The following is a 57,671-nucleotide window of genomic DNA, read 5'->3' on the forward strand; positions in this document are numbered from 1 at the left end:
CTTATTATTAAAGCGGTAGAAATAACAAACTGTGAAATCACCAATACCCTGCGGAAAGTAACGGCGCTCTGACCTTGTTTCACTGCTCCTTTTAATACCCTGACAGGCAAAAATGAGGAGAGGTACAGTGCCGGATAACTGCCGGCAATGAGTCCTGTTGCAAGGCAAACAATAAACATGGCTGCCAGCAGGAAAGCGTTATGCAGATTAAGGGAGATAAATTCGAACCCAATATCTTTTAAGAGAGGAAGTAACAATTGTATTAAACAGATAGCAAGTAAAAATGCCAGGAAAGCAGTCAGCATAGATTCACTTAAGAACTGCATCACCAGCTGTATGCGCCGTGAGCCAATAGCTTTGCGGATACCCACTTCTTTTGCCCTTTTTTCGGAACGTGCCGTAGAAAGGTTCATGAAATTGATGCAGGCTACCAGCAGTACAAAGATGCCAATGATACCAAACAGGCGTACATATAGTATTTTACCGCCTACATTGACCCAGTTTTTATAATCACCATACAGATGCCATTCCTGCATAGGTTGCAGAAATAAAGTCTGATTTTTCAGGCTCTTATCCCTTTGCATGATCACCGGACCAATTTTTTTGGAGAGCGCGTCCATAGACGCACCAGCCTTTAGTTCCACCATATTCATCATGAAGTTATTCGCCCAATTGTGCCGGTTGCTTTTTACAAAATCATTATGCTGCACCTGAAATTCATACGGCGCCAAAAATTCAAAGGTGATGGTAGAGTTTTTGGGAATATCCTTCATTACTGCAGTCACTTGCACATCATATCTGTTATCCAGTTTTATAAGCTGACCGATAGGATCTTTGGTGCCGAACAAAGCAGTTGCCAGCGATTCCGTCAATATGATCGAATTAGGATCGTTCAAAGCTGTTTTAGCATCTCCCTTTATTACCGGGAAAGAAAACATTTCCAGGAAATCAGGATCTGCATAGATGCCACTTTTGGTGAATTTATTATTGCCTGCAAGCAGGCCGGCTTTGGTATTCCAGGATAGTTTAGTGGCTCTTTTAACTTCGGGATAGTTGGTTTTCAGTTCTTCACATACCGGGAATTGAGTGGCACTTATCGTGTTTTTCTGATCATTAAAGAGGGAGTTTTGCATGACCAGGGCTATCCGGTCCCTGTTTTCATGAAAGGTATCGTAACTGGTTTCCTGCCGTATCCATAAACAAATGAGCAGGGCAAATGCCATACCTGTAGCCAGGCCAAAAATATTGATAAACGACAGGACCTTATTCTGAAAAAGGTTCCGCCAGGCGATCCTGAAATAGTTTTTGATCATAACTGCTGGTAATTTGTTGCATTGGTTGTTGGCTGATCTGTAATATAACGGCAGCCAAAGCGCTATGATGCGCCAAAGGAATGCCGGTTTATTAAAATGGCCTTAATCAATCATTTATGTTTTACGAAGCATTTTAAAACGTCCGTTTACGTAACAGGGGATGTCCGGTTTTGAACAAGATAAATCTGTATAAGGCTTACCTTAATTTTTTGAAGATAAATAATATTGTTTTATATTTACGTAACTGGTTACATAATTAACTACATAAATTCACAGCGTATGAATTTTTTTGATACAGTGGGTAAGATGGCACTGGGAAGCAGGCTGCGTTTGCTGACCGATAAAATAACGGAAGACGCAGCAGCCATATACAAGTTATATGATATTGACATGCACCCGAAATGGTTTCCTGTCTTTTATGTATTGTCAAATGGAGCGGCTAAAACCATTACAGCCATTGCCAAAGAGATAGGCCATTCTCACCCGTCGGTTAGCAAAATTATCGGCGAAATGTCCGGGAAGGGACTGGTGAAAGAAAAAAAAGATAAGGCCGATGGCCGAAGAAACATGGTGAGCCTGACTCCCAAAGGAAAAGAGATCACTGAAAAAATAAAAGATCAATATTCAGACGTAAACAATGCGATAGAAGAAATATCTGCCGGCACAAGGAACGACTTGTGGAAAGCCATTGAAGAATGGGAGTTTTTATTGGAACAACAAACACTCTTACGCAGAGTGCAACTGCAGAAAAAAGCAAGGGAAAGCCAGGATGTAAAAATTGTAGATTACCGGCCGGAATACCAGCAGGCATTTAAGGCGTTGAATGAACAATGGATTTCCACCTGGTTTAAAATGGAAGCAGCCGACTATAAAGCACTGGACAACCCCCAGGGTTATATCCTGAAGAATGGCGGCCATATTTTGGTTGCTTTGTATAAGGAAGTGCCGGTTGGCGTTTGTGCCCTGATTAAAATGAATGATCCCGACTACGATTTTGAACTGGCTAAAATGGCCGTTTCTCCTACTGTACAAGGCAAAAGCATAGGTTGGATGTTGGGCAATGCTGTTATTGAAAAAGCAAGATCCCTGGGAGCTGCTAAAATTTACCTGGAGAGCAATACAATTTTGAAACCCGCCATCAATCTATATCATAAGTTAGGTTTTCAAAAAGTAGTAGGACGTATTACGCCGTATGAACGTTGTAATATTCAAATGGAATTGACGCTGTAGTAATAAAAATTTATCAGCGGGAAGATAGAAAAGATAGTATTGATTTGAACAAATACCGTATAGAGAATGACATTAAATTTCTTTTTGTTTAAAGAAAAATGTGAAGTCTTATTTAAGAAGACTAATAGCATATTAGTTGCTATGTATGTTCTGGGCTTCGTAATGGAAAGAAAGAACGAAAGAGATGAGCGCATTCTTGTTGGGTTAATTGATAATCCAGTTAATGGCGAATTAAAACCTTTATGGGATGAAGATACATGGGCAAGCGTAAGACGAGGTTCGGAGCACGTGACCCCTACAGATGAGGAAGAATGCGACCCATTCCCATTATCAGGTATTTTATTTGTGATGCGACAATTGCAAAAAACGGTAGAATTAAATCATCCTGATTGGGGAATTTTCTATATAATAGGAGAGGCACTTGGTCGATTTAATAGTAACGGAATCAAACAGATAGAATTCGAATATTTTCTTAGTCAACTACCTGTTGTTTTTGTAGAAAGACATGCAGATGATATTCAAGCGTTATGCAATTATTTTGATGAAAAAGGAATGGATCTTCATTTAGCTGTAGAAAAGGATAAAGTAATTTCTTATTTTACAAACAGGTAAAGCGGTAGATCCTATGGGATAACGTAGCATTACCTGCCATCTGAGTTGTATAAATAGCATTCTTCCGCTAATTATTTCTTCAAAAGATTTAACTGCCAGGAAACTCCATATTTATCTGCTACCCAACAAAACTTTTCACTAAACGGATATGCTGCCAACGGCATAAAAATTTGTCCATTCTCTGATAGCTGCGAAAACAAACGATCTACTTCTTTTTCGGTTTCACAATCAACAAAAAGTGACATAGCCGGGGTAAATGTAAAGGCATGTTTGACGGTACTATCAATGCACATATATTCCTGTCCGTTTAAAGAAAAAGTAGCGTGAATGACCGTTCCTTCAGGGCCTGCCGCATTGGCGCCATAACGTGTAATGTTTAATATTGCGGATGCTTCAAATAAAGAAATATAGAATTTCATCGCCTCTTCAGCTTTTCCCTCGAACGTTAAGAAGGTTTTTATTTTCTGCATTTTCCAAATTTTTTAATGACAGGAGATTCAATATTTAACGTAACCAATTGGTTACAAATATATCTCATCTCTTGTAGGCGGTGAAATTTTTTTTGACCTCCTGTCATTAGCTAACACAGCGCGGAGACTGGGCTATCACCGGTGTTCGGTCTTACTTCAGGGATACTGTCTGCCTGGTAGCTGATAAGCGCCAAACCTATGGCCAGCAGCATAAAGATGGCGCCTGCCCAGGGAGCTGCACTCAAACCTAATGCAGATGAAACCACCCATCCTCCGGCATAAGCGCCCAAAGCCGCCCCGGCATTAAAGGAAGCAATATTGAATGCGGAAGCCACATTGATAATAGCCGGATTGGAACGCTCTGATGTTTGTACTACGTATAGCTGTGAAGCAGGTACAGTAGCAAAGGATAAGGCGCCTATTACAAATAGGGTAATGATGGCAGGTGTGGTATAATGCGCAGTAAAAGTAAAGATCAGCAACACCACCGCCTGTAATATCAACATGCCGATCAGCGCTTTCAGCGGCGTTTTATTAGCCAGCTTTCCGCCGGCAATATTGCCCACGGCTATAGCAATACCGTATATGAGAAGAATGATGCTGACCATATCCTGCAATATCCCTGTAACCTCCATCAGCAAGGGCGACAGATACGTAAACACCAGGAATACACCGGCATAATTAAACAGGGTGGTAAGAAATGCGAGCACCAGTTTTTTATTCCGGAGTGCACTGAATTGCTCTTTTATTGTTGCCACTGCGTCGTTTTGTATATCGGGAAGCAGGAAGATGTTGGCCATCAGTTCCACTACACCTAATCCTGCTACACCCAGGAAGGTTGACCGCCACCCAAAATGCTGGCCAATGAAGGTGCCCAACGGCACACCGGTTGCCATGGCTACAGTTAATCCTGCAAACATGATGGCAATAGCGCTGGCTCTTTTATCAACCGGTACAACGGCTGCGGCAATGGTAGCGCCTACCGAAAAGAATACACCATGTGCAAAACCTGTAATGATCCTTGCCAGCACCAAAGGAATAAAGCCCGGTGCAATGCCCGCCAGTACATTACCCGCAATAAACAACAGCATCAGGTAAATGAGCAGTTGTTTCCTGGGTATCTTATTGGTTAATGCAGTAATGATGGGTGCTCCTACGGCAACGCCTATAGCATAAAAGCTAACCAGTAAACCAGCAGCAGGAATGGAAATCGCCAGATTTTTGGCAACAGTAGGTAAGAGGCCTATAATAACAAACTCCGTAGTGCCGATACCAAATGCACTGATGGTGAGCGCCCACAATGCAGCAGGCATAATACTTTTGGCTGTTCCCAGTGTTTTGACGGAAGGGATTATTTTATTCGCTGTTTTCATACTTATCAATTATGGGTGCAAATTGATAAGTCCTTACCTATAAATGAAATAGCATGATTTATGCTTTACTATAAGGTTATTTATAGTAAAGCATAAGTCATCCTTCACAAAGTGCTACACCATACTGTGAATATTTTTTAACTGGTGTACATGTCTTTGTGTATGGTACATCATAAACCGGATCCACTCCATTCTTGTAAGCGGGCCAAATCCGGGCATATCAAAGTCCTTGCAGGTGGAAGAGAGATCCAGCGTTTGAGCCGCCGTGCTGATATCTGCCCAGGTTTTTTCTGCATGACGAAGGATCTCTTCTTTTTTATGCTCAATGTTTGATGGCAGCACAAAATCCGGCGACGACATTTTGATAGCAAAATTCAGGAACATTTCTTTAATAGCAGGTGACTTCTCATCAGGTTGACGATCAGTTGGCTCCACATTGCCATAAAGGATACCTGCTGATACTGCCTTACTCAGGTGTTCTGCTATCTGTCCCGCTGTCCAGCTGCCTTCAAACGGAACAACGTTGATCTGTTCTTCCTTAAAAGAAGCAATAGTTTGCAGCAGATCAGCAGCGGTATTGTCTATCTCTGTCAGTAATTCTTTTTCCATGATTTATTTGTTTAATTCTGCGAATGTTTACTGCAAACAAATGTAGACTCATTTATTACATGAAACAGGGTGTGATTATGACAATCAAAATGGTATCTCATGCCATTAAAACAAAAATGGGTCTTGTCTCAAAAGAAACAAGACCCATGGGGTAATTATTTTAGCATACGGCGGAAGGAGATATTTTAATTCTGCTGTATTGTACTGGGGTCCATATAAAACACATCCCATTGATGTCCGTCTAAATCCCGGAATCCATGGCTATACATAAATCCATGGTCCTGTGGCGAATTAGGCGTTGTTGCACCGGCTGCTACAGCTTTGCTAACGAGCGCATCTACTGCTTCCCTGCTATCGGCCGAAAGCCCCATAATGGCTTCTGCACTTTTAGTGGTATCGCAAATTTCCTTATTGGTAAATGTCTTGAAAAGGTTTTCTACTACTAACATGAAGAATATATCTTCGCCCACGATCATGCAGGTAGCATTCTCGTCGGTAAATTGCCCATTAAACGTATAACCCAGTTTAGTAAAGAACGCTACCGATTTGTTAAGATCCTTAACGGGTAGATTCACAAAAATTTTTGTTGCCATATGATTAAAGTTTTAGGATGTATGAAGCAAACTTAACACCATTCCGGTAAAGTAAGGATATGTAAAAACGACAATATACAGGGTTAATTACGACAATTTTTTTTGGGGAGAGATACCCGGCTTTATTTTTTATATTACCTTTCGCAGATAAAATTTAACCGGCAATTAAAAGGTGACCACTATGAAAACTAGCAGTCATTAAGGCGATACGTAGCAAATACCCTATGAATATTTATAAAAATAGCAATAATGGCAACCTGGTCAAAGAATAATCGTGCATGCACTACACTCTGGACAACCTTCTCCTTAATGCAGCAGCTTTCCACCAATTTTGATGACAGCGGAGAGTTACATATCAAAGACCTGACATTTTATAATGTGTTGGGCAGCGCTGATATAAAGAAGCAACAAGCCAATATCATCGCCGATCAACTGGACAACATTTTCCGGCTGGGCCGCGGCGCTACCTACGAAAAAAATATTGACAGGGCAGCAGCTATGACTGCCATGAATAGTATTTTAATTGATCCGGAAAAGCAGCTAAAAGACCTGGCCGAAGTACTTGATAACACCTATATCTTTTGGGGAGAAACAAAATAAAATATGATGAAATACCTGTTACTGGCATGCGCGCTGTTGATCTTCTCCATTACATTGGAAGCCCAGACATTAAATGCACAATTAGATCCTATCAAAGCACAACTGGAAAGAAACGGTGCTACACCTGCCAATGTTGCTATCATCCAGAAAACCATCACCAATGGGGTGAAGGACTCCCTGCAGGCAAACGCTGACCTATATAATACGATCTGGAAACTTTTCACTAACCGTGCCTTTGAAAAGGACAGTGGCTATAAATTTCTGAGCGATTTTAATATCCTCTTTAAAACATTTCAAACTACCGATAACGCAAATGCGTCCCTGGGTTTCAGTTACGATTTCAGTTATGATTATGCTAACTATGTAGAAAAGAAGAAAGGCAGGATATCCAATTCATTTGGTATTTCGGCCAAAGGCAATGTGGCATTTAAAAAATCCATTAATCCGAATGATTTTTTAGAAACAAAAATTGATTATCGCTACGCCCATTTTTCAGGCGGCGTAATAGCGGCAAATGATACTGCTGTTTTTCGCAGTTTAAATGATCTGGAAGATCAGCTGGTAATTATACAGGACATGAAAAGCCCTGCTGCACAAGCGTTGTGGAAGACATTTGGCAGCCAGTTAAATCTCACCAACCAGTATTATTACGCCTTTTCACCTAAAGCCTCGCTGGAATCAAACCAGGATTTTTCTAAAACACAATTTGTACCCGGTATTGCTATTGATTTAGGAGCCAAAGCCTGGAATAAACATTCCACGCTGGCTCACCTGAATGTGTTTGATTATCCTTTTGCGCTGTTAAGATTTATTACAAGGGCAGATAAAAATTTTACGGTGTATGGCTCCACTATCCCAACGGTGCAGCTCTCCGGCGATTATGTGGTGCCAACAAAAGATTCCATCCGGCAAAAGCTGGCAGGAAATCTTTCGCCTTATCCAAGACTAAAATTTGAAACGAGCTTCCGGACATTCATCACAAGGGTGAAAAAGGAAAACATCTTTTTTAATGCCGATCTTAGAATTTACCGGGAGTTGAACGCGCCTAAGGCCATAAAGGGCGCTAACCTCGACGCACAAACGTATTTTGTAATGGCGTTACAATCTACCACCGGCTTCTATGTTAGCTACGCCAATGGCCGCCTGCCTTTTGATGCAAAGAATGATGAAGTGTATGCGATTGGGTTTAATTATAAGTTTTAAGTATTCAATTTTATTGCCCGGTACTCAGTGCTTCCAGTTTTTTCCTTGTATCAGTTGTTTCCTGTAAACGCAGCGATTGGCTGTAGGCTTCAATAGCCTTCGCTGTATTGCCTGCAGCGGCGTAATAGTCGCCCATACTGTCGTATGCATTGGCGCTTTGCGGATAGTTGTCGATATTCCTTCTGAACAACAAATAGGCTTTGTCCATTTTTTTATTGCCCATGCACATGTAGGCCAGGTTATTCACCTGGCTTTCGGCTGGAAGAACAGTGTAGCCCAGGTTTTCAGAGATGATCCTGAAATGTGCCGTCAGCACTGAGTCTACGTCCAATGCAGGATCATAACTAAACATACTTGTTTTAAACTGGTAATAGTTAAACAGGAAACGAAGTGCATCATACTCGCCGTTTAACTCCACGGTACCATGGCGCTCACCAGGATAAAATTTGGCGTCCCAGCGTAAACAATTGTTACTATTGGCTCTCAGGGCTTTGATGAAGGGGATCACAGACCGGGTTACAGCCGTATTCTGGCTGGCGTCTTTTAATACACTGATGGTGTCCATACCAGGAGGCATATTATTAGCCATGGCAACAAATAAAGAGGTGTGATCAAATTTCCTGGTGGCCAGCGCTTTTTCGGCTTCTTTTAATAGCTGCTGATGGTCCCACCATAAGCTGGGGTCAATAGCGATGTAGGCATTAAACAATTTGGTATGATGGATCAGCGCATTTACTACGGTGAGTCCGCCCAATGAGTGGCCGCTGAAAAGACGATAAGGAGCTGTAGGGTACAAAGAATCTATATACGGGATCAGTTCTTTTTCAATAAAACGGATAAAGTTTTCACCACCGCCAGACATGCTGGCAAAGGTATTGTCTATCATGTTGTCCGCAGTTGCGTGCGTGGGTGTAAGGTCCCGGTTGCGGGAAGTGTTGATGATGCCTACCACTATCATATCCGGCCATACGCCACTCATTTGTTTTACCATACCCACTGTAGCGTGGAAATGATCTTCCCCATCCAGCAAATACAATACAGGATAGCGTTGTAGTTTGTCTGCATTGTCTGGTACATGCACCCAGATAGTCCTGTTTTCTTTTAGTACAGTGGAGTAAACATGATCAATAGTACCAATCACAATTTTATTATCGGCCTGTTGCGCCTGAACAGATAGCAGGGAGAAGGATAACAGTAGGGGGAGAAGCAATTTCATGGTTGTGGCAATTGCTTAGTAAAATAAGGGTTTATGCCGACAATTTTAACATCTTTTTGGGAGGCATTTTCCAGGCTAAGAATCAGTAGGGGTATAAAAAAAGGGAACTGAGGTTCCCTTTTCTGTCATCTATATCTTCACAAATTCTACCCGCCGGTTATTAGCTTTGCCAACATCGGTGGTATTATTATCTATTGGCTGCGTTTTGCCTTTGCCGTTAGTTTCCATACGGGTAAGATCAATATTGAATGTTTTGTTGAGGGCTGTCTTTACCGCTTCCGCTCTGCGTTTGGACAAGTCCAGGTTTAGCTGCTCATTGCCATCAGTGTCTGTATGACCTACAATTTTCACCCTTAAAGCAGGGTTGTCTGTCAGTACGGCGGCAATATCCTTCAGCGCACCATAGGACTCTGCCTGGATTTCATCGCTGTTGGTATTGAATAAGATGCCATGGGTAACAAATTTTCCTTCGGTGATCAGTTTATTACGGGTATCCGGTGCACCTACTGCCAGGCGTATGTTGCTGATAAAGAAAGCGCCGTCCGGAGAGTCAAAGGTTGGTGCGTAGGTATGAAATGCCAGTGTGTTGAGGATGGTGTTAGGGTCCAGTGCACGTGGCAGATCCAGTATTTTATTATCATCCAGGTATACCCGTACCCGTTGTTTCTGGCGCCAGATAGACACCTTCACAAAATTCTTTTTAGGCACATTAAACGCAGCTATATCGCTGATGGAATGTTCTTCGATCAGGTTGGAAGAGTACCTGAATACGCCGCTACCACTGGATCTTGGCGTTAACTCTACCTTGAAAGAGGGGGTAGTGGTGCTGGCGGCGGTACCATAGTTAAATTTCTCCTCGGTATTGTCTGCTTTTATCAGGCTGATTGCTAAGGAGCCGATGTTGGAAATTTCATTGTTGGCCATCACATCTACCTGCAGGGTGAAATTATCCGGGAAGTTGCTGTTGATGTATTCCGGGAAAAAAACGCCGTCTTGCTGTATGCGGAGCCATTTACCCGGACGGTTGCTTACCGTAACCAGTTCCGCACCGGAGTGGGTATTCCATTGCCCTGGGAACTCGCCGATGGGATCCTGGGAAAATGATTCTTCCACGATGATCTTTTCTCCCGGAACAAAATCAAAACGGGAATAGGAAGTGATGTTGGTGTTAACCGTCGTACCTGCGTTGCCGTTAGCCGTTGTATTAACTGCGCCATTTTCAGTGGTGGCCTTTACATCCGGTACATTGCCGCTGGCCGGTGTATCCTTCTTTTTCGCTTCTGTGGCTTTATCTATCGTTTTGTCTACTGCGTCATTGACCTTTTGTTGCACCTTATTTTTGATGCGATCAAATAACTGTGCCCTGACACTGCCTCCCAGGGCGCAAACTACCAATACTAATACTAGCTTTTTCATTTACTATGCGGGATTGATTCAAAATGAATGGTCGAAAAAAGCTGCAAGATACGGATGTTAGGAGGCTCCGAAAAATCATTTTAATCTCTTGGTCCTTTTTTTGTTCCTTCGCATACAAGACCTCTTTATCCCTTTTATTACTGACCCATCAAATTGTGCGCATGATTATTAAAGAGTTACCCGTTGTTATCGAAACACCTAAAGGGAGTAGTGAAAAATATGACTTTGACCCAGCCTCCCGATTTTTTGTACTGAGTAAAATATTGCCGGCCGGCATGATCTTCCCTTATGATTTCGGATTTATTCTTGGTTCAAAAGGAGAGGATGGCGATCCGCTGGATGTGCTGGTGATCTCGGAATTCAGGAGTTTTCCGGGCTGCCTGATCAAGTGCCGCTTATTAGGCGCTATCAGGGCGGAGCAAAAAGAAAGAGATGGTAAAACAGCGCGGAACGACCGCTATATAGCCATTCCGCTGGCATCCAAAGCGTATAAAGATGTGGATGCTGTTTCCTTACAGATGATTAAAGAGCTGGAACATTTTTTCATTGCTTATCATGAACAGGATGGAAAACAGTTTACTCCTTTGGGCTTTATGGAAGCGGCACCGGCTTATGAACAGATAAAATTTCCGGATAAATAAACGGTATCAGCATACAATAACTTATTCCACATGAAAAAGGAGGTACCGATTGAGCAGAAAGGTTTCCGGCGGTTTTTGTCTAAGCTGGGGCCGGGATTAATTACCGGCGCCAGCGATGATGATCCTTCCGGGATTACCACCTATTCGCAGGCGGGTGCGCAATTTGGCTTTGCTACCTTATGGACGGCCGTCATCACTTTTCCTTTGATGGTGGCGGTGCAGGAGATGTGTGCGAGGATAGGTGCAATAACTTCCATGGGACTGACCGGCACACTAAAAAAACATTATCCCCGCTGGATTTTATGGGTGATAGTCATTACGAGCTTTCCGGCGATCATCCTCAATATAGGGGCAGATATTGCAGGGATGGGTGCTGTATCCAATTTAATATTTCCGCGTATACCGGCATTTGTTTTCACTATCGGCTTCACCATCTTCATTACGGTGAGCATGATTTTCTTTTCGTATCAGCAGATAGCCAGTATCCTCAAATACACCTGTATTGTATTGCTGGCATATCTCATCGTTCCTTTTATCACAAAAACAAGCTGGAATAAAGTAGCAGTGTCCATCTTCCTGCCACATATCAGTTTTTCAAAGGATTATATTGAAATGCTGGTGGCTTTCCTGGGAACTACCATCTCTCCTTATTTATTCTTCTGGCAGGCTACTATGGAGGCAGAAGATATTAAACATCAACGAAGAAGGGTAGTGGTAAATAAACAGTTGCTGACGGATGTAAGACAGGATGTTACCGCCGGGATATTTTGCTCTAACCTTGTCATGATGTTTATTATTATCACCTGCGGTAATGTGCTGTTCAGTCATGGTACCACAAAGATAACAACCGTTGAACAGGCTGCCAGTGCATTAAAACCGCTTGCAGGCGCATTCTCCTACTGGCTGTTTGCTATTGGGATAATTGGTACGGGCATGCTGGCTATTCCGGTACTATGCGGCTCCCTGTCGTATATGTTTGCAGAAACCTTTAACTGGAAAGAGGGACTGGATAAAAAGTTCTCCCAGGCTAAACCATTTTACGGCATCATTGTATTGTCATTAGGTGTAGGACTGGCCATCAACTATGTTGGCGTAAGTCCGGTCCAGGGATTGTTTTATACCGCTGTACTTTATGGTTTAACAGCTCCGCTGATGATCAGTGTAATACTGCACATCTGTAATAACAGGAGAATAATGGGCAAATACGTAAATAAGCGTTGGTCCAATATACTGGGCGGTATAGCGTTCATCTTTATGACGGTGGCAGCTGTATTTTTACTGTACCTTCAATTTATGACCTGAGCATTAAGTGGAGGTATGTGTAATTTTCTACACAATTTAGCAAGAGAGTGTGGAATTCGGCTGATGATTGTTCCACGGAAGACAACCAGTTTTGATTACAGTACGTACTTAACCTTGCATCTATTCTGATACAAATGATAAAAGAGCCATCAATGGACACTACAGATACCCAGTTTGCAGGAAAGTTTGGATTCCTTTCGGGAGGTGGTGAAACCGGTGCACTCATACGTTCTTTCAACTGGACTGATTCTCCCATAGGTAGTATGGATGAATGGCCGCAGCCTTTAAAAACCTGCATCAGGATCATTCTCACTTCCCGTCAGCCGATGTTTATCTGGTGGGGGAAGGAACTCATTAATATTTATAACGATGCCTATAAAACTGTTGTTGGCGGTAAACATCCTGCTGCTTTAGGTCAGCCTGCAGCAATGGTATGGGCAGAAATATGGGACGAAATTGGTCCCCGGCTGGATAATGCCATCCATAAAAGTGAAGGTACCTATGACGAGGCCCTGTTGCTGATCATGCATCGTAACGGCTATCCGGAAGAAACTTATTATACCTTTTCTTACTGCCCCATTCCGGATGATAAAGGTGACACTGCGGGTATCTTATGCGCCAATACAGACGATACACAGCGCATCCTCCTCGAAAGAGAATTAAGAACGTTTAAAGATATTACCCGGTTTAATACAAAAAGCGATACACAAACATCCGTGTATACGCACACGTTACAGGCGCTGGCAGAAAATAAACAGGACATTCCCTTTGCTGCTTTTTATGCTTTGCATAAAGAAGGCGGGCTGACAGGTACCACGCTGGATGGTTTATCTGAAAAGGTTTTCCCCCAGTTTACGCATATATATGATGCCGGTCTGTTATGGCCGGTGAAAGAAGCGATCTCCCTGAATCGCCCGCTGCTGGTGGAAGGACTCACAGCGAAATTCGGGGTATTACCTGCAGGTGCCTGGAAACAGGTGCCGGACAATGGCCTGGTGATTCCTGTATGGCAAAGCGGACAGCCAGCACCTTATGGTGTATTGATCGCGGGACTAAATCCTTTCCGGCAGCTGGATGAAAAATACCAAAGCTTTTTTCAACTGATCTGTGATCAGTTTGCAGCGGGTATTTCCAGCGTTAAAGCTTTGGAAGAAGAACAACAACGCGTAAATGCATTACTGGAGCTGGACCGCGCCAAGACGACCTTTTTCAGTAATATCAGCCACGAATTCAGAACACCGTTGTCGCTGATACTGGGACCCGTAGAAGAGATCCTGCGTAATCCGGAAGCGCTGAGCACCGATATAAAGGAGTCGTTAACCTTAACACACCGTAATACCTTACGTTTACTCAAACTGGTGAATTCCCTGCTGGATTTCTCCCGTATTGAAGCCGGCAGAATACACGCCAGCTACGCTAAAACAGATATTGTTGGTTTTACAAAAGAGTTAATCAGCCACTTCGACAAGGCCATGCGGAAAGGCGGATTAACGATGGTGGTGAATTATGATTTTATAGATGATGAGGTATATGTAGACAGAGATATGTGGGAGAAGATTGTTTTTAACCTGATATCTAACGCCTTCAAATATACGTTAAAAGGGGCCATAGCGGTGAGGGTTACCCAGCGCGGAGACCAGGTGGAATTAACAGTGGCGGATACTGGTCTTGGTATTGCACCTTCAGACCTTCATAAAATTTTTGAACGTTTTCACCGGGGGATGCATACTGCAGGCCGCAGCCAGGAAGGCAGCGGCATCGGGCTCTCCCTGGTGCATGAACTGGTAAAGCTGCACGAAGGTACTATTCATGTAACCAGCACCGAAGGATTAGGTTCTACGTTTACGGTGTCTATACCGCTTGGTAAAGATCATCTGCCGGCAGATAAAATTGCTCCCGACAATCTGCCGCTGGAACACAAGCCATACAATGCTTTTGTAGAAGAAGCACTGATGTGGGGAGAAGAAGACCATCCGGATAATTTTGAGAACCATCACCCGCTGAGGCCATATATTATTTTGGCAGATGATAATGCTGATATGAGAGAATATATCAGGCGCTTGTTAAGCGATCAGTATGAGGTGGCTACTGTAAAAGACGGAGATGCTTTACTTCATATGATTGCCAAACGTATACCTGATCTGATTATCAGCGATGTGATGATGCCGGGCATAAATGGTTTTAGTTTGGTAAAGTTATTAAAAGAAAACCCCGTTACGGTAAATGTTCCTGTGATGCTGCTATCTGCCAGAGCAGGAGTAGAGGCTACTATTGAAGGGTTGCTTTCTGGAGCTGATGATTACCTGGCCAAACCATTTTCTGCACGTGAACTTTTGTCGCGCATAGCTGCCGGCATCAAAGTATCCCACAGCAGGACGCATGCTTTTAATGAAATTCACCACCTGTTCATGCAAGCGCCTGTGGCGATAACTATCCTGAAAGGCAGGGACTATGTGGTGGAATTGGCGAATGAGCTTTATCTGTCTATAGTGGATATGCAGGAAAGTGAGTTGCTGGGAAAATCTTTGCTGACAGTATTTCCGGAGCTTATCCCACAGGGATTTAAAGATTTACTGGACCAGGTATTCTATTCAGGCCAGCCGTATTATGGTAATGAAGTCCCCCTGGAATGGCTGCTGAAAGGGGAAAAGATAAAACGTTATTACAACTTCGTGTATCAGCCCATGCGGGATATGGATGAATCCATTACCGGCGTGATAGTAATGGTAACAGACATTTCAGACACAGTACGCGCTAAGCGGAAACTGGAAGAAAGTGAATCCAAATATATGCAGCTGGTTTTTAAGCTGGAAGCCATGGTGGAACAGCGTACCAAGGAATTGCAGGAAGCTAATTATTACCTGGAGAAATCCAATAAGGAACTGGAGCAGTTCGCCTATGTGACCAGCCATGATTTACAGGAGCCATTGCGTAAGATCCATACTTTTGCGGGCATGCTCCTGAACATTAACAAGGAAGTGCTGAATGATGCCTCCAAACTGTATATTGAAAAAGTGATGTTGAGCACCAGGCGCATGTCGCAGTTAATCCGGGACTTGCTGGATTTCTCAAGGCTGGCGCATGTGCAGGAAGAATTTATCCCAACAGATCTGAATGAAATCCTTCAGCAGGTATTAACTGATTTTGAAGTAACGATCAGTCAGCATAACGTGCAGGTCAGCATCGATCATCTGCCGAAGCTACCGGCCATTCCATTGCAAATGAATCAGCTGTTTTATAATTTATTGGGTAATGCCCTGAAATTTATTACCCCTTCCAGAACGCCTGTTATTCATATTTCTGCGAGCATGATGCGAGAGGCCGATATGCTGGAATTCCCGGTACTGGATGCTGATAAAGACTATTATGAAATTGTGGTAAGCGATAATGGTATAGGGTTTGACCAGATTTATGCAGATAAAATATTTCAGATATTCCAACGCTTAAATGATCGTGCTACTTTTGAAGGTACCGGTATCGGATTGGCCTTGTGTAATAAAATTGTGTTAAATCATAGAGGACATATTTACGCTAAAGGCAAGCCTGGTGAGGGTGCCAGCTTTGTAGTGATTTTACCGGCATTGGGAAAGATAGTGACTATGCAGTAATTTTGCAGCAGCCAACAAAACTATCCTGCAATGAAAAAGAAATTGACCTGCTTGTTAATTGACGCCGACCGCGACCGGCGTAATCAATTCTATCTTGCACTGGATCTGTTACAAATCAGTAAGGCATGTGTTTGTCAGGATGATACTGATAAGGCATTGGACTATTTTAAAAAGCAGCCGGCATTTACACCCGATTATATCTTCTTAGACATATTACAACCGCAGCAGGAAGGTGTACTATTTCTCCGTAAGCTCCGGAAAATAAAGCGCTTTCAGCAAACGCCGGTTATCTGGTATTCAAAATCATATGATGTTCAACAAGCTCCTGCACTTCGGGAGACGGGTTTTGCTGCCGGTGTAACAAAACATGGTGACCTTTACCATCTCAAAGAAAATCTGCGCTCCCTTTTCCATAGTGAACCAGCCGTTGCTGTTGCGCCGGAAGAGGTGTCGGCTGCCACACGGTTTAAACAGGCCTTCGTATTTCCCTTATCAGCGCAGATAATTGGTAGAATTTGGTATTTTACCAGGGAATTAACCTGAATAATGAAAAAAAGTATTCTTCTCTTTAGTTGCCTGCTATTGCTGTTGGCAGCAGTACGGGCGCAGCAAACCACCGATGAATGGCGCGGCCCCCAATCACTTGAAACCCTGCATGCCGCCAGGGCAGCACTGATTCCATTTCCACAGGAGGTGCATTGGAACCAGGATAACTGGCCGCTTCCAACACAGTTGACGATAAGTTTTTATCCGGATGAATCAGACACGCTAAAAAATGCTGTTCTTTCCTTACAGGAAATATTAGCTGGCTATGATGTTCGTATTACGTTGAGCCATTTACGTGAGCAAAGCTCTTTTCCCGTAGGTGGTATATTGTTGCGCATTGATAAAAACATTACACCGGTAGCGGAAGGTTATCAGTTAAGCGTAACGCCCAACGGTATTACTATCATCGCAAAAGATGCCGCCGGGGCTTTTTATGCCGTACAAACCTTCAAACAATTATTGCAGCAAAAAGAGAAAGGGTGGGAGCTGCCGCAATGCAGCATCCGCGACTGGCCCGCCTTTGGCCTGCGTGGTTTTATGCATGACAACGGACGTAATTTCCAGTCGGTCAGTGCGCTGAAACTACAGCTGGACCAGCTGTCGGCGTATAAATTTAACACCTTTCACTGGCACCTGACAGATAATCCTGCCTGGCGTCCGCAAAGTAAACTTTTCCCGCAACTGAATGATCCGGCCAATAGAAAGGCAGGTCGCGATCCGGACAGTACTTATAGTTTTGCAGAGATCCTCGATCTTATTCAATATGCAAAAGCGCACTGTATACAGGTGATTCCCGAATTAGATATGCCGGGGCATAGTGCGTACTTTCAAAAGACGTTTGGCTTTAAAATGGGCACAGAAGAAGGTATCACCGTATTGGAAAAACTGATAGATGAATTTTGTGCTGTCATTCCCGCAGCAGATTGCCCCATTCTGCACATCGGATCTGATGAAGTGCATATTCCGCATCCGGATGAATTTATGAAACGGATTGCCGCGCGGGTGAGGGCCAATAGGAGAACCCTCATGGTCTGGAATCCCGGACTGAAAGGAGATACCCACACCATTGAACAACGCTGGATAGATGGGGCGAACAATATAAATGCAGCTGCGCAAACAACACCATTTGTAGATTCTTACGTAGGCTACCTTAATTCAGGAGATGTATTATCAAATATGCAACGTTATTTTTTCCAGCAACCATGCAACCGGGTACAGGGAGATTCCGTTGCTTTAGGCGGTATTCTTTGCTGCTGGCCGGATGTACGGGTAGATGATAAGAAAAAGATATTACTGTACAATGGCGTATGGCCCTGCGCCATCACCTATAGTGAAGCATTGTGGTGCGGCAGACCTGGCACCGCAAAAAATTATATGGAAGTAATGCCTCCCGCTAATACAACACCAGGACAGTACTTTCAGGAGTTCGAAAAGCGACTCGCGTGGTATCGTGATCATTTTTTTGCCCGTCAACCATTTCCTTTTGTAGCCTTCAGCAACATTACCTGGCAAATGACCGGGCCTTATAAACCCGGCGACGCTGCTTTTGCGCGGGAAAAAGGACCCGGCCCGGCGGCAATCTGGCAACGGGTAACTGGCGGCGTATTACTATTTGAATCACTGTTAAACAAGCAGGACCCGGAAAAAGATACTTTGTTTACCGTATATGTGCGTACGTTTATTTATAGTAACAAACCGCAGCAAATGCATGCCTGGGTTGGGTTTGAAATGCCTGCGCGCTCTAACCGGCAATTCGGTGGTATTCCAGCACAAGGTCAATGGGATGCCAACGGCGGAAACATCTGGATTAACAATCAACCCGTACCGGCGCCTCAATGGCTGCAACCTGGTGCCAACAGGTACCTGCAAGCTACTTGGGAAACACCGGCCAGTGAGATCCCTTACACCGATGAGGAATTTTACTGGACACGCACTCCTGCAGCTATTCCATTAAAAAAAGGATGGAATACCATTTTGATGCGGGTGCCGCATAGTTATAAGTACCAAAACCACATGTGCGCATTTGTGCCTGTAAAAGCAGATAAAACGGGGAGATGGGTAGAGGATAATGCAGTGAAGCGTGTAGGAGAAAAGCGTTGATTATCTTGCTTTAAATTAAACAGGCCTCAAAAATACTTTTGAGGCCTGTTCGTTAATGAGTTGGTAAGTGAATGTTTTATTGTGCATGACGGATGCTGGCTGGTGTGCAGCCGTAATATGCTTCAAAGGCTTTCTTCAGGGCATGCCAGTTATCAAATCCTGTTTCGGTGGCAATGGCACCCAGCCGCTCTTTTGTTGTTGTAATCAAACGATATGCTGTCATCATTTTTTGTTGATGAGCAAAGGCTTCAGGAGTGATAAAGAATAGCTGTTCAAAACCTGTATTCAGCTCTGTAATCTGCAGCTCATACAGGTATGCCAGTCGCTGTATATTAAATACTTCCTGTACATTCTCCACGAGGTGATCAAAGATCTCTTTTAAGGTTTCTTTTGTAGCCGGACTCATTTTATTAGTTACGCCAGATAACCTATCCTGGCAGGCAAAGTTAATATAGAGATCTGCGCAACATCTGCGTAAGAAAAATTTTGCCTGGTCCTCAATAAACCTGCAATTGATAATTGCTGTAATGAGTTCCTTGCAGGCAGCGCTGATCTTGTAAGGGCTTTTATTAAGCGGACCGCTTACCATACCAATTTCAAATGTCGATAGGTGTTGCAGTGCCGGATATTGTTTTATTAGGTCGGGTAGTGCAGCAGGTAAAATATTGATATGGAAGCTACAGATCTGATTTCCTGCTTTCACCGGTGCTGTATGGAATGCCGCGTGCAGATTGAATAAGTTGACTTCTTTTTCTCCCAATAGAAATTCTCCTCTGTTGAAAATATCTGCGACAATGCCGTCTGCTACCATAAAGTGTAACGCCAGAATTTGATGAGGTGTTTTGGGCGCCAGGATAATGTCGTTGAGTGCGAATATATCGTGACACCAAATAGAAAAGCCAGGTAATTTAATGTTCTGGCTGAGTGTATCGCAATCTTCATCCTGTCTGAAATAAACTTTGGCATAAGGAAATGCCATTGAAAGAAATTCTGCCGGCAAGGTTTCAATAGAAGTGAAGTTGTTGTCATCTCTTTCAATCCAGAGTATTTTTTCCTGATTTGTAGTTGGTTGTTTAGGTTGCATGTTTGTTAATTTAGCTGGTTGACGATTAGCAAACAATGGTGGTACTTTCAGGGAGAGAAATATTTTATCATTACATTCACTTAATTAGACACATCCTGGAATAAGAAAGTACTATAGGCATTTTACTGTGCATTGCGAACGCTGATAGGAGTGTAGCCGTAGTATGCTTCAAACGCTTTCCGCAGCGCATTCCAGCTCTTAAATCCTGTTTCTTCTGCAATAAAGCTCAACTGTTGTTTAGTCTTTACGACCAGACTATATGCTGCCATCATTTTTTGCTGATGTGCGAAAGCTTTTGGAGAGATAAAGAACATTTGTTCAAATGCTTCCTTTAACTCCGTTACTGGCACTTCATAGAGGGATGCCAGCCGGTTTATATTAAATACTTCCTTTATATTTTCTTTCAGGTGATCAAACACGGCTTTCAAAGTTATTCTCATGGCCGGACTTACTTTATTAATGATACCTGATAACTTATCCTGGCGGGCAAAGTTGATATAAAGATCTATGCAACACCTGTGCAGGTAGTATTTGGCCTGCTCTTCAATTAATCTGCATTTATAAATAGCTGTGATGAGCTCCTGGCAGGCAGCGCTGATCTTATAAGGTTTTTTATTAAGCGGTCCGCTTGTGGTGTCTATTTCCATTGATGCCAGGTGCTGCAGCTCCGGATACTTATTTATAAGTTTTGGTAGAGAAGCCGGTAAAATATTGACGTGAAAACTAAATATAACATTTCCTGCTTCCATTTGTGCTGTGTGAAAGCGTGCGTGCAGGTTAAACAGGTTCACTTCTTTTTCATTTAGCAGAAAAAGTCCCCTGTGGGAAATATCTGCCACAACACCATCTGCTTCCATGAAGTGTAGTGCCAGTATCTGATAAGGGGTTTGTGGAGCCAGGATGATATTCTCGTGCGCATATATTTCGTGGCTCCATATAGAAAAATCCGGTAGTTTAATGTTCTGGCTAAGTGTATCACAATCTGCGTCCTGGTTGAAATAAACACCTGCATAAGGAAGTATCAGCGGGATAAATTCTGAAGGCACGGTTTCAATAGGAGTGTAGTCACTATCCTCTCTCTCGATCCAGAGTATTTTCATAGGATTCTGCTCAGGTGGATTTTTCATTTGCATTAATTTAAGGTTTGTAATGATGTAAGATATCAGTACCGCAGCAATGAAATGAGTTGTATCTTTTGCTACACTTAGGTTATTGCTTATAATATAAACACATATGACAGTTACAACGTACTACGCCATGAGAAAATTTTTTATAAAATGATAATGTTTTGACGATTACCTGGCGATTTTTAGAAATTAAGTCACCAACAAGACTATCAGCGACGACTTTTGTAATAAGATGTTAACCTTCATCTTATCTTTTTTGAAGAATCCTATTTTTATATGTAAAGCTGAGCATAAAGTATGAATACGTACTTATTGCTTCTTTATCAGTTTTTATTTTCTGGCCAGGTGGGGATGCCTTTTTTCATTTTTTCTAAGGCGTCGACAAATTCTTTTTCATCAGGGGAATCCCTTTTAAGATACAGGGCCTTTTCTTCCCATTGGATTGCTTCATTTGATTTCTTTAGCTTATAGAGTAGGTTAGCATAGGTGTCATATGCCTCCGGAGATTGATCAAATGTTTCAATGTTGTATTTCATCACATTTGCTGCAAATTCAAGCACTTTGGGATTATCTGCGTGTTCAAATAAGGTCCATGATGCATTATTGATGTGGTATTCGCTATGCTTAAGTGCTTTTTCAAAATAAAGTACATAATATTTTGCAAAATTATTCCAATCCTTTGTAACTATCCAATAGTAAAGCATACGCTTCCCCAAAATAAATTCTTCTCCTAGGCTACCATATTTATTGATTACCCTTTGTTGGATAGCATCCCAATCAGGATGGGCATTATCCCCACTTATATAAGGTGATATTTCTTCAGTATTTATGATTTGTTTTACTTCCCCTTCAGCTTGATTTTCCCCAAGTATAGTATTCACTTTTTCTGATTGCGTTCTGAACAGTTCAAAGCCCTTGTCTTTAGAGGTACGGGTAATTTGCCGAATGAAAGTTAAATTTTCTTTTGAATATGGTTCTTTCAATATATTAATGTAATCATTTCCAAATTGTGTTGCTCTTGGCTGGTCCTTTTTTCTTAAAGAGATTAACGTCAGTCTTCTTAAGAAGGCTGAATCTCGCTTTCCTTTTTCATATTGGTTCAGAAACGCTTCATATTTGCTATCGTTATCGTTAATGTCAATATTTTCAGCAATGACAAATTGGGGATCCAGTGCAAAAGCTTTTGTTTGATTTACAAGCGCTTTATTAATATCCCGGATCTCATTTATTGGTATCTTAATTATTGCACGATCATAAGTAAGCAACCCGTTTTCTTCTCCCTCTACGTCAAAAGGTTGAGTATAAATAGAAGCGCTTAAGCCTTCTGCTTCCAGTTGTTTAAGGTGTTTGGTCATCATTTCATATTTCCCTTTTAATTCTGCAGGCGTTACCTGGATATAACCCCATCCCTGCAGATCATTCCACTCATGACTGGGTACAGGTACACCAACACCACCAAATTCACCGAGTGCCCTTGCTTTACCTGGTTGTGCAGGTGCATTCATTGGATTAGGATAAGCATGTACATCCGTCATATTACTACTGATCCAGGGAGAATCAGATGGGTCACGTAATTCATTATTCACATATAATAATTCACCTGTATGGCCATTTACAATCCTGCTGGAATCGTAATTTTCTACCCACTCGGTCAACCTTTTTTGATCATAGGCCCCCCATCTTTCATTAAAAAGAACCCAAGTGACAATGCTTGGATGGTTGTGTAATTGATCCATTGTTTCCTGCATCTCCTTTTCAAAAATTTGTCTGGACCCTTCCGGAAGGGAATGAGGAGGATTTACAAAATCCTGCCATACCAGCATACCCATTTTGTCAGCATGGTAATACCATCTTTCCGGTTCAATCTTGATATGTTTCCGAATAGTGTTGAACCCCATTGATTTAATTGCTTTGATATCAAAAGCTAATGCTTCATCTGTAGGTGCAGTGTACAACCCTTCAGGCCAGAAGCCTTGGTCAAGGGTTCCAAGATTATAGGTGTATTTGTTGTTTAAGAAGATACGATCTATTCCTTTTTCATCTTTTTGAATATTGATTTTGCGCATCCCGAAATAACTCTCTACCTGGTCTACTGTTTTTGTTCCCCGTACTAGTTTTATAGAAAGATCGTATAAGAATGGATCGTCTGGTGACCAGAGATGTGCATTAGGTATTGTCATTGAGAATATCTCAGAAGCGGCTTCCTTATAGGCTTGCTGAACGGAGCTAAGTAGCAACTTTTTGATACTAACTATCTTTCCACTTGCTTTTGCTGTTACTTCTATCTTTAAGTCATTCGCTTCATTAGCAGTGTTCACATTTATATTCAATAAGCCTTTGTCTATATCGGGTGTGGTTTTAATGTTTATAATATGTGTAGTTGGTACTTTCTCTATCCATACCGTTTGCCAGATACCACTGGAGGGAGTATAGTAAATATTGGCAGGATTGAGTACTTGTTTACCGTGCGGGTTGGGCCCTTGGTCGGTAGGATCATACACTTTTACAAGCAGTTCATTGTTGCCGGGTTGTAAATAATCAGTGATGTCAAATGAAAAATTTTGATATCCACCAGAATGCTGCCCTACCTCTTTTTTATTCACAAAAAGGGTCGCTTGCCAGTCTACTGCGCCAAAGTGTAGAAGTAACCTTTCGCCTTTAGCAAGAATAGGATTCTGAATGTTTCGCTTGTACCATAGACGCTGGTCTGGTGTCAGTGATTTCTGTACACCAGATAATGCGGACTCAATTGGGTAAGGAACCAATATTGTTCCTTCATAATTAGTAGGAATAGAATTTTTTGAATCTGTGATTACATATTCCCAAAGCCCATTTAGGTTTTGCCAGCTTTTACGTACCATTTGAGGACGTGGATATTCTTTTAATGCATTTGCAGGATTCACATCCTTTGCCCATCGGGATTGCATATGGATAGGCTGCATGCTATAGTTGTCAGCTCTCAGATCTTTCGATAATGAGATATGATTATCCTGTGCATAACAGTTAGTTGTTATTAGTGCCAATAGTGTCAGAATGTTATTTTTTTTTGTCATTATGTAAAATTTAGACTCAATTCATTTTTCATTTGAAGAAGTAGGTATGTTTTCTAAGTACCCGATTATTTTACTTTAGAATGTATGGATCATTATGTGCAATTTTATTAATTTGTTCTTTTGGATTTAATGACCATCTTTTTTTAGCAGCACTAACTAATGAGAATATAAAATCCGGGTGATTTTAGCTTCTATTATATTTTTTGGGTAAGAAAAAGTACTGTTCATTAACATCTGGTGCTTTGACAACCTTGTCTACAAAGAGAATAGTATCAGTGAAACCAACAATGACTTCATAGATTAATTCGCTATTGGGTATCTACTTGATCCTTCTTTTATAGAATTTAATCTGATATATGCTTGCAGAGCCCACACCAAGTGGCATAACATCCGTAAAATGTATTTATTGTCTGTTTTTTACCAGTAATTGCTGCCCTGTATTATTTTCTTCAAGTCGCATACCTTGCTTAATACGGCTTTTCTTGATAGAAATCTACCAGATTGTATGAGTCTGCCCGAGACTTAATCCGTAAGTCATAAGTACTATTGCTTGCACATTCATTAAAATAGAAATGGGAATTAATTAATATGGTAATTATCTTTTACGTGTTTTTGCCTTTCTCTTTGATTGAGTAGGGTATTTTAATACCCCGGATTTTGCACTAGATTAGGATCACTCAATAAGTCTGATAATATAAAAGGATACCATTGCCAATTGCTATTCCATATACCACCTTTCTGCGGAGTAACTTTACTCATAACTGTATCAACGATATTTGATCTTTTTAGGTCCAGCCACCGATGCCCCCATTCTGTAAATAGTTCGACCTGCCGTTCATGGAGAATAGTTGTTAGTAGTCCAGGTTTTGTACTTTCTGTTGTATTAAGCAGACCAGCCCTGTTACGGATTACATTTAAATCACTAGCAGCTCCTGTAATATTTCCTTGCTGGGCTCTTGCTTCTGCCCGTATGAGATACTGTTCAGCTAATCGTAATACCACAGTATATTCTGTAACAGGAGCATTGGGAGCAATAACTTTATACTTATACGGATAATAATAAGTGATCGTCGTTAAACTATCTTTATTTACTACTACACTATCAACCCAATTGATTTTTCGTTGGTCACCTGGTTCAAAACTAGTTACAACATTATTACTCAAATAAACAGGATACTGATATTCAGTAGTTGGACCAGTGCTTGGAAGTACAAAAAGTTTCGCATCTTGGGTATTAGAAATTAACCCAGGATTTGAAACAGGTTGCAATTGCCAAATGGTTTCTGTACTAGTGTTTAAAAATACATTGTTAAGTGTATTTAGATTGTATAGGGACGAGTTATTGATGATTTTAGTAGCCTGTATTTCTGCATTTGCCCAGTCTTCAGTATATAAATATACTCTCGCTAATAAGGCAGTCGAGGCCCATTTGTTAGGCCTTAGTCTATCATTAGCTGACGTTAGTGCGTCTGCAGCTACATAGCCGTCAGTTAAAAGCTCTTGAGCCTCTTTTAAATCCACAATTATCTGTTGGTAAACTTTAGCTTTGATAGTTCGGGGAAGTAACGCATTTACAGTATAATCAGTGCCGGTTGCTAACGGGACATCACCATATAAATTAACTAAGTAAAAGTAACAAAAGGCTCTCATAAACTTAGCTTCGCCAAGAAGGTGTTGCTTTACAGCTGGTGTTAAACCAGTGGATTGGGTCAAACCTTCTATTGCCGAATTGGTTATAAAAATAGTAAGATAGGTAGAATTGGAAAAATCAGTACCTCCTGCAATAGATTTGTTTAATGAGTTCAAATAATATTCGATGTATTCGGCTTGCCTATTCGATGACCCTCCATAAAGTGTCAATTCATCTGCTGATAATGCTGGGAATAGTGACAAACTGGCTAATCCATCACCGCGCAAGCTCAAACTTGTCTTGGCATATATACCAGTCAAAACAGCAGCTGCAGTGGCATCTGAATTATAAACATTCGCTGCATTGGTACTAGTAACTGGAGCATTTATTTCCAATAATTTTTTGCACCCAAAGATGTTAAGTAAGAAGATCAACATCATTAATTTATAATACGAAGTTAGATGAGTAAAATAGGGAAAAGTAGCATTGCATATCTTTGGGCTTAGTTTCAAAAAGTAGGTCTTGTATTTTGATTGCATAATATTTGATCTTTATTTGTTTGATCTCCTGATTGTTGCTTCTCCGAGTCATTATTTACTATTATAATGAGGCTTGGATACCCATTGTTAATACTCGTAAAGGAGGTAGGATAAATTGATTTTGTGTTTCCGGATCGAGCCCGATATACCTGGTGATGGTAAGTAAATTTTGTCCTTGTATATATATCCTACAATTTTGTAAATGAATCTTTGTTTTCCATACTTCCGGCAATTGCCAGGATAACGATAAGTTTTTAAGTCTGATATAAGAAGCGTCTGACCAAGCGGCATCACTTAAGGATGCATTCACCCACGGCACAAATAATCTATAATCAGAATTTGGTTTCTGAATGGAGGTCTTGTCGCCGGGCTTTTGCCAACGATCTAATATATTGGTGGGTTGATTATTATATATGTTGCCGGGTATACTTCCGAATAAATAATTTTGGCCTATTTGTTTTACAAATTGGAACAAAATATCCAACTCCAGTCCTTTATACCGAAAACTGTTTTGGAAGCCTCCGTAGAAAGCCGGGGCTGTTTTAATGGACACAGGTTGATCTGTGTAATCAGGTTGGGGAGTCGGATTCCCTTTACTGTCTGCAAATTGGTATATACCTGTAACAGGATCAACCCCCAACAGATGGTAGGCCTTAGTTATTGTGATCGGTTCTCCAATGATAAGTTTTTGAGCATATGCTGAATTGGCTATATTGGGGAAGTCTATCAGTTTATTTTGTGGAATGGTCAGATTGACACTATTTGACCAATTGAAGTTGCGGGTATTAATATTCTTACTGGATAGAGAAAATTCCCATCCTGAATTTTGTACCGTGGCTGGAAAATTCCTTTCGATACTTCCAAAGCCTGCAAAAATAGGTAGTTGATAGCTTAATAATTGGTTGGAACTACGATTACGATTATAATTTAACGTAACTGAAATTTTGTCATTTAGAAATCCTGCATCTAGTCCCAATTGCAACTTTTTTGTTTCTTCCCAAGCGAGGTAAGGATTTGCTATATTAACTGGTTGAAGCCCTGAAGCACCTTGATATGGTACGCTTACACCATCAACCGGGTTATATAAATTCAGGAATTGATATTCACCTATCTGATCATTACCGGTGGTTCCAAAACTGCCTCTGATCTTTCCAAAGCTGAGGAAGGGCAGCGTTTTTTGAATGAATTTTTCCGTGGAAAATATCCAGCCAACGCCAATTGATCCAAAATTGTGAAACTGATTTTTTGCTCCAAAACGGCTGCTTCCATCTCTGCGACCTGTAAAATTAATTATATATTTATCCTCCCAGGCGTAATTTATCCTCCCAAATGCTGCATTGTACTTATATGTAGATAAAATCGTTGATTGAACCATTACTGCAGTTGCAGATTTTAAATCTTCCAGAACTGCATCACTGTTATATCCCGTACCTAATAGTTGCAGCTGGCTACTATTGCTTTGCTGGATGCTAGCTCCCGCCAAAACATCTAATTTCCCTTTGCTGATCGAATGCCTATAAGTGGCTTGTGGTTCAATAATCCATGTGTTGATGTTATTGTTGCCATAATAGGCGCTTCTCGGGTTAAATGGAGCACGGCGCTCCGGAGGAACAGATAAGGATGAGGTAGTATTAGTTTCATTTATTTGTTGATTGGTATATCCAAAACTGCTTTTAATGTCTAATCCAGGCAAAATCTGGTAGCTTAAAAGAGCATTGCTAATTAAGTTATTAGTCTTGCTTTTAAATTTATTATATAAATTGGAAAGTGGATTGATAAAAAAAGATGAATTGCCGTCAGGTTGGAGAGGTCCCCAATTGAGACTACCATCTTTATTATAAAGTGCTGGTGCATCTGGAGGGAGAGTCATAGCAGCAAGAGTTAAATCAGTATTTGGTCGCAATGTATTATCGATTAAATAATTTCCTGATAACTGTATGCGAAATTTTTTGTCGGGGGAGCTACTGTTGATATTAAAATGTAAGGAATTTTTCTGATCTGAGAAATCACCGGGGAATACTGTTGTTTCTTTATGATACCCGGCACCAATTAAGTATTGAGTATTAGTATTTCCGCCTGAAACAGTTGCTTGAATATTCGTATACTGAGCTGTTCCACCTATCAGTTTTTTTTGCCAATCAGTATATCGTGTGGTATCCCAAACACCATTAATATCATAATCGGTAGGAGTCATTGAGATACTATCATTTTGCAATGCTTCATGACGTATCTGAAGATATTGTTGGGTGTTCAGTAAATCAAGCTTCCGTGTTACTTTTCCCAATCCTGATTGCATATTTATGTCTACTTGTGTTTTGCCAGCAACCCCTTTTTTAGTAGTGATCAGTATAGCACCATTGGCCGCTCGCGAACCATAAATAGCCGTAGCATCTGCATCTTTTAAGATATCTATACTTGCAATATCCGATGGATTGATAAAATTAAAAGGGCTACCACCATTAGAACTAATTGCTATGTTTCCAAGACTACTATTAATACTAGGTAGTAGTTGAGATGTATAGGGCACACCATCAATCACATAAAGTGGATCATTACCATTACCAATACTGTTTTTCCCTTGAATAAGTACATTGACCCCGGTCCCTGGTAAACCTGTTGCCTGAGTAATAAATATGCCTGGTATACGACCTTGCATGGCTAATAAGGGGTTATTCACTGGTTGTTTTTCTATGTCTGCAGCTTTTATGGTGCTTATATTTCCTGTACTCATTCGCTTTGTTGTTGTGCCATAAGCAATAACCACAGTTTCATCGAGGCTATTTACATAAGTATTTAATTGGGCAAAGATACTTTTGCTTTTTACAGGTATTTCCATTGTTGAAAAGCCAACAGAGCTAACAACTACTATTTCACCCTTATTTACATTGGGTAAGAGAAATTTTCCATCAGTATCAGTTGTTGTACCATGTTTTGTCCCTCTTACCATCACAGTAGCACCAGGTAATGAATTGCCAGATACATCAGTCACTTTGCCAGTGAGGGGAAATGTGGAGGGGACAGTATCACTTATGTTTTTTCCCTGAAACGGTTTTTTTTTAGAATTATCATCTTTAAAAATAATGATAGCCTCATCACCAAATGCAAATGCCAGGTCTTTTTTATCGCTTAATAGAAAGGTCATTGCATCATTAATGTCTGTTTCAATAAAATTAACTGTGACCCTTTTTTTTTCATTTATTTTAGTCTCCCTGATACTATATGTGACGGTAAGACCAGTTTGTTTGCGAATGGTTTTAAACACATCACCTAGGAGAATATTAGTTGCTGATAATGTAATTTTATGGATTTGCCGACAAGAGTTTGCCTGGACCTGGAGAAAATAGCCGGAAAAGAATAACAATAGAATCAAAGTAAGAGACTTAAAGTTTAAGATTCTCAGGAATACCTTTGCCATAAATAACTATTTTAAGAATATTGAAGTAGGTAATCTTAGCAATACATTTTTGCTAGGCATCATAAGCAAAAAATATTCATGATGACCCTATAATAATACACTTCCCGAAATGATAAGGTACTATGCCGATAGCATTTATTTAATAATTATATAAAATAGCCATAACTGAAGCGGCTATACGATTGATTTTATTCCAATCAATATACTCAGTATGCACAAAGTGAGAGCGAACCCAAGTATTCTCGTACCTGCCCAAGTACCTTGTTTTGTAATAGTTTACGATTCTCTCCTTATTTCTTGTAAAAATATTGGATTAACAGTATATTAACATAGTTATTGACCTTAGTTTAGTGTTTGATATTCGATTTATCCTTTTAAACAAACCTTTTAGGATTTGAATGGTTACTAGTAAAGCTCATGCTGAATGTTAAATCCTGATCAGTAAAGCTGCAAGAATTTTCCGTTATTACTTTAGGTCTAGTAACATCCTATAGTACTTTTGATTCTTCAGATGTGTATTATTATAGCATAAAAGAATTAAGTCTTCAGAAGGTTATCAAATTATGTCAGGGAGCTCCAATTCCATGATTCACATCTGAATAATGTTATGTTATTATGGTGAGAAATGAGTGTGTTGAAAATGCGTTTAATCTTTATATAATAATGCTATAAGTGAGTATAAAAAGATAAAGAATAATTAAGTGTTAAAGACACTTCATGTTATATACATTTTTTAATTATTGTTAGGCTTTCAAGATATATTTCTTCAGAAATATATCTTTAGCTGGAGCAATTCATCTATAAGAATTCAGCGTTGAAAAGAGAATAGGTCATATGTACTTATAGTTTCCTAAAGAATAATTGATCACTATAAAGATGGATGTAAATTCAGATGTTGTATTCCGATCAATTGCTTGGATGCCGTCATAGGAAATACTATTTTAATCGTATTGTATTTTACAGTTCTTTTTTCTTCCTAATAGGAATTATTATAAATACAATTTTCTGTAATTTCTTTGAGATTGCAGCATGATTTATTAATTTCCTTATCCAAGAATAGGAGAATAAATGTAATATTCCTGCAGGTATTTAATAGGAATAATCAAATCTATTATATAAAATTTCATTAAAGAATGAAAAAATTATTCGTGCTTCTTTTCTTTACATTTTTCGTCTCTCTCTGCCTTTCACAGAATTTATCCAAGGTAGGTAACAAATTATCCCCGAATATTGATAAACCACCACTTAATTTCAATGTAAATGACAAATGGCCATCAGTTGAAGGAACAGCATCAATCAGCAATGATGGAAACTATGTTGCCTATACTATTGAGAATCAACCCGTCGGTGGCCATACATTGGTATTACAAGCTACAAAAGGAAGATGGGAAATAGAAATTCAAGGGGGAAGGGATGTTATATTTACAGAGGATAGCCATCTTGCTATTTTATCTAATTCGACTGATAGCGTTTGCATCATTGCCTTAGGCGGCTCTTCCATGAAATATATCCCTCATGTAGCTTCTTTCAAACTTTATAGTAAGGATGGGGGAAGTTGGCTGGCTTGTCAATTAAGTACGCCAGTGAATGAGTTGGTGGTTTGGAATCTTAAAACTGCCCAAGAAAGACGTTATTTAGCTGTCAATGATTATTTGTTTAGCACTATTGGAAAGGTATTAGTGTTACAAACTTCATCAAAAAATGATAGTTCCATTAATCAGTCATTGAGCTGGGTAAACCTTGATAATGGAAGTATCTTTAGGTTCTGGCAGGGAACTGGGGCGTGTAACGTTGTCTTGGATGCGAAGGGTACTCAAACAGCTTTTGCGGTAGAAAATAAAATAGATGGTCAGATAGAAAAATCATTTTGGTACTATAAAGTTGGAACTGCTCAGGCAGTTAGTTTAGCAACTAACCAGGCGCAAGGTATAGATAAAGGACTAGCATTAGGTAGTATCCAACACTTTAGTAAAGATGGTGAGCGCCTGTTTTTTACATTAGAAGAAAAGGAGCGTCCAAAACTAGAAACTAATGATGCGCAAGTAGATGTTTGGAGTTATATTGATACCAAACTGCAATCACAGCAACTGAATGAATTGGGCCCTAATAGTTATACCGGCGTTATCCAAATTCATGATCATCATATCATTCGGCTGGAAAACGAGAATGAAAGAATTTTGTTATCCGATTATGATAATGTATCAGACACTCTGACAATGATCTTTCATCAGGAAAGTGATGGTAGGAGCGGAGAGGAGAAATGGAACCCTGCTTGTAAGCTCACAAGATATCTTATATCTACCAAAAATGGAGAAAGAAAGATAATAAATTGGTTGGATGATAGTGCAGTAGTAGAAATGTCGCCAGAAGGGAAGTTCATGATTTACTATGACAATAAGCAAAAGAGTTACTTCACTTATGAAACAGGCTCAGGTATCATACATAATCTTACGCATGGTATTGCAGTTAATTGGGAAAAAGAATATGGTAAGAGCATTGAAGGTTGGATGAAGAATGATAAGGGAGTAATTATTTATGATCATAATGATGTATGGAAATTGGATCCAACAGGTTTAACTCCTCCTCTTAATCTTACCAATGGTTATGGGCGAAAGCATAATATTGTATTTTCTTTGGCATTAAATAATGATTCTCATAATTTACTTGCAATGAATGAGCAACTTATCTTTACCGCTTTTAACCAGAATACTAAAGAAAATGGGTTTTATGGTAAAGCATTGGGTAAAAGAGGAAATCCGGATTCATTAGCTATGGGCCCCTTCGTTTATAATATAATAGGTAATCCCTTTTTCCCTAATGGGGCGAATTTTTCTCCAATTAAGGCAATAAATGCACAAAAGTACATTGTAAGGCGAATGAGTGCCAATGAATCGCCAAATTATTTTAGCACAACAGATTTTAAATCCTTTGACCAGTTAAGTGACTTACATCCCGAAAAAGAGTATAATTGGTACTCAACAGAATTGTGCACATGGAAGTCATTGGATAACAGTACTTTACAGGGGATTCTTTATAAGCCCGAAAACTTTGATCCCCAAAAAAAATACCCGGTAATTTTTCATTACTATGAACTAAAATCTGACGAGCTAAATGTTTATCTAAAGCCAGAAGCCTTAACAAATTATTGCACAATTAACATCCCTTCATATGTTAGTAATGGTTACCTGGTATTTTGCCCAGATATCCGTTATACCATAGGTGATCCTATGCAAGGCACTTACAATTCAGTCGTATCTGCTGCTGAATACATTTCCAAATTACCTTATGTTGATTCAAGCAGAATGGGCATACAGGGTTGTAGTTGGGGTGGAATTCAAACAAATTATCTGGTTACGCATACAAATTTGTTTGCAGCAGCATGTTCAGCATCAGGTATCTCTGATTGGATCAGTGGCTATGGAAGTTTAAGTGATTTCAGTAGCAGTTTTCAAGGGTTATATGAATCCGGTCAGTATCGCATGGGGGCATCCCTTTGGGCAAAGCCTGATTCGTACATAAAAAACTCTGCGGTTTTATGGGCTGATAATGTGACAACTCCTTTTTTAATGATGCATACTAAGAACGATAAGGTATGTCCTTTTACCAATGCCGTGGAGTTTTTTACAGCGCTGCGTCATTTGGGTAAGATATCCTGGATGCTGGTATATAATGGTAATCATGGAATTCTCGGTAAAGACGGAGATGATTTTAGTATTCGTATGACCCAGTTTTTTGATCATTATTTAAAAGATAAACCGGCACCTAAATGGATGACTAAGGGCATACCAGCTAAAATGAAAGGGATTGATAATGGATTGGAAGTTGATGATAGTATCAGGACACCTGGTCCTGGTTTGTTTAAGAAGCTACCAAAAGTTAAATCCTGTGAAGAACGTAAAACCGGGAAAAGTGAAATCCGGTAAATGAAATTTCTAGAATTAAATTTACCCAAGAGGTATTCCATTGGATTACCTCTTTGGGTATAATTTCTTCTAAAACATCAGAAGGCATATTACTTTGCAGCTATAAGCCATTTATGGCAACTAAAAGGATGTTTTTACGGTTAAAACAGAACAAGAACCTGAAGTAGAGAATATGCTGAGCCTTGTAGTAAAAGCACTAGGATCACTGGCAATAGTAGTGGTAAGGAGTGTCTTTATGGGAACGGTGCAACGAAAGCTGTTATCATTCTTATAATATGGAAACATCTGTCTGGTTTTAAAAGCGATTGCTCCACCAATAGTTGCCAGTAAAATGGTAACTGTCAATATGATTTTTGCTTTTTTCATAATAAGATGCTTTTTATGTTTAAAAGCTAAACTTAAAGTGATGAAATTTACTTGTCTTATTATATCTTCACTGTAGAGTCGTTAATGATTAGTCATCTATAAATTGTTCCGAAGAAGTGAGTACTTTTCATATTCTGAATAGGGCAATGCTGTTTGTATAAAAAGCAGGTGTGCAATATTGGGTATTGTAGAAAAAGTTTGTAGTCTTAGTGTCAACCTCTTTCATGATAATTACTGAATTGTTTGTACGCATACTTGGGAGCAACGTGTTTGACTTGGAGCTGTGTTGAGTCGTGTAAGAAATACATTTGGATACGAACATGCTCTGGTAGTGAGTTGAAGGTAAGTTGGGACAGTACATTGTTGACTTGAGTCTTCCATATAGTAACGTATTGGTGCTTTTATTCTAAAAGCCAATGTCCCACCAACAACTGCTAGGATAATAATAGCTGTCAGCATTATTTTTGCCTTTTTCATTGATTTTTGTTTTTAGAATAAAAAAATAAGGTAATGAAATTTATATACTAATCAACGGTGAAAAATGAGTATTGACACCTTACTAAATGTTCAGCAAGAGCATTTATTGAAATTACAGAATAAGGTTCCTGCTGCAGCTTATGCCTTTCGAATATAAGAATCATAGCAATCATTATATCTGAAAATTATCCAGCTTTATTGTGTTATTTTAAAATTTGGCTAATAGAAGATTTTATTCCCTATACAAGTTGTTTGCTAAACCCTTGCATAGCAGTTCAATCACCCCAATAATGATAATAATACAAAATGGGTTGTATAAAAAAGATGCCAAAGAAAGACAGAGGCAAAGGGCCAACCTATGATTAGGTTAGCCCTTCTAAACGACATTTTTGGAGTGCCAGATAAACAGTACGAAATCGATGTTGCTCGCTCTGACTTAAAGTCGTTTATGGTAATTATTGTACAGTTGTTACTGTTATTAATGGGCAACGCAAAGTAGTTGATGCTGTACTAAGCCTTGTTTGAAAACCAGTTGTAGAAGGAACAACTGCCTGAAAGGTCAGAACTGTACACTGATTTTGGATACCTTCCTTAAAGTATTTAATTGGATTTGCTGCTCTGTAAGCCAATGCTCCACCAACAACTGCTAAAACAGCCATAGCTGTTAACGCGATTTTTGCTTTTTTCATAATGATAGATGCTTTTTAGAATCAAAAAGCTAAACTTTGTTTTTATAATTTTGCCTACTCTTTTATAATGGTTTTCGGCTTCTCCATATTTCCTGGCTAATTCTGCTTGCAAGTCAAAATCAGCCTATGCTGCGCAACAAGTTTATTCTTCAGCAATTACTTTGATTTGTTTGCTATCTATATTTCCTAGAAACGCTTCGTTGAACAACCTATCTTTTCCATATATAGCTATATATGGTACACTTTGGGTTTTAAAATAGTCTCCAAAGAAATTCTTATAATCAATACCTGTGGTTATATTCAGGTATTTTTTTAACTGGTACTGTTCGTAAAATATTTTCATTTCTGAGAAAGGGAATGGTGTCAAAACATAGAATTGTATATCTTTCAGTTGATTGATTTCCTTGATGATTTCTTTCATCTGAGCTTGGCAATACGGACACTCAGGACTGAAGTAAAAAAATACAACCGGTTTCCCAACAGGGATCTCATTTGTATTAAAGTAAGTACTACTATCAGGAAGTAACATATCGAACGATGGTAACAATTTCCCTTTCATCTTCGTTTTTTCTGGCCTTCTAAAAGCAGAAGCAGCAATTTGTTTTTTTAAAATTGTATAGTCCATTAACTTACTTAGCCCCATGTATAAAAGCAATCCAGCAATTGACCAGGCAACTAGGTGTAAATTTTTTTTCTGTTTCATAATGGATACTATTTGTTGTTAGATTCCACATGTTTCTTTTTAAATACCAGGTTTCAAGCCGTTACACCTTTAGCCTCTGTTACCAAGCTTTCGGCTTTCAGTTTATTAGTATCAATCTCGAAACCATTTGCAGCTTTAATAAGGTATTCAACCAACAAAAAGGTAAATGAAAGAGAAACGAGTATTGGGAATAGTTGAAATCTAAGTGCAATAGGAGAAGCAAATACACTGAATCCAAAATTAACTAACCACAAACTTGCAACCAGTAATAGTGCCAGCTTAAGCCTGGAATATTGTTTATAACCTTGTAATAGAATAAAACTAAAAGCACTAAATAGGAATACCACATTCATTATACCAACCAATATGGGATAAAAGTCCAGTACACGAACTCTAAAATCTTTAAAATGACTTTTTATTTTATTAGTTTTATAGTTAAACCAAACCTGCGCTATTTGCTGAACAGTATCTACTCCTGTACTGTATTGTTCCAGAAATTCTACGGGAGGAGCATAATACTTTAATGCATTGGGTAATAAATAGTGTTTGGTAAACTCAACCGGATACTCGCGGATTAGATAGGATCCATATTCTGCCATCAATGGAGCCACAGTGGCCCATCTTTTTATCGGCCCCGCAGAAGTATCTTTTTTAAACTGCTCATTCATATATACTTGCAGTGGGGATCTGGGATCCCACATATATACTGTGCTTGCAACTAACGTTTCTTCAGGATGTTTTTGAACATCACGGGTAGTATCAAAATAAGTGCGTACCATTTTGTCTAACTGCTGTAGTTTGGGTGGTGCTTTTTTAACGTGTTGGCTGTCTACATAACGGTAAGCATACATAGCATTATTGGCCATCTGCCAGCCTGTAAAAGGAGTAAACTGTCGTTTGCCACTAAGTTCATAATACTTATTGCTGGTATACTGGACAAATAATACGATTAATACAATGCTTATTCCGATTCCAGCCATTTTGATTAATATTCTTTGTCTGGATAACAGTAAAGATATACCAGCTATAAGAGGGTAGTACAAGGCATTATACCGTACTGTGAAAGCTGCAAATAATACCAGAGCATTCAGCAAAATTAAGAGGTTAGTGGGTCGATATATAATCCAGAGCAATTGTGTAAACCATATCAAACTAAGCGAAAGAAAAAAAGCATCGCTGGATATGTAGTTGGCGAGATATAAAAACACTGGATTAAACAGCATAAACACAAATAACAATATTTTAGTCAGCTTTGCTGGCTTATAGAAGTAAAATATTGTAAATACAAACGCTAATACGCTTGTCTGCAGAAGCAGATACTGAAAAGCAATCAGTGCGGTATCGGATTTTGTAATTACACTGAATAAGCGTAGAAACTTAGAATAACCAACAGGGTAGGTGTTTATATCAAAATTATGATATGCTGTTTCCAGGTAAACATAGGAATCCCCATTGATAAAACTAGCGTAAGGGTATAAGAATTTAAAAACAATAAACTGTACCAGAAGGCCTACGATGCCAATCCATACAAACCATTTATTGGTTGGGTTTTTAAATATGAAATCTTTGAAATCAAGATTCCTGACAGGTTGCTGTTTGGGTGATTCATTTTGCATTGCACTAGCCTCACTAGCTGGATTACCGGCTATTGATTTTTCTGTTCCCTTTTCCTCATGATATTGCTGCTCCGTATTAATCGACCATATATTTGTCTTCTCCGTTATACCTGCACTTATATTATCTACTGACACCATTGCCGTCAGCATAGAATGATCTGAGTTATTGTATTTATGCATGCCATTACGACCAACCAGGAAAAGATTTTTAAATCTATCCGTAAACTGACGTATTACATCAAACCGATCATAAGTGCCAAAATACGCCGGATATGTTTTCTCCATACGCAACACAGTTGCGTCCAACACATTGGCTACGGAAGCCAACCCTATTTTTTCCAGTTCACTTATAGCCAGTTGTTTAATATCTTCATCTGTCATATTCCAGAACTCATCCTGCTTATTACAGAAGAACTCCATACCTACCCAAACAGTCTCCGGGTCTTTCACCATAAATGGGCTCCAGTTATTAAATAACTGTAAACGTCCCACCTTCACATCCTTTTCCTGTATATAGATCCAGGTATCTTTTAATTCCAATGGTTTCCATTCTCCTGTGGTTTTATCCTGGAAAGACATGCGTTTCAGCAGAATACCCACTGTTATGAAATCCCGATACTGCAGTCCGCGCGCAATTTCCTTTACTTCATCGGGTATAGTGCCGTCCATATCTTCAATCAGTTCCTGCACCGGCATCGTGGAAAAGAAATAATCACCTTCCAGTAAACTGGTTTCACCTGTTATATTATTGATGGCAGCTATCGCGGCCACTTCATTATTTTCGTCTGAGGTATAGATGCGTTTCACATCATGATGCATTAATATCTTACCTCCCATTTCTTCTACTTGGCGGGCTACTTCTTCCCATAATTGTCCGGGGCCAAATTTTGGATAAAGAAACTGTTCAATTAAGCTGGTTTCTGTGCCTTTTTGGCCTATATCATTGCTTTTCTTTTTGCGGTTTACAGTAGTCTGTATGGCATGTTGAATAGCTTTACTGATAGAAACTCCTTTGATACGCTGTGCCCCCCACTCTGCAGAGATAGCATTACAGGGAATACCCCATACTTTCTCTGTATAATCTTTAAAGAACAACGCATATAAAGTATGCCCAAAATGGTTGATCATGAAATCTTCCAGGTTCTTTTCCGGTTTGCGCGGAAATAGTTGTGCTTTCAGATAAGAGAACATGATGTTGATCGTTCTGCCTATTCCCAGCTTGGTCAACGTATCCAGTGATAACTGAATGGGATAGGTGAAAAATTTCCGTAGGAAATAGATACGCGATAAGCGCTGACGCACCAACATCACCTTGTCATCTTCCGCTGAAGCACCATTAGATGAAGTATGGAAAGCATTGGGTTTGATTTCGCGCGACTTATTTTGATATGCAATGGTAAAGCTATCATCCCCGGTAGATTGAATGGGCATTATATTCATCCACCAATTCATTACCCTGTCTGATTTGGAAAAGAAGCGATGCCCGCCAATATCTATACGATTCCCTTTATAGTTCACTGTTTTTGAAATGCCACCTATATCTCCTGATTTTTCGAGAATAATTGGTGTAATATCCGTTCGTTTCAATAGTTCATACGCAGCAGTAAGACCGGCAGGTCCTGCTCCAATTATAATCGCCTTTTGTTTGGCGGGTTGTTTGGAATGTACCCCATTGGCTGCATTATCGTTTATTACACTGTCAGGAATTGGATTTACAGGAATGTCGGATTTGTTCATGGCATAACATTTATTGATTTCCTAAGTAACTACCGTTGCTGTGCATACTCACTACTTACCATCCCATAAGGAATAGCTTTCTCTGAAAGAGGAAGTGAGCATTGGATAGTACCAGGTGCTAAAGACCATTATTACTGGCTTAGTATCCTGTACATGGATGAATGTGAATGTTTCTGAAATGAAAATTCGTTAAGGTTTTCGAAATACAATTAAAGAAAATGGATGACTGCTAATCATGTAAATATGAAATGCTCGTTTTAAGAATTAATGGAATTTGAGGGTTTACTTTTATAAGTTTGCCAACTTGTGATGACTCCTGGTGGTGGCATAGTGAGAATTCCAGTGAACTTAAACTAAAGCCTGTCTTTATGGTTAATTGGAAATTAGGTTATTAGTTACTGTTATTATTATTTTCCGTTTGTTATAATTCAAAATTAAACCCATTCACTGCAACGCGCATTCAGCAGAGATTTTTTTCTGTCATTCTTCATTTGTGCGCCATTTATCCTGACTGCCAGTGGAAAAGAAAGAACAAAAATTTTATCATAATGGATCATTTTATGTTCAATCTGCTGCTCATAACGTTCTTTTCACACATATTGTGGGGCAAGATGTTGTTGTGGACCTTGTCCAGAGACCTACCCGAATAGCATTTGGATCAGAACAGGTAGTCGTGCTGTAAAAAGTAAGAATGCTAACTGTACATTTACCGTCAGCCCCATTCCTATAGAATATAACCGGCTGACTTGCTCTATATGCTAAAACGCCACTAAATATAGTCAATACAGCAATTGCCGTTAACAAGAACTTTGCCTTTTTCATGTGCGGGATTGTTGATAACGTGAGGGGATTGCTATTGGGTTAATACTCAGCGATTGGAGCAGCAAATATCCATAGTGTTCAAAATTACTTTGTAGTTGTGCCTGATTGCTATAATGCAATCAAATCTAAAGTTAAAACCTGCCACTGTATTCTGAGCTCAGTGCTTTTTATCAATTATCGGGAATCTTTGGAATCATCCCTGAAGGAAGAACGCCTTATCAATTTTATTAGATAGAAAAATTACTGCTATCCTGTTGCAACTAAAATGCAGAATTTACAGACCCGGTAATCCCTCAATATGAAGAATTTCCTGCTCTTGTTTGTTGCTGTCTTGTGCACCCTGCACGCATCCTCCCAGGCTAACCCCAAAAGCCTGATCAAGGGACGTATACTTGATAAAGAAACCCATGGACCGCTATCAGGTGCTTCTGTTGCACTATTGCATGCTAAAGACTCGTCTAGTGCTGCATTGACCTTCACTGATAAGAATGGAATTTTTGCATTCGACAGTCTTCCGGTCGGGAATTACAAACTGTATGTTACTTATTTGGGATATCAGCCTTTATTAAGCCCTGCACAGATCCGGATAGAGGAGAGGATAACTGATCTGGGCACTATTGTTATGCAAAGAACAGGACTAACCCTGGCCCAGGTAGAAATAGTGGAAACAAAGCCTCCAATGGCGTTGAAGAAGGATACTGTTGAATTTAGTGCCGGCTATTATAAAACCAGGGAAAACGCTGTCATAGAAGATTTGCTGAAAAAACTACCAGGAGTACAGGTAGATAGGGACGGTACTATCAGGGTAAATGGTGAAGTAGTAAAAATGGTGCTGGTAGATGGACGGCCCTTTTTCGGGAATGATCCCAAATTAGCCACTAGGAATTTGTTGGCGGAGATGATAGATAAGGTGCAACTGATAGATAGAAAACCAGAGAAGGAGGGGTATAGTGGTAACAATGATAGTAGAACAGAGAAAGCCATTAATATCACTATCAAAAAAGAAAAAAAGAATACATTTTCCGGCCAAGTGACCGCCGGCTATGGAACAGATGGACGCTTTGCCGGAAATGGTAGTTTGAACCGCTTTCGTGATCATCAACAGCTATCTTTCCTGGGTAGTGGAAATAATACAAATGGTTACCAGGGAGGTAAGGATGTAAGCGATGGCATTGGGGTTACTCGTAACTGGAACGGTGGTGTTAATTATAGTGAAGATATTGGTAAGAAGTTGATCATAAGTGGTAGCTATTTTATAGACAATAATCATATAGAGAACCAGCGTAATAGTGCTCGTCAGAATATGTTGAAGGATTCTACTAATTATTATAATCAGCAATCTCAAACGCAGGATAATAATACTAGTTATAGAATGGATCTACATATAGATTACAAGATTGACTCATTACACACCTTGTCTGTTATTAATAGATTCAATTATGTCAACAGCAGCAGTTTGCAATATAATATGTACAAATCATTAGGAAGTAAATTACAATTGCTAAACGAGGGAACTATTCATAATGTAAATATGGGATCAGTTTTCGACTTCTCCGGTAATATGTCTTTTGAGAAGAAATTCAAAAAGACAGGACGTATGTTAAATATTGCTTTGATATACGGATATGGCAATAATGATAGGAAGAATTATAATATATCCAATAACTTATTTGTTCAACCTAATGCAGAAATTTATAGAGATAGTATAAATCAGCATAATGTCTTTAATGGGAGGAATGGAGTACTTCAATTATTCCTTGCCTATACTGAACCGATTTTTAAAGATCGTTTTCTGGACATTCTTTATGTCCACACCCGCTTTAATACCTCATCAAATAAGCTTGCCTACGACTACACCCCTTCCAAAGGAGTATATGATCACTTGAACGATAGCCTGAGTAATTCTTTTGAGAACATTACTGCATCACATTTTGCGGGGATAAACATTCGCACACAAAAGCAGAAATACGATTATACTTTTGGATTAAATATGTTGGTAAACGATATGGATAATACTAATATCAGTCAGCATAGCTACCTGCAGCAAGGCACTACAAATTTTTATCCTACAGCTTCTTTTAATTATGCCTTTACAAATAGTAAGCGCCTGAGATTTTTTTATTCTGCTGGCATAGAAACCCCCAGTGCTAATCAGTTACAGCCTGTGCCGGATAATAGTAATCCACTATATGTACAACTAGGTAATCCCAATCTAAAACCTGCGCTTACTGATAATTTTGCGTTGGGATATAATGCATTTAATGCACATAGCTTACGCAGTTTTTCTGCTAATATGAACGTAGGATTTACACATAATAGGATCATTAACGCCAATTGGTTCGATTCCCTGGGGCGGCAGGTGAGCCAACCACTGAACATGAATGGGGCTTATAACATTAGCTTCATTATGGTAAATAGTTTTCCCCTTAAGAAACAGCAGACGGCTATTAATGCCAACACTGCGTTTAATCTTATTCATGATGTAAGTTATATCAATGGCATATTAGGTAATACCAGTAATATGTCTATTTCACAGGGTCTCAGCTTTAATTATGTGTATAAGGAGTTATTTGATTTTTCAACTGCCGCCAGTGCTAATTATAACAGGGTACAATATTCTGTACAAAAAGATAACAACACCAACTATTTCAATTATAATTTCTCTTTGGATTGTAATGTAAATCTGCCACTGGGCTTTATTATTGGTGGTAATCTTAATTATATGCTTAATACTGGCCGTGCAGCGGGCTATAATCTTGATGTCTTGATGCTGAATGCTTCTGTCTCCAAAACGATATTCCGACACCGGCAGGGCCTTGTCAAGTTGCAAGGTTTCGATCTGCTGAACCGGAACGTGAGTATTAGCCGGAATATAGGAGTAAGCTATATAGAAGATGTGCAAACGAGGGTGCTACAACGATTTTTCATGGTGAGCTTTTCCTATTTCCTGAAAAAGCGTGATAAAAAGATAGTAGATTAAAGAAATTATTGATTTAAATACTTTCGTTAATCTGTTTTAAGTTTGATGTCTCAACGTTAGGCATTACGGCCTTTTTTGAATGTATCATGATTTAAGAATTTAAAGTGAATGAGTTATTGTGGTGAAGAACTAGTATGCCTGCAGTATCATGTTTTGTCTATGCTCCAAAGTTGATGTATTACTACCATTTAGGATTTGCAGGAAAAGGAGAAAAAATGTGCAGAAAGTGATAATCTTTACAAAGGATGGGATAGGATATATGCCCAATATAAGGATGACACAAGGATAACACAATGTCAACACAACAACAATATAGCAACGACACAACAACTATACAGCAATGCCTTGCCATAAAATAGTTATGCATGAGTCTTATATAATTAAAGTGCCCTGAAGTTGTTATCTGACTGCAGTTGTTTTATTAATTTCCTTATTGTAGCAATATGACAGCAAAGACTATTAAAGATGAACATTACAATTGAATTGAAGCCACTTTAGAAAACTATTCTTAGTAATGAGAAAAAGCGCTTTATTTCTTCTCTTTATATTTTCTACGACCATCTGCTTTGCGCAAGAATTATTTCGGGAAAGTAAAGATGGATCCCAACATATTGAGAAACCACTCATTGATTCCAGCGTATATGACAAATGGCCATCTGTTGAAGGAGCTACTATTAGCAATGATGGGAATTATGCCATGTATAGCATTATGAATCAGCCAGTAGGAAGTCGCACACTGGTATTACAAGCGATCAAAGGTAATTGGAGGACAGAAATACAGCATGTTGATCGTGCTGAGTTTACGCAGGATAGCCAGACGGCAGTGTGTATTAACCCTAATGACAGCTTGTGTATTGTCAGATTAGGTAGCACTACCATCACGTATATCCCTCAGGTAAATTCTTTTAAGCTCCAGCATGAAAACAGTGATGTATGGCTTGCATATCAATTGAACACATTAGAAAAAGAAGTGGTGACAATGAATCTTAAAACGGGTAAAAAAATATCTTATTCCTCGGTTAAGGACTATTTATTTAGTGCTGATGGTAGGGTGTTAGTATTGCAAATGGTATCTAAAAAAGACACCAACACTATCCAATCATTGAGATGGGGAACCCTTGGTGATGGAAATATTGCTACTATCTGGGAGGGAACCGGAATAGAAAATATTGTTTTAGATGCAGGTGGAACGCAACTCGCTTTTATCGTTGAAAGTAAAATTAACAGTCAAAAAGAAAAATCCATTTGGTATTATAAAGCCGGAACAGCCAGGGCCGTCAATTTAGCGACTAAACACGCACCAGGTATAGAGAATGGTTTAGCATTAGGCAGTATCCAGCATTTTAGTAAAGATGGTAATCGCCTGTTTTTTACATTAGAAGAAAAGGAAGGTAACAAGCCTTCACCAAATGGAGTACAGGTAGATGTTTGGAGTTATACAGACACAAAATTACAATCGCAACAATTTGATGAATCAGGACCTGAAAGTTATGCAGCTGTTATCAATATAGCGGAGCGCCATATTGTCCGACTGGAACAGGCTTTTGAAAGAATTTCGTCATCTGATTTTAATCATGCACAGGATACTGTCGCAATGATTCGTCATCAGCAAAGCGATGGGAAGAGCGGAGAATGGAATTGGAATCCGGCGTGCAAACTATCCTGGTATCTTGTATCCACTAAAAATGGAGAAAAACAACCATTGGATTGGTTAGCAGACAATTTTTGGGTAGAAATGTCTCCGGAAGGTAAATATGTAATTTACTATGATAAGAAACAAAAAGAATATTTTAGTTATGAAACAGCTTCGGGCGTGATCCGAAATATTACGCAAGGGATTGCAACCAGTTGGGAAAGAGATTATGGTAGAGTAATAGGAGGTTGGATGAAGGAGGATGCAGCGGTAATCATCTATGATCAGTATGATGTGTGGCAAATAGATCCAACAGGAAAAACTCCCGCGCTGAATCTGACTAATGGCTTTGGCCTCAAACACAACATTGTATTTTTCATGGCCTTGGATGATTATCCTCGCCATCCCCTGGGAAGAAATGAGGAACTTATTTTTACTGCGTTTAATCGGAATACGAAAGATAATGGCTTTTATAGAAAAATAGTAGGTAAAACGGGAGATCCTGATTCACTAACTATGGGCCCTTACCTTTATGATGTTACTGACAACCCATATCTCCCCAGTCGCTCCAATTTTACTCCTGTCAAAGCAACGGATGTAAAAGTGTATATCATAAAGCGCATGAATGCCGCAGAGTCCCCAAATTTTTTTAGCACAACAAACTTTAAAACTTTTACCCAGTTAAGTGATCTTCATCCTGAAAAAAAATATAATTGGTACTCAGCTGAACTGCATACCTGGAAATCATTGGATGGAAGCGCTTTGCAGGGGATTCTTTACAAGCCTGAAAATTTTGACTCAACAAAGAAATATCCGGTGATCTTCCACTACTATGAAATAAAGTCTGATAGATTAAATGCATATCTGAAACCTGACCTGGCTGATGGAGGAACCATTTGTATTCCCTGTTATGTTAGCAATGGTTACCTGGTGTTTACACCTGATATTCATTATACGATAGGAGATCCTTTTCAGGGAACCTATAATGCAGTGGTTTCTGCTGCTCACTATTTATCACGATTCCCATATGTAAATACGAAGAAAATGGGCCTACAGGGGCTTAGTTGGGGTGCTATTCAAACCAATTATCTGATCACCCAGACGGATATATTTGCCGCCGCCTGCTCCGCATCGGGCATTGCCGACTTAATAAGCGGTTATGGTGGGCTAATATCTTATGGTGCGAGTCTGCAGGGGATGTATGAATCAGGCCAGTTACGATTTGGAGCAAGCCTTTGGGAAAAGCCTGAGCGGTATATTAAAAACTCCGCTATTTTACAGGCAGATAAAATTACAACACCCCTTTTAATGATGCATACAAAAAATGATGGTGTTTGCCCATTTGCCAATGCAATAGAACTTTTCACGGCATTGCGTCGTTTGGGCAAGAAGTCATGGATGCTGGTATATGAAGGCAACCATGGTGTTTTCGGTAAAGATGGCGATGATTTCAATATCCGTATGGCCCAATTCTTTGATCATTATCTAAAAGATAAGCCAGCTCCTAAATGGATGACCAGAGGAATCCCCGCAAAACTAAAAGGCATCGATGATGGCCTGGAGCTGGACACAACTGTCAAAACTCCAGGAGTTGGTCTGTTGATGGAAGGTAATTAAAGAGATACTGGCTATAAATAATGATTAAAGGCAAATGGTAACCCTTATAGTCGGACAGGGAGCAGTGGTTGGTGCAGTACTTAGACGAGTGGTGATCCCTACGGTTATTGTAATACAAAAGGTGAGAGATACACGTATAGTACAAGCCCCTAATGGTGTAGATGCTGAATAGAATATATTAATCTGTCGTGCGTTATATGCCAGCGCACCACCAATAACTGCGGAAAGCATGATGGCTATCAGCATAACCCTTGCTTTTTGCTTAATGTTAAATTTCATAATGATAGTTGCTTTTTAGCCTCAAAAAGCTAAACTTTGGTTGACAATACTGTCACTCGTTTATAATGGTTTTCGGCTTCTCCATGTGTTACTAAAGCCTGGCGATGGGATTAAATTGGGAGTTGCTACAGTTCAGTTTTTCTTTACTACTAATTCAAAGTTAAACCCTGTTACTGTATTGCGAATACAGCATGACTTTTTTCAAAAGAATAAAGTTGTAACACATTGTTGAAAGGCTGAGAAAACCTGCTAACAGGAAAGAACATCATGCAACACTGAGATTTCATTTAGAGATTATCCTTTTCAATAGTACCTTTATCCGCTCACATGTGTATATTAGTAATAAAGAATTGAAGCCCTCATCAAACTCTATTTTGACTACCCCTGTTGCGTGATTCCTATTTGTGTAGCTGCACGCTTCTAAAAGAGCTTAAAATGGTTGATTTAAAAGACACTCCGGACTATGTACATTGTTTAATGATATCCCGGCTGGCAAGGAATATCTCTGAGGAAGAAGAGCTTTACCTGGAACAGCTCATCCGTGAAAATGCAATCGTAAAAAAACAATGGCAAGACCTGCGCTACCAGTTCCCCCAGGAAAGAATTGATCGTTATGAAGAATTGGATTGGTTAGATGCAGCTGAAATTACTGCACTCCCGCTGCATCACAATTGGCCACTCCTCATCATTCGCTGGCTGGCGGTGGTAATAACCATTATAATGGCTGTTGGCTTGATTATTTTATTCTTTTACAGGAAACACACCTGACTTACTCCGCCTGCAGCGCCTTTACCGGGTTGGCCCTTGCTGCTCTTACTCCCTGATAACTCACTGTTGCCACCGCAATGATAACAGCCAAAGCTCCTGCCGATAAAAACATCCACCACTGCAATTCAATACGGTATTCTATACCATGCAGTAATTGCTGCATAATAATCAATGCCAGTGGTGCTGCGAGCAGGAAAGCAATGATAACAGGTTTCAGGAAATCCTGCGTTAGCATAAACCATATCCTGACAGCATTAGCCCCCATGATCTTACGGATACCAATTTCTTTGTTACGGCGTTCCGCCAGGAAGGCAGATAAGCCAAAGAGCCCCAGGCAGGAAATCAGGATAGCCATACCACCTATCCAGTTGATCATCAGCTGTCCGGAACGGATACCATCAAACTGTTTCTGATATGCTTCTTTGTTGAAGTAATATTCAAAGGGGTATTCCGGGTTACTTCTTTTTACTGCCTGCTCAATTTTAACCAGACTTTGTTGGGGATCAACACCATCACGCAGACGGATAAAAAAATGATTCATAGCACCGGTGCCGAGATAAAAGGCCATCGGTCTGGTACCATTAAAGGGGTTGTCGCAAACGAAATCTTTTACTACACCAATAATAGGATTCTTGCCTAACAGGGTACCTATTATCGGCTCTTTAAGTCCCATCTTTTTAACCGCCGTCTGGTTCACGATGCAGCCGGTGGAGTCGCTGCCATAATCCGGACTAAACTCACGACCGGCTACCATGGTCATCCCGGCTGTTCTGGCCCAGTCGTATTGTATAGAGGAAACCACTATCGAAAAATTCTGATCAGGTGTTTTTCCGGGCCATTGAATGCCATCGGTAGCACCGCCATATTCCAGCAGGTTATCTGTGCCGGCAGATACGCTCACTATCTCAGGGATTTGCAGCAGATCGTTTTTAAGGACTTTAAATTTGCCTGTCATATCACCCCTGGCTGGTATCTCAAGCAGGTTGTCCTGATTGTAGCCTACCGGCCTGTTTTGCCCGTAGCGGAGTTGATTATAAATGACGATGGTAGTAATGATCATAATAATGGAAAGGACAAACTGAAAGGTCACCAAACTCCTGCGCAATATAGATCCACCTTTATGATGGCTGATTACACCTTTTAAAACTTTCACGGGCTGAAAACTGCTGAGAAAGAATGCGGGGTAACTGCCGGCTACAAGCCCGGTAAATAATACTAAACTAAGGAGTCCTGACCATATTCGCCAATTAGAGAAGCCAAAAGAAATACTTCTGCCGGATATGCGGTTGAGTGCAGGTATCGTAATAAGTGTCAGTAAAATACTCAGTAGCATAGCCAGGAAAGTAATTAACAGGGCTTCTGCCAGAAATTGAAAGATGATGGTCTTGCGGGAGGCGCCTAACGCTTTGCGCACACCTACTTCTCGGGCACGGCGCTCAGAGCGTGCAGTGGCGAGGTTCATGAAATTGATGCAGGCAATCAGCAAAACAAACAAACCAATAATGCCTGACAGCATTACCACCTGGAAGCGGCCGCCGTATCTGTTGGGTTTACCGTTTTTGAAGGCGCCATGCATCCAGGAATCTGCAAAAGGATAAGCAAACAAATGTTCGGTGGAGTCCTGCGTTTTTTCCAGGAATAATTTTTCCAGTTTGTGGTTAAGTCCCGGCAGATCGGCGCCAGGCTGTAGTTGTACCCAGGTCAGGAGCCGGTTATTATCCCATTTATCTATCCAGTCTTTGTTCTCCTGTTCAAAAAGGCGGAAAGGCAGTATAATATCACAGCGCATTGTGCTGTTGGGAGGGATATCACGAATGATGGCAGCCACTTTCAGGTCATGTGTATTATTTTGCCGGATAATTTTGCCCATGGGATCTGCCTTACCAAATAATCTGGCGGCGGCACTTTCGGTTAATACCACAGATCCCGGCTCACGCAGCGCCGTAACCGGATTGCCGGCTATGGCAGGGAAAGTCATGATATTAAAATAGTCAGGATCTGCATAGAGAGATAATTGATAGATGTTCTTGTCGCCTGTTTTGATCAGTTGCTGACCGCCGTAAGAGGAACGGGCGGCATATTTTATTTCAGGGAGATCACTGCGCAATGCAGCTGCCAGCGGGGCAGGAGTGGACGAGCCGGTGAAAAAGGTGCCATCCCGTTTCTGGTGTTGCATGAGTAAATGGATATCCTGCAGATGCGCATGAAAAGCATTAAAACCGAATTCATCTGTAATCCACAGCATGATAATGATGCCGGTGGCTAAACCGATGGACAGTCCGCCGATGTTGATGATTGTGGATAGCTTATTTTTCAGCAGATTTCTCCAGCCGAGCTGGAAGTAATTTTTAAACATGCAATGATGTTTTTGTCAACTGATGATGATCATAAAACGATGCCTCAGAAATATAATTCTTCGATGTCACAATCACCCGACGCAGTTCTCTTGTTGCCAACGGAAGGCATTTTTGTGGTGAGGCTAAGGGAGATATTCCCTCTGCTCATATGGAGTTTATAAGTTTCCAGCAGTTTTACATTACCCTGCTTATCTTTTACTTCAATGCTATAGGTGCCGGAGGGAAGCGGTATAAAAAGTGTTTGCTGTTGTAAGGCCGCAGTGCCGCAGGTAGGCGCATTATCCTGGTAGGGCAGTACACCTTTGTAAGTATCATTAATATAAAGATAGTAAGTACTGTCCGGATGTGTATGTGTCCAGAAATAAGTTTTCATGGTGCCTCCCTGTACATTGCATTGACTAAGCAATAGCAAAACGGCGGCTGCAACAGGGAGGAGGAATATTCTTTTCATGTAGTGTAGTTTTGGGTGAGCAGCGATATTTTCCCAAAAATTACAGGAAGAGAAGGAGTTGGGTTAACAAATGTGATGGAAATGTAATTATATGTGACGAAAGGAATGGTTTTCGACTTGCTTCTTTGCACCTGCCTCCAGTTTGCTCCTGAGTGCAATCATCAGCAAGGAAGCCACACCAAACGCCATGCCTGTCCAGGGGGCCTGGGCGATGCCATAGTTGGCAATCACCCATCCACCCACGATGGTACCCGCAGATACGCCCAGGTTACCAAAGGAGATAGCCAGTGTATTGGCAAATTCCATGGCATCCGGAGCGGCGGATATCATATAGGCGGCAGCGTTAAGGAAACAGGGCGCATATAAAAATCCCCATATGGCAATCACGATCATGGTAGCAAAGGAGTTGTTGCCGGCATAATATAAAGCTGCAGGAATGAAGATGGTGCCCAACAGGAAAGCTGCGGCTGTAAGCGGAATACTTTTGCCCAGCATCCTGCCGGCCAGCCAGTTGGCCAGTATGCCGGTAACGCCAAACAGCAGCATCATGTAGCTGATGGTTTGAGGGCTCATCTGTTTTACCTTACCCAGGTAGTCAGCAAAATAACTATAGGTAGAAAACCAGGCAGCAATCATCAGGAAGTTCATAGCGCTGCTGAGCAGAAAATCCGGTCGGGTCAATATTTTCAATTGTGTGCCGTATGATTTTTTTTCCGCTACCGGCATAGATGGTAATGCACTGAAGATGCTGATCAGTGCCAAGGCACTTACGATAGCCTGAACAATAAATGATGTCCGCCATGTATAAACACTCGCCAGATATGTAGCATAAGGCACGGTGGTCACCATGGCGATGGCAATACCACCCAGTACAATCCCCATAAGCTGATGTTCCTGTTTTTTATCGCCATGGCGCACTGCTGCTGCAATGGCGGAAGAAATAAATACGGGTTGCAGGAAGGCCGGTAACATGCGCATCACCACCAGTAGCCAGAAAGGAGGTGCCAGTGCAGATACAATGCCGGTCAGCAAAAAGATACTCATGCCCGCTAGCATGATTTTTTTGCGGTTGATGCCCGAGGCGAGCAGCGTCATAAACGGACCGGTTAATGCAATCACCAGAGCAAAAGCACTTAGCAGGATGCCGGCCTTATTGATGCTGATACGGTAATAGGTAGCTACCTGTGGCAATATGCCGATAATGCCAAATTCTGTTGTGATAATGCCTATCAAGCCTAAACAGCCGATGTATGCGATCTTTTTCATCTCTTTTAAAAATTATTAAACTGTTGCAAAGGTGAGTGGATATATGCTATAAATAAAATAGCTTGATTTATGTAGGTTCATAAAAATATTTATAATTTGCAGTATGGTTAATTTAGAATGGTACAGGACTTTTAAGGCTGTTTATCAAACAGGCTCGCTAACAGCAGCCGCTAAGGAGCTATTTATTTCACAACCTAATGTGGGGCAGCACCTCTCTGCGCTGGAAGCACATGTAGGCATGAAATTGTTTGAGCGCAAGCCCCGTATTGTGCCAACAGATTATGGTAAAATGTTTTATACACAGATTATTGAGCCTTTATCAAGACTGGAGAATGTAGAAACAGATTTTAGGCATCGTTGTATTTATAAGGAGCTGCCGTATATCAACATAGGCGCTGTAAAGGAGATTTTTTACAGCTTATTTGCAAAAAATATCACCCGGCTTCCGGCCATGGTAACAATGGAATTTGGGATAACGAAAGACCTTATCTCAAAACTTCAAAAGAATGATATTCAATTTGTGATTGCCGCACAACTCATCGAAGGGCAACACCTCACTTATGAACCCTTATTCATGGAAAGCTTCACAATCGTTGCCAATGCAGATATGGACACAACTGTGCTGGACGGCTACCTGGCCAATAAAGAACATGATAAAGCGGAGGACTGGTTGTTAAAACAGGACTGGTTTGCCTACAGCAGCGACCTGGCTGTTATCCGCCGATTCTGGCTACAGAATTTCGCCAAGCGCCCGGTGATGAAGCCTCGTTACGTCATCCCTGATATGCATAACATCCTGGAAGCGATCAGTAATGGTAATGGTATGACTGTCACCGCCAACTACCTCGCAGTGGAACCGCTGAAACAGGGCCGTTTGAAAGAAGTTTGGATAGGAAACGTACCTACTACCAATACTATTTATCTGGCTTATGATAAAACCAAGGCTAGTCCCGGGCAGATTGAAATAGTGAGGCAGCTGTTAAAGCCCATGTAACAAGGAGGGGATGGGGGTGGTATTCGTATCCGTTCCTACTTCAACAGCTCCAGCGTATGCGTAATCATCTCCGCATTCCCTTGCCAGCCCTGATGTCCCGGAATAATATACCTGGTATGTTTAAAACGTGTAGCCACGTTATGCAGTGATGCCGGCCATTGCGCTAAATTACTATCTCCGGTAAAGCCAATTGTTTTTGCTTCCAGGCTTTTTATAAAGCAGCCACCATAAAGTATCTGGTCTTTTGGAAACCAGATAAGCAGGTTGTCTTTGGTATGTCCTTCGCCGGGATAGTACGTTTGAATGCGCAACTTACCTACAGTAAAAGTGGTATCCTTATCAAAAGTAAATTCGGGTTGTTTGTAACCTCCGGCTTTGCACAAATCCGCGGTTAGCTTGCTGGTATAGGTTTTTATGCCATTTTTTTTAAACACGTCCAATCCGATAGTTCTGTCATCATGAAAGTGTGTTGCAATGGCGAGCACAATTTTTTGATGATATTGTTGTGTGAGTGTATCTATTAATTGTTGCGTTTGTGCTTCGCTCCAGGGAGTATCAATAATTACAATGCCGCTGTCGGTAACAACGTAAAGCCCGTTGGCCGGAAATATAGTGTTGGCGTACTTCCCATAGGAAGTATACACATAAAAATTACCAGTCAGATGGGTGGTTGAAATCCTGAAGGTGCTGTCTTGTGCGAACAGTGTTGATGACAGGATCAACGAGAAAAAAAGTGATATTATTAACTTCATACTTCAATAATTACTACGGTGCTGTTAAGGAATGGTGATGCAAAAATAGGGCAAATCCGGCAACAATAAACCGGGGTGGAGCATGACTCCGGAACAAATACATAAGTAATCCGCAGAAATATTTATATATTAAGTCGCTGTATCCCTGATACAGCGACTTAATAATTTTTATGAACATGCGCATTTTGTCGGGGGCTGCTATATTAATCACGTTATCTGCTTCCCGGTTGCTGGCACAGCAGGATACGCTGCAGCAGTTGCCGGAAGTAATTGTGAAATCTTACTTTTCAAAGTCACCTTTGCAACGTATACCCACTGCCGTGAGTATAGTGTCTGCAGCTGATATGCAGCTACAGCAGGGTGCTTCACTATTGGGCGCTTTGAACACGGTACCAGGTTTACGCATGGAGGAAAGATCACCCGGCAGTTATCGTTTATCCATACGCGGTAGTTTACTCCGTTCGCCTTTTGGTATCCGTAATATTAAAATTTATATAGATGATATCCCGCTGACGGATGCAGGAGGTAATGCCTACCTGAATCTCATAGACCCCGATGCGGTGAGCCAGGCGGAAATCCTGAAAGGCCCGGACGGCAGCCTCTTTGGGGCCAACTCCGGTGGGGTAGTGCGACTGGAACTATCGCCACCGCCCAATGACACGCATCATTTACAGGTAAACGTGCAAGGTGGCAGCTATGGCTTGTTCCATGGCAGCATCGCCTGGCAGCAAAAATGGAATAACTACCAGCTGCAGGTATTACAGGGCTATCAGCAATCAGACGGTTACCGGCAGAATACAGCGCTGAAAAGATCCTATACCCAAACCACTCAACGATGGGAATATAAACCCGGTTATGTGCTGAAGTTGCTGGCATTCTATTCAGATCTTTCGTATCGTACACCCGGTGGTCTTACGCTGGCGCAAAGCGAGGCGAATCCGCAATCAGCAAGACCAGCTACCAACACACTTCCCGGGGCTGTTACGCAACAGGCAGGCATCTATAACCGCACTTTCCAGGGAGGGCTCACACATGAAGCGCAATTTAATCCGCGGTTACAACAGGTGTTGTCGGTATTTGGCGCCAATACACACTTTGAAAATCCGTTCCTCACCAACTATGAAGTAAGAGATGAAAATACAGCAGGGATACGCACTTACCTGCAATGGATCAACAATCCCGATCATCATACCGCTTTGCAATGGAAGTGGCTGGGCGGTCTGGAATGGCAGCAAACCGGGTCTGATATCGTTAACTACGGTAACCGGCAGGGCAAGCGGGATACAGTGCAGGCAGCAGATAAACTGATGGCCGCACAGTATTTTTTCTTCACCCGCTTCCAGGCTACCGTTAATAATTTCCTGGTGGAAGCAGCAATAAGTTTGAATTATTACGGCTACAGCTATAACACTAACGGGCACACGAAAGTGAACTTGTCACCTCAGCTGATGCCAAGGGTTTCTTTCTCTTACCTGTTCAGTCCTTACATTACGGGGCGTATCACCGTGAGTCGCGGCTACTCGCCACCGGCAACCGCCGAAATACGTGCAGCCGATCACGTTATTAATACCTCGTTGCAACCGGAAACCGGCTGGAACTATGAAACGGGCGTACGCATCTATGCCCGTCGCGGCAGCGCCATGCTGGATGCTGCTTTGTTCCATTACCGTATGCAAAATGCTATTGTGCGCAAACTGCATGATGATGGCACCGAATATTTTGTGAACGCTGGTGGTACACGTCAAACCGGCCTGGAGTTGCAGGGCATGCTGTGGCTCTTATTACCACGGCAACAGGGTGCTATCCGGGGTATCAAATGGCAGGAAAATTATACTTACAGTAATTTTAAGTTCAACAATTATATCAGTGCAGGTAAAAATTATTCGGGCAACAAACTTACGGGTGTGCCGCAACACGTGCTGGTAAGCAGTTTGGGCTTACAGTTCCCGGCACAAACATCGCTGTACGTACAGCATACTTTTACCAGCAGCATTCCGTTGAATGACGATAACAGTGTATATGCCGGCAGCTATCACCTGCTTCAGGCCAAAGCCCGCTGGCAGCTGCCGTTGCACAAACGTTATAATGTAACTTTACAGGGCGGCGTTGATAACCTGCTGAATGTAAAATACGCACTGGGTAATGATCTGAATGCAGCAGGTAACCGTTTTTATAATCCTTCACCGGGAAGAAACTATTTTGGTGGCATAATCCTGACATTATAATAAACTCTTCGCTAAGATAAAATCAGAAAAATCAGCATAATCAGTCTAATCCTGCTAAAGAAAAGACAAAGGCCGAAGGCCTCCATCCGCATAAACACATCCGTAACAGGTACGTCGCACTGGAATACGCTACAGATGCAGGTCCGTTTGTAGATGTAGCACAACAAACGGTTACCTGTTACTGGAAGGCTACCGGCGTATATGCGGGGCTTACAGGCCAGGCAGGTGATATAGTGGGGAAAGAATTTACCGTAGTGGGCACGGACATCCTCAAGTTCCGGGAGGGCAAAATTTATGAATGCTGGACAATGAGTGTACCATTGGGTTAACACCCGCTTTCGCATTACTTTGTATTTTAAATGCGTATCTGCTTAACAAAACCGGCATAGAATTGTAATTAGTGTAAGCATTTACAAGAAGATGAGTTCTACCAACGATAAACCCGATAAACCAATTATCACCGCTAAAATTGACGGATTTTTCCTGCTTTTTTATGACTTCTCCTTATTTGTTCTCCGCTTCTTCCGGGAGGCCTTCCGACCTCCCATAGAAGTAGAAGAGTTTATCCATCAATGTTACCAGGTGGGATATAAGTCGCTGGCCCTGGTGACGGTCACGGGTTTCATTACGGGCGTGGTTTTTACAGAACAATCACGTCCTACGTTATCGGAATTTGGCGTTACTGCATGGCTGCCGTCACTGGTAGCCATTGCCATTGTAAGGGCACTGGCGCCGCTGATCGCAGCATTGATCTGTGCCGGTAAGGTTGGGTCCAGTATTGGTGCGGAGCTGGCATCTATGAAGGTGACAGAACAGATCGATGCCATGGAGGTATCTGCCATTAATCCCTTCAGATACCTGGTGGTTACCAGGGTAACGGCAACGACCATATGTTTGCCGCTGCTGATGTTCTACAATGCCCTGGTGGGCTGTATGGGATCTTATCTTGACGTGCATGCCCACGAACAAACCAGTCTTATTTCCTTTTTTGATAGTGCGTTTACACAGGTAACATTCCTTGATTTTTCTACGGCATTAATTAAGTCCGTTGCATATGGTTTCACCATCGGGATGGTTAGCTGTTATCAGGGGTTCAATGCCTCACAAGGCACCATGGGTGTGGGTAAGGCGGCCAATATTTCTGTAGTGGTATCTATGTTCCTGATCTTTATAGAAGAGGTGATTATTGTTCACGTGATGAATGCAATCCGGTAGCTTATGAAAAAAAATATGCAACATATTGATATGAATGAAACGGTGATCAGCATCCGGGATCTGTATAAATCTTTTGGAGAGAAACATGTTCTGGAGGGCATTAACCTGGACTTGCATAAAGGCGAAAACGTAGCGGTATTGGGCCGTTCAGGTACGGGAAAGTCGGTGCTGATAAAAATTATCATTGGGTTACTCAAGCCGGATGCCGGTACGGTAAAAGTATTGGGTGAGGAAGTGAGCCAGCTGGATGATGTGGCTTTGCGTGCCCTGCGCCTGAAAGTGGGCTTCTCCTTTCAAAGCAGCGCCTTGTATGATAGTATGACAGTAGGGGAAAACCTGGCCTTTCCCCTCAAAAGGAATAACCGGGAATTCACCCCGGAGCAAATCCGGAAAACGATTGACATCGTACTGGATGCCATCGGATTGCCGGAAACCATTAACCAGCTGCCGGCTGAGCTGTCTGGCGGACAAAAAAAACGAATTGGTATCGGCCGCACCCTGATCCTGCGGCCGGAAATTATGTTGTATGATGAACCTACTGCCGGCCTGGATCCTATTACCAGTATGGAACTCAACCGGCTCATTAATGCCGTAAAAGAAAGATTCAATACCAGCTCCATCATCATTACCCACGATCTTACCTGCGCTAAATCAGTAGGGGATAAGATAGCTGTAATGGATGATGGCAAATTTATCAGTCAGGGTACTTTTGATGAAGTGTTTACCGGAAATGAGGAGCTTATAAAAAGTTTTTACGATTATAACTTTATACAGTAAAGCTATGATAGCAACAGGAAAAAAACGCGCCGTGATTGTGGGGATATTTGTTTTTGTGGGCCTGGTGATCTTTGTCACCGCCATCATGATGCTGGGCAAACAACAAAAGTTATTTAACAGGTCGGTGCAGGTAAAAGCCATATTTAAAGATGTAAACGGACTCTCTGCAGGCCGGAACATCCTGTATTCCGGTGTGAAAATAGGTACGGTAAAGAAGATCAGTTTTGTGAAAACAAATGAGATTCTCGTATTGATGAATATAGATAAAAGCGCCCAGCAATATCTGCATAAAGATGTAATTGCCCGCATCAGCTCTGATGGTTTAATGGGTAATAAGATTGTGA

The 57,671-nt window shown here is 40.8% G+C and carries 39 protein-coding genes (2 of these 39 only partly in view); 18 read left to right on the forward strand and 21 right to left on the reverse strand.

Translation table 11 applies throughout. The features are described 5' to 3' along the window. Window positions 1-1,313 carry the 5' portion of an ABC transporter permease gene (locus tag CLV51_RS14470; protein WP_106528723.1) on the reverse strand. 1,066 nt of this gene lie to the left of the window's left edge, so 1,313 of the gene's 2,379 nt are visible here — the first part of the coding sequence; it begins with the start codon at window positions 1,311-1,313; the stop codon falls past the left edge of the window. Between the two features lie 279 nt (window positions 1,314-1,592). Between CLV51_RS14470 and CLV51_RS14475 the strand changes: the two genes are divergently transcribed. Both CLV51_RS14475 and CLV51_RS14480 read left to right on the forward strand, forming a co-directional pair. After that, the gene (locus CLV51_RS14475; RefSeq protein WP_106528724.1) at window positions 1,593-2,543 is read left to right on the forward strand and encodes a bifunctional helix-turn-helix transcriptional regulator/GNAT family N-acetyltransferase; all 951 of its coding nucleotides are present in this window, start codon (window positions 1,593-1,595) and stop codon (window positions 2,541-2,543) included. A gap of 66 nt (window positions 2,544-2,609) precedes the next feature. Further along, complete coding sequence (locus CLV51_RS14480; RefSeq protein WP_106528725.1) at window positions 2,610-3,155, forward strand: hypothetical protein; 546 nt, start codon at window positions 2,610-2,612, stop codon at window positions 3,153-3,155. 71 nt (window positions 3,156-3,226) lie between these two features. Here CLV51_RS14480 and CLV51_RS14485 read toward each other — a convergent pair whose 3' ends face one another. The 4 genes from CLV51_RS14485 to CLV51_RS14500 all read right to left on the reverse strand — a co-directional run bounded on the left by CLV51_RS14485 (window position 3,227) and on the right by CLV51_RS14500 (window position 6,200). Beyond that, window positions 3,227-3,625, reverse strand: a complete 399-nt coding sequence (locus CLV51_RS14485) for a VOC family protein (RefSeq protein ID WP_106528726.1) — start codon at window positions 3,623-3,625, stop codon at window positions 3,227-3,229. Between the two features lie 110 nt (window positions 3,626-3,735). After that, window positions 3,736-4,998, reverse strand: coding sequence for an MFS transporter (locus CLV51_RS14490; RefSeq protein WP_211301997.1), 1,263 nt, complete (start codon window positions 4,996-4,998; stop codon window positions 3,736-3,738). Between the two features lie 114 nt (window positions 4,999-5,112). Then, complete coding sequence (locus CLV51_RS14495) at window positions 5,113-5,607, reverse strand: DinB family protein (RefSeq protein WP_106528727.1); 495 nt, start codon at window positions 5,605-5,607, stop codon at window positions 5,113-5,115. 185 nt (window positions 5,608-5,792) lie between these two features. Next, window positions 5,793-6,200, reverse strand: a complete 408-nt coding sequence (locus CLV51_RS14500) for a VOC family protein (RefSeq protein ID WP_106528728.1) — start codon at window positions 6,198-6,200, stop codon at window positions 5,793-5,795. A 249-nt stretch (window positions 6,201-6,449) separates the two neighbouring features. Between CLV51_RS14500 and CLV51_RS14505 the strand changes: the two genes are divergently transcribed. Both CLV51_RS14505 and CLV51_RS14510 read left to right on the forward strand, forming a co-directional pair. Then, a complete protein-coding gene (locus CLV51_RS14505) occupies window positions 6,450-6,800 on the forward strand; it encodes a hypothetical protein (RefSeq protein WP_106528729.1) in 351 nt (116 codons plus the stop codon). Between the two features lie 3 nt (window positions 6,801-6,803). Continuing rightward, window positions 6,804-8,003, forward strand: a complete 1,200-nt coding sequence (locus CLV51_RS14510; protein WP_146151286.1) for a hypothetical protein — start codon at window positions 6,804-6,806, stop codon at window positions 8,001-8,003. A 10-nt stretch (window positions 8,004-8,013) separates the two neighbouring features. Here CLV51_RS14510 and CLV51_RS14515 read toward each other — a convergent pair whose 3' ends face one another. Continuing rightward, window positions 8,014-9,219, reverse strand: a complete 1,206-nt coding sequence (locus CLV51_RS14515) for an alpha/beta hydrolase-fold protein (RefSeq protein ID WP_106528731.1) — start codon at window positions 9,217-9,219, stop codon at window positions 8,014-8,016. Between the two features lie 129 nt (window positions 9,220-9,348). Next, window positions 9,349-10,635, reverse strand: coding sequence for an OmpA family protein (locus CLV51_RS14520; RefSeq protein WP_106528732.1), 1,287 nt, complete (start codon window positions 10,633-10,635; stop codon window positions 9,349-9,351). A gap of 161 nt (window positions 10,636-10,796) precedes the next feature. On the opposite strand from CLV51_RS14520, the gene CLV51_RS14525 reads away from it, so the two are divergent. The 5 genes from CLV51_RS14525 to CLV51_RS14545 all read left to right on the forward strand — a co-directional run bounded on the left by CLV51_RS14525 (window position 10,797) and on the right by CLV51_RS14545 (window position 18,832). Further along, window positions 10,797-11,276, forward strand: coding sequence for an inorganic diphosphatase (locus tag CLV51_RS14525; RefSeq protein ID WP_158267022.1), 480 nt, complete (start codon window positions 10,797-10,799; stop codon window positions 11,274-11,276). A gap of 30 nt (window positions 11,277-11,306) precedes the next feature. Then, window positions 11,307-12,578: an NRAMP family divalent metal transporter gene (locus CLV51_RS14530; protein WP_106528734.1), complete on the forward strand. Its 1,272-nt coding sequence runs from the start codon at window positions 11,307-11,309 to the stop codon at window positions 12,576-12,578. Window positions 12,579-12,730: 152 nt separating this feature from the next. After that, window positions 12,731-16,186 (forward strand): sensor histidine kinase, encoded by a 3,456-nt coding sequence (locus CLV51_RS14535; protein WP_158267023.1) that lies wholly within the window; start codon window positions 12,731-12,733, stop codon window positions 16,184-16,186. A 30-nt stretch (window positions 16,187-16,216) separates the two neighbouring features. Further along, the gene (locus CLV51_RS14540) at window positions 16,217-16,729 is read left to right on the forward strand and encodes a response regulator (RefSeq protein ID WP_106528736.1); all 513 of its coding nucleotides are present in this window, start codon (window positions 16,217-16,219) and stop codon (window positions 16,727-16,729) included. Between the two features lie 3 nt (window positions 16,730-16,732). Then, window positions 16,733-18,832 carry a beta-N-acetylhexosaminidase gene (locus CLV51_RS14545; RefSeq protein WP_106528737.1) on the forward strand — a complete coding sequence of 700 codons (2,100 nt, stop codon included), beginning with the start codon at window positions 16,733-16,735 and terminating at the stop codon, window positions 18,830-18,832. Window positions 18,833-18,908: 76 nt separating this feature from the next. Here the strand turns inward: CLV51_RS14545 and CLV51_RS14550 are convergent, their stop codons facing one another. From CLV51_RS14550 to CLV51_RS14570, 5 genes are all read right to left on the reverse strand, one after another. Further along, a complete protein-coding gene (locus CLV51_RS14550) occupies window positions 18,909-19,916 on the reverse strand; it encodes a helix-turn-helix domain-containing protein (RefSeq protein ID WP_106528738.1) in 1,008 nt (335 codons plus the stop codon). 122 nt (window positions 19,917-20,038) lie between these two features. Beyond that, window positions 20,039-21,043 (reverse strand): helix-turn-helix domain-containing protein, encoded by a 1,005-nt coding sequence (locus CLV51_RS14555; RefSeq protein WP_158267024.1) that lies wholly within the window; start codon window positions 21,041-21,043, stop codon window positions 20,039-20,041. 323 nt (window positions 21,044-21,366) lie between these two features. Next, the gene (locus CLV51_RS14560; RefSeq protein ID WP_245898725.1) at window positions 21,367-24,096 is read right to left on the reverse strand and encodes a glycoside hydrolase family 2 protein; all 2,730 of its coding nucleotides are present in this window, start codon (window positions 24,094-24,096) and stop codon (window positions 21,367-21,369) included. 642 nt (window positions 24,097-24,738) lie between these two features. Next, on the reverse strand, window positions 24,739-26,265 hold the full coding sequence (locus CLV51_RS14565; RefSeq protein ID WP_106528740.1) for a RagB/SusD family nutrient uptake outer membrane protein: 1,527 nt from the start codon (window positions 26,263-26,265) through the stop codon (window positions 24,739-24,741). A 61-nt stretch (window positions 26,266-26,326) separates the two neighbouring features. After that, window positions 26,327-29,680 (reverse strand): SusC/RagA family TonB-linked outer membrane protein, encoded by a 3,354-nt coding sequence (locus CLV51_RS14570; RefSeq protein ID WP_106528741.1) that lies wholly within the window; start codon window positions 29,678-29,680, stop codon window positions 26,327-26,329. Window positions 29,681-30,813: 1,133 nt separating this feature from the next. On the opposite strand from CLV51_RS14570, the gene CLV51_RS14575 reads away from it, so the two are divergent. After that, window positions 30,814-33,603 (forward strand): alpha/beta hydrolase family protein, encoded by a 2,790-nt coding sequence (locus CLV51_RS14575; protein ID WP_106528742.1) that lies wholly within the window; start codon window positions 30,814-30,816, stop codon window positions 33,601-33,603. Window positions 33,604-33,723: 120 nt separating this feature from the next. On the opposite strand, the gene CLV51_RS14580 is transcribed toward CLV51_RS14575, so the two are convergent. The 4 genes from CLV51_RS14580 to CLV51_RS14595 all read right to left on the reverse strand — a co-directional run bounded on the left by CLV51_RS14580 (window position 33,724) and on the right by CLV51_RS14595 (window position 39,191). Continuing rightward, window positions 33,724-33,969: a hypothetical protein gene (locus tag CLV51_RS14580; protein WP_106528743.1), complete on the reverse strand. Its 246-nt coding sequence runs from the start codon at window positions 33,967-33,969 to the stop codon at window positions 33,724-33,726. A 932-nt stretch (window positions 33,970-34,901) separates the two neighbouring features. After that, window positions 34,902-35,135: a hypothetical protein gene (locus tag CLV51_RS14585; protein WP_106528744.1), complete on the reverse strand. Its 234-nt coding sequence runs from the start codon at window positions 35,133-35,135 to the stop codon at window positions 34,902-34,904. 142 nt (window positions 35,136-35,277) lie between these two features. Beyond that, on the reverse strand, window positions 35,278-35,838 hold the full coding sequence (locus CLV51_RS14590; protein ID WP_106528745.1) for a TlpA family protein disulfide reductase: 561 nt from the start codon (window positions 35,836-35,838) through the stop codon (window positions 35,278-35,280). A gap of 53 nt (window positions 35,839-35,891) precedes the next feature. Continuing rightward, the gene (locus CLV51_RS14595; protein ID WP_106528746.1) at window positions 35,892-39,191 is read right to left on the reverse strand and encodes an NAD(P)/FAD-dependent oxidoreductase; all 3,300 of its coding nucleotides are present in this window, start codon (window positions 39,189-39,191) and stop codon (window positions 35,892-35,894) included. Between the two features lie 1,120 nt (window positions 39,192-40,311). Here CLV51_RS14595 and CLV51_RS14600 point away from each other — a divergent pair. Beyond that, window positions 40,312-42,993 carry a TonB-dependent receptor gene (locus CLV51_RS14600; RefSeq protein ID WP_106528747.1) on the forward strand — a complete coding sequence of 894 codons (2,682 nt, stop codon included), beginning with the start codon at window positions 40,312-40,314 and terminating at the stop codon, window positions 42,991-42,993. A 514-nt stretch (window positions 42,994-43,507) separates the two neighbouring features. Continuing rightward, a complete protein-coding gene (locus CLV51_RS14605) occupies window positions 43,508-46,243 on the forward strand; it encodes an alpha/beta hydrolase family protein (RefSeq protein WP_106528748.1) in 2,736 nt (911 codons plus the stop codon). Window positions 46,244-46,267: 24 nt separating this feature from the next. On the opposite strand, the gene CLV51_RS28915 is transcribed toward CLV51_RS14605, so the two are convergent. Next, window positions 46,268-46,522 carry a hypothetical protein gene (locus CLV51_RS28915; protein WP_146151287.1) on the reverse strand — a complete coding sequence of 85 codons (255 nt, stop codon included), beginning with the start codon at window positions 46,520-46,522 and terminating at the stop codon, window positions 46,268-46,270. Between the two features lie 435 nt (window positions 46,523-46,957). Between CLV51_RS28915 and CLV51_RS14610 the strand changes: the two genes are divergently transcribed. Beyond that, window positions 46,958-47,290: a hypothetical protein gene (locus CLV51_RS14610; RefSeq protein ID WP_106528749.1), complete on the forward strand. Its 333-nt coding sequence runs from the start codon at window positions 46,958-46,960 to the stop codon at window positions 47,288-47,290. Window position 47,291: 1 nt separating this feature from the next. Here CLV51_RS14610 and CLV51_RS14615 read toward each other — a convergent pair whose 3' ends face one another. From CLV51_RS14615 to CLV51_RS14625, 3 genes are all read right to left on the reverse strand, one after another. Beyond that, window positions 47,292-49,646, reverse strand: coding sequence for an ABC transporter permease (locus tag CLV51_RS14615; protein WP_106528750.1), 2,355 nt, complete (start codon window positions 49,644-49,646; stop codon window positions 47,292-47,294). Window positions 49,647-49,690: 44 nt separating this feature from the next. Next, a complete protein-coding gene (locus CLV51_RS14620) occupies window positions 49,691-50,098 on the reverse strand; it encodes a hypothetical protein (RefSeq protein WP_106528751.1) in 408 nt (135 codons plus the stop codon). 87 nt (window positions 50,099-50,185) lie between these two features. Then, entirely contained in the window at window positions 50,186-51,364 is a 1,179-nt protein-coding gene (locus tag CLV51_RS14625; protein WP_106528752.1) for an MFS transporter, read from the reverse strand. Window positions 51,365-51,467: 103 nt separating this feature from the next. On the opposite strand from CLV51_RS14625, the gene CLV51_RS14630 reads away from it, so the two are divergent. Then, a complete protein-coding gene (locus CLV51_RS14630; RefSeq protein ID WP_106528753.1) occupies window positions 51,468-52,358 on the forward strand; it encodes a LysR family transcriptional regulator in 891 nt (296 codons plus the stop codon). 35 nt (window positions 52,359-52,393) lie between these two features. On the opposite strand, the gene bla is transcribed toward CLV51_RS14630, so the two are convergent. Further along, window positions 52,394-53,110 carry a BlaB/IND/MUS family subclass B1 metallo-beta-lactamase gene (bla, locus tag CLV51_RS14635; RefSeq protein WP_106528754.1) on the reverse strand — a complete coding sequence of 239 codons (717 nt, stop codon included), beginning with the start codon at window positions 53,108-53,110 and terminating at the stop codon, window positions 52,394-52,396. 170 nt (window positions 53,111-53,280) lie between these two features. On the opposite strand from bla, the gene CLV51_RS14640 reads away from it, so the two are divergent. The 4 genes from CLV51_RS14640 to CLV51_RS14655 form a co-directional block, all read left to right on the forward strand. After that, window positions 53,281-55,335, forward strand: a complete 2,055-nt coding sequence (locus tag CLV51_RS14640; RefSeq protein ID WP_211301998.1) for a TonB-dependent receptor — start codon at window positions 53,281-53,283, stop codon at window positions 55,333-55,335. 420 nt (window positions 55,336-55,755) lie between these two features. Then, window positions 55,756-56,550, forward strand: coding sequence for an MlaE family ABC transporter permease (locus tag CLV51_RS14645; protein ID WP_106528755.1), 795 nt, complete (start codon window positions 55,756-55,758; stop codon window positions 56,548-56,550). Between the two features lie 3 nt (window positions 56,551-56,553). Further along, window positions 56,554-57,327, forward strand: a complete 774-nt coding sequence (locus CLV51_RS14650; RefSeq protein ID WP_106528756.1) for an ABC transporter ATP-binding protein — start codon at window positions 56,554-56,556, stop codon at window positions 57,325-57,327. Window positions 57,328-57,331: 4 nt separating this feature from the next. Beyond that, on the forward strand, window positions 57,332-57,671 hold the 5' portion of the coding sequence (locus CLV51_RS14655) for an MlaD family protein (RefSeq protein ID WP_106528757.1). It continues 683 nt past the right edge of the window; 340 of the gene's 1,023 nt are visible here — the first part of the coding sequence; it begins with the start codon at window positions 57,332-57,334; the stop codon falls past the right edge of the window.

This window comes from Chitinophaga niastensis, from assembly GCF_003014755.1.
GTDB lineage: Bacteria > Bacteroidota > Bacteroidia > Chitinophagales > Chitinophagaceae > Chitinophaga > Chitinophaga niastensis.

Coding starts and splice junctions, on each gene's coding strand:
- CLV51_RS14495 (WP_106528727.1), bottom strand. CDS start 5,607: ATGGAAAAAGAATTACTGACAGAGATAGACAATACCGCTGCTGATCTG.
- CLV51_RS14600 (WP_106528747.1), top strand. CDS start 40,312: ATGAAGAATTTCCTGCTCTTGTTTGTTGCTGTCTTGTGCACCCTGCAC.
- CLV51_RS14555 (WP_158267024.1), bottom strand. CDS start 21,043: ATGAAAAATCCACCTGAGCAGAATCCTATGAAAATACTCTGGATCGAG.
- CLV51_RS14640 (WP_211301998.1), top strand. CDS start 53,281: ATGAACATGCGCATTTTGTCGGGGGCTGCTATATTAATCACGTTATCT.
- CLV51_RS14580 (WP_106528743.1), bottom strand. CDS start 33,969: ATGAAAAAAGCAAAAATCATATTGACAGTTACCATTTTACTGGCAACT.
- CLV51_RS14535 (WP_158267023.1), top strand. CDS start 12,731: ATGGACACTACAGATACCCAGTTTGCAGGAAAGTTTGGATTCCTTTCG.
- CLV51_RS14595 (WP_106528746.1), bottom strand. CDS start 39,191: ATGAACAAATCCGACATTCCTGTAAATCCAATTCCTGACAGTGTAATA.
- CLV51_RS14550 (WP_106528738.1), bottom strand. CDS start 19,916: ATGCAACCTAAACAACCAACTACAAATCAGGAAAAAATACTCTGGATT.
- CLV51_RS14650 (WP_106528756.1), top strand. CDS start 56,554: ATGAAAAAAAATATGCAACATATTGATATGAATGAAACGGTGATCAGC.
- CLV51_RS14510 (WP_146151286.1), top strand. CDS start 6,804: ATGATGAAATACCTGTTACTGGCATGCGCGCTGTTGATCTTCTCCATT.
- CLV51_RS14500 (WP_106528728.1), bottom strand. CDS start 6,200: ATGGCAACAAAAATTTTTGTGAATCTACCCGTTAAGGATCTTAACAAA.
- CLV51_RS14530 (WP_106528734.1), top strand. CDS start 11,307: ATGAAAAAGGAGGTACCGATTGAGCAGAAAGGTTTCCGGCGGTTTTTG.
- bla (WP_106528754.1), bottom strand. CDS start 53,110: ATGAAGTTAATAATATCACTTTTTTTCTCGTTGATCCTGTCATCAACA.
- CLV51_RS14585 (WP_106528744.1), bottom strand. CDS start 35,135: ATGAAAAAAGCAAAAATCGCGTTAACAGCTATGGCTGTTTTAGCAGTT.
- CLV51_RS14570 (WP_106528741.1), bottom strand. CDS start 29,680: ATGGCAAAGGTATTCCTGAGAATCTTAAACTTTAAGTCTCTTACTTTG.
- CLV51_RS14560 (WP_245898725.1), bottom strand. CDS start 24,096: ATGACAAAAAAAAATAACATTCTGACACTATTGGCACTAATAACAACT.
- CLV51_RS28915 (WP_146151287.1), bottom strand. CDS start 46,522: ATGAAATTTAACATTAAGCAAAAAGCAAGGGTTATGCTGATAGCCATC.
- CLV51_RS14515 (WP_106528731.1), bottom strand. CDS start 9,219: ATGAAATTGCTTCTCCCCCTACTGTTATCCTTCTCCCTGCTATCTGTT.
- CLV51_RS14485 (WP_106528726.1), bottom strand. CDS start 3,625: ATGCAGAAAATAAAAACCTTCTTAACGTTCGAGGGAAAAGCTGAAGAG.
- CLV51_RS14490 (WP_211301997.1), bottom strand. CDS start 4,998: ATGAAAACAGCGAATAAAATAATCCCTTCCGTCAAAACACTGGGAACA.
- CLV51_RS14520 (WP_106528732.1), bottom strand. CDS start 10,635: ATGAAAAAGCTAGTATTAGTATTGGTAGTTTGCGCCCTGGGAGGCAGT.
- CLV51_RS14480 (WP_106528725.1), top strand. CDS start 2,610: ATGACATTAAATTTCTTTTTGTTTAAAGAAAAATGTGAAGTCTTATTT.
- CLV51_RS14565 (WP_106528740.1), bottom strand. CDS start 26,265: ATGCAATCAAAATACAAGACCTACTTTTTGAAACTAAGCCCAAAGATA.
- CLV51_RS14505 (WP_106528729.1), top strand. CDS start 6,450: ATGGCAACCTGGTCAAAGAATAATCGTGCATGCACTACACTCTGGACA.
- CLV51_RS14610 (WP_106528749.1), top strand. CDS start 46,958: ATGGTTGATTTAAAAGACACTCCGGACTATGTACATTGTTTAATGATA.
- CLV51_RS14545 (WP_106528737.1), top strand. CDS start 16,733: ATGAAAAAAAGTATTCTTCTCTTTAGTTGCCTGCTATTGCTGTTGGCA.
- CLV51_RS14630 (WP_106528753.1), top strand. CDS start 51,468: ATGGTTAATTTAGAATGGTACAGGACTTTTAAGGCTGTTTATCAAACA.
- CLV51_RS14645 (WP_106528755.1), top strand. CDS start 55,756: ATGAGTTCTACCAACGATAAACCCGATAAACCAATTATCACCGCTAAA.
- CLV51_RS14615 (WP_106528750.1), bottom strand. CDS start 49,646: ATGTTTAAAAATTACTTCCAGCTCGGCTGGAGAAATCTGCTGAAAAAT.
- CLV51_RS14575 (WP_106528742.1), top strand. CDS start 30,814: ATGAAAAAATTATTCGTGCTTCTTTTCTTTACATTTTTCGTCTCTCTC.
- CLV51_RS14540 (WP_106528736.1), top strand. CDS start 16,217: ATGAAAAAGAAATTGACCTGCTTGTTAATTGACGCCGACCGCGACCGG.
- CLV51_RS14605 (WP_106528748.1), top strand. CDS start 43,508: ATGAGAAAAAGCGCTTTATTTCTTCTCTTTATATTTTCTACGACCATC.
- CLV51_RS14620 (WP_106528751.1), bottom strand. CDS start 50,098: ATGAAAAGAATATTCCTCCTCCCTGTTGCAGCCGCCGTTTTGCTATTG.
- CLV51_RS14475 (WP_106528724.1), top strand. CDS start 1,593: ATGAATTTTTTTGATACAGTGGGTAAGATGGCACTGGGAAGCAGGCTG.
- CLV51_RS14625 (WP_106528752.1), bottom strand. CDS start 51,364: ATGAAAAAGATCGCATACATCGGCTGTTTAGGCTTGATAGGCATTATC.
- CLV51_RS14525 (WP_158267022.1), top strand. CDS start 10,797: ATGATTATTAAAGAGTTACCCGTTGTTATCGAAACACCTAAAGGGAGT.
- CLV51_RS14590 (WP_106528745.1), bottom strand. CDS start 35,838: ATGAAACAGAAAAAAAATTTACACCTAGTTGCCTGGTCAATTGCTGGA.